Below are 48,487 nucleotides of genomic sequence, written 5' to 3' on the forward strand. Positions count from 1 at the left end.
GCAGTTCAGGCAGCGGCCCGCGGGCCGCTGCCTGACGCGCTACAGTTTGCCTTTTCTTCTTCATTGGCATATCCATGACTTTTACACCTCATGATATGCCCCGCCCACGAAATCACGGATAGGTCCCGCTACCCAGAAATCCGATAGCCGTTGAGCGCGGGTGATATAGGCAAACACCGACCGCAAGCGCTATCCGGCCGGCGCTCGATCAGCGCGCTTTATTCAATCTGCTCTCGCGTCGGATCGCCTGCGGAGGGTGGCCATGCAGTTTGATGAAGGCCCTCCGCATTCTTTCCGGATCAGTGAACCCTACCGCCAGAGCAATTTGTTCGATCGGTTCGCTGCCCTCCTGCAGGCGCAGCCTCGCAGCTTCGACCCGCAAACGTTCGACGGCCTTGGCAGGCGTTTCACCCGTTTCCCGGCGAAATGCTCGTCCGAACTGTCGCAGGCTTAATCTCGCTGCATCGGCGAGTCGTTCCACAGGTAACGCTTCAGCCAGATGTTCCCGGGCAAAGTTCAGGGCGATGCGGATACGATCCGATTCCGGCTCCATTTGCGACATGGCGGAAAACTGGGACTGCCCGCCTGGTCGACGATACGGGACGACCAAAAGCCTGGAGACAGCGCGCGCAACATTCGAACCCAGATCTCTATCGATCATGCCGAGCGCCAGATCTATTCCGGAGGCGATTCCCGCCGACGTCCAAATACGGCCGTCCACGACATAGATGCTATTGCCCTCGACCCTGGTGCGGGGGAAGCGCGACTGCAATAGAGCAGCGTATCGCCAGTGTGTCGTTGCTTTCAATCCGTCCAGCAAGCCGGTTTCCGCCAGCAGAAACGCTCCTGTGCACACGCTTGCCACTCGCGAGGCCCGGGCGGCCAATTTCGTGGCAGCTGCGATGTTCTCCGGTGTCTGCATCGGATCTAAATCGCCGCCCACGAAAACGACGGTATCGAATGTGCGCTTTCCGATCGGCTTTGTCTCGATCGCAATGCCCGTATTACCGGGAACCGGACCTCCAGACTGCGAGACGACATGGAGATCGTACGGAGTATGGCCAGCGGCTGTGGCTACTTGATTAAAGGCGGAAAGTGGGCCACCGAGATCGAGAGCATCATGGCCGCGGCAAACGAAAAATCCAATTCGATGCATGACGAAGTCGGTGGTCGAAGATTCAAGGGAGGGCTTAGTTTATAGAAAACCCTCGAATCGCGTCGTGCGGTTCGTCGTGGGGAAGAGGCGTCGTTTGTGCTCTCGTCGGACGGCCTGTGGCGGGTGGTAGTCAGGGCTTGGGGGGCGGCTTTGGTGTTGGGGACGTTGTCCGAGCAGCAACTGCGTCGCCGTAAGGTTCTTCGTTGGCCGGTAGGTCAGTGAAGCCGTTGTGCGGCGTATCGTGTGGTTCCGTATGCGGCGTCGTCAAGGCCGGTTGATGCAACCCAGCGATGTACCGGCCGGACGTATTGCCGCGTTGATAGATGAAGTGACATATGCAACGAGCTCCGGAACAGAAAATCCCGCGGCCATCAAACCTCGCGCTCCGATTCACGCTTCGAGGTTCTCGCGGGTCTGTTCTGTGGTCTCCAGTTGCACTGGCCGCTTGGCTTTCTGCTGCATGATGTCGCTCTGGATGCCACGTGGTTTCCCTCGCGGACATCCTGAACCAGCAACCACGTAAGATCACCCGCTCCGAGACTGCTACCAATCGCGAGATTGAACGGCGCGAGTCCGCGAGGGTTCGACGCCATCTGCAGTCCGGTCCGGCTCGCGCCCATTTTGCAGAGCTTTAGCGGCGGCTTCTGCCCCGGTGAGCTTGCCCTTGTTCCGTGGCACGCGGGCTCTAATGGCGACATTTACTGATTTTGTAACAATTCCCTCTCAACCGGACGTAAATTCAGTGTGCTCCTTTTTTGACGGACGCAATCCGATACGGAATGGACCATCTGTGATGCCCAAACCAACGGTCGGTTTAGAGGTGAAGCGGTACTTTGTGCTCACGGCTCTCGGCTCACGGCGGACGCCGTTGATGACGCTCTGTGCATCGGTTTGCTGGTCAGCCGCTATATCGAAAAAATTCACTTGGTTGCTTTCTCAGATACTCAAGTTTTTTCTTTATTGTCCGTAAACGCGAAATGTAATAAAAAGCAGTCGGCCGTTCTTCGGATTCGAGCACGGGCGACGACATCGCCGAAATAAGAGCCCACAGGCATCGAGCGGAAGAGCGCAATGCAGGCATTCCATTTCACTGTTGCCTATAACCATCGCCACGGATATGCACGAAAAGAACATTGAAACACTTCGGGAAGAGGCTACGCGTTTGCTCCAGTACGGCGGCGAGCTGCTGGAGGCAATGGAACGGAACCGAGGCATTGTCGTGGAGCCGAAGCGCGACGAGCCGCAAATCTTCGACCTCGAATCGACGCGCGTTCGCATCGATGAAATGCACAGCGAGCAAGGCAAGGTGGAACAGCTCGAAATGGTGCTTGCCGTAGTCGGCACTATGAAGGCCGGCAAGTCCACGACGATTAATGCAATAGTTGGCGCGGAAGTGCTGCCCAACCGCAATCGCCCGATGACCGCGCTGCCCACGCTGATCCGCCACACGCCCGGCCAAGCCGTGCCGGTCCTGCGGCTCAACCATACGGGGCCGATCAACACGTTGATGCACACGCTTGCCGAAGCGGCTGCGCATTCCGACTATCGCGAGGCCATCCGAGGGCTGCAGGATGACAAGGACATGACGGCCCTGCTGCAATTCGTGAAGACCGGCGACGAGTTCCAGCAGTGTTACGAAGGCGCTGACGAGATATTCCGCTTTCTTAAAAGCTTGAACGATCTCGTGCGTCTTGCCGGCGAATTCGGCATCGACTTTCCGTTCGGCAGCTACAGCCGCATCGAAGCGATTCCCGTGATTGAGGTGGAGTTCGGCCACTTGCGCGGCAAGGCAGACTTCCAGGGGCGTCTCGCGTTGCTCGATACGCCGGGACCGAACGAGGCGGGTCAAACTCATCTGCGCAAGATGCTGCGCGAGCAGTTGCGCAATGCATCGGCGATTCTTGCGGTGCTCGACTTCACGCAGCTCAAGTCCGACGCTGACGCCGAACTGCGCAAGGAACTGGTGGATATCGATGGCGCGCGCACATATGCGCTCGTGAACAAGTTCGACCAGCGCGACCGCAACGGCGATACCGAGGACGACGTCCGTGCGCTCGTGGCCGGCAAGCTACTGCCCGAGTTGGTGCGGTTGGATGACGTGTTCCCGGTTTCCTCGAAGCGGGGCTATCTGGCGAACCGCGCGCGAACCGAACTGGTCGCCAAGGGCCGCTTGCCGGACCATAAGAAGGAGGGCTGGGTCGAGGACTTCGCCACCGAGGCAATGGGCAGCAGTTGGGACGAAGACGACTTGGCGGATTCCGAAAAGGTTGAGAGCGCCGCTGAAAAGCTCTGGAAGAAGTCGAATTTCCAAACCTTGCTCACGGACGTGATTGAATACGCGCACGCGCGCGCGGCTGCGCTGGCGATCGACTCGGCCTCGCAGAAGCTGATCAAGCTAACTGGCGACGTCTCGAACTTCCTCGACATTCGGAAGACCGGCCTTGCGCAGGACGCGGAGAAGTTGCACGCGCAGATCAACGCCATCGTCGAGGACATCGAAAAGATCGGGAAGCTCGAACAGAACGCACAAAAGGCGACGGATGATGCACTGGCCAATATGGCTGGCACGGTCGACGAGCGATTCATCATGAGCGAGAAGGACGTCGGAGCAGTTATCGAAAAGTACTTCCAGGAAGGCAAGATGGCCGAGCGCGAGGAGGCCGAAGCACGCGGGCCGCGTGCGCGGCGGGCACGTAACAGGCTGATGCAGCCCGCCCGTGCGCCGGAGGAGGCGAAGCCGGCCACACGCAACTGGTTCAGGGCAATGTTGGGGTTTGAGTCCGATCGCGGTGGGAATACTGACTTCAATCCAGACAAGGAGACGATCCAGTTCGACGACGCGAGCAAGGCGCAGGAGTTGATGGAGACCATCCGCGCGCGCGTGGAAGAAGTCATGGCGCATGCTGAACAAGACATGCAGGACGATCTGATGCAACTAATCGAGGATTTCAAGAAGCGCTTTTCCGACCACGTCGAGGCACCGGCTCATATGATTATCGGTGACATCAACAAGCGCCTCGGCGACGACGGTTTCGTGGTGAAGCTGGAAATTCCGATGATCGCGCTCGACACCATCGAGTTTTCGAGCGGAGAGATGCTGGCCGACGCTATCCAGCACAAGACGCGCCGAGTTACGCGCCAGCGGCGTTCGTCCGGCGCGTGGGGCACCGTCTGCAGCTGGTTCAACACGAGCGATTGGGGTTGGGAAGACTATAGCGTTTCGGTCGAATACGCGGAGATCAGCCTCAAAACAGTGAAGGGTATGGTCGGCGAGCGTATCAAGGACAGCTTCAATGGTCTCGCGGCGCGTATCCACGAATCGGTCAAGGAGCCGGTTACCATGGCCACTGACAAATTCTTCGCTGCGTTCAAGGACGAAGTCCAGAAGATTCGTGGCACTCTGATGCAGAGCGAGCGCGATCAGCAGCGCAGCAAGGCGGAGAAGGACCGATTGATCGAAGATCTGGTCCTGTTGATGCGGAACGTGCCAGCCGCACGCGAGGACAGCGAGGAGCTGTATCGCGAAACGCAGCACTGGCTGTCGGATGCTCTGGAAGAGCAGGCATGAGCGAAGCGCCCATCAGTGCGGAGTCGGCGGTCTGCAAGACGCTGACCTGTCTGCCCGAGAAGTTGGTGGTCGACTTCGCCAATTGCGTGGCGGAGTCCAAGGGGCGACTGGCCGGTCAGTTCAGCCGCAACGGATTCTTTTCTCGCTGCTGGGAGGGATTCACGGGCCGCAGCGCCGAGCGCCAAGGTGCCCTGAACCAGAATTTCGCCGAAGGTCTCGAGGTGACACTGCAATGGTTGACGGAGCTTACCGAATCTGTCACCCAGAGCAATCTTGCGGTCGGCCTCGTGCATGACACGGTCAACCGCATGATGCTCGACGTCGCGGATGTGGCGGACTTCTCGATGAGTGTCAAGAACGAACTGCTGGCGAGTACGTTGCGCCTGGAAAAGCGGCTTGACGCGCTGGCTGACGATCTGGCGCGCGTGGACTTCATTCAGCGCGTGCAGTTGAATCTGGACCAGGTGTTCAACCGCTGGCGTGCCGGCCGTTTCGCTGGCCTTTCGCCGGCGGGCCGAGCCTATGCGGCGCTCGAATGCCTGTGGTGGGGCGCGTTCGGCGACTATTGCCGCTATCAGGAGGGACCGCAGCGCCATGCATTCGTCGAGGACGCGATGAACCGCGTGACGGCGCAACTCGCTGACGACGCGCGATGTGCGACGAGCGAGCGGATCGATACGTCGTGGTGGCTCGCGGCGGGCAGCACTGCAGAGCAGCGGGACGGCGCGGCGGCACTCTCGTATCTCGGCGCTACGCTGAACCCGGCGCGCGCTCCGGTCGCATTCTCCGTCTCGCAGACTCCCACCCGCCTGCCGCTCGAAATGCCATTGCGTGCCACGCCGCGGCGCATCGGCGAGGCCTTGGTGCGTGAACTTTTCGGAGGGGCTATACGTGGATGAACTGAAGGTAGGTCTGGTGCTCTCGGGCGGGGGCGCGAAGGGTGCCTATCAGGTCGGTGTCATGCGTGCGCTAGCGGAGGTCGGCGCGCAGATCGACATGGTTGCGGGCGCGAGCATCGGCGCGCTCAATGGTGCGATCGTGGCGTCGGCTGTCACTCCGCAGAAGGCGCATGCGCACCTCGCCCTGCTTTGGGACCGGCTCGCGCAGACATCGCCGGTGGAGTTTCAGGCTTTTGGCTACCTCACGCTCCTGTCCTCTGCTGGTGCCGTGCTGGCGCCCACCCGCGCGCTTGGTCGTGTACTCAAGGCGGCTCGCGTTGCCGCCGCAATGCTGGACGTCACTCTGCCGAAGTCGCTCGACATGCTGGCAAATGGCCTTGCGAGCGACAAGCCGCTCAAGGCGTTGATGGACGAGTATCTCGATCCGGCAGCGCTGAACGCCGGCTTGCCACTGTACGTTTCGCTGTTCCGCTCGCAGACCCCCTTCGACGACCTGCTTCGCATCGCCGCCGCAGAAGTAGGGATCGAGGACACGCCAGCATCAACCTACGTGCACGTGCAAGGCTTGCCGGAGGCGGAGCAGAAGGCCGCATTGCTCGCCTCCGCCGCGATTCCGGCGATCTACGCGGCGAAAACGGTCAACGGTGAGCGCTATTCCGATGGTGGCATCGGCGGTTGGCGCAAGATGCAGGGCAACACGCCTGCAGGGGCGCTGCTCGACGCGGGCTGCAACATGCTGATCGTCTCGCATCTGTCCGACGACTCGCCGTGGTCGCGCCGCGAGTTGCCGCAAGCGACCGTACTGGAAATTCGTCCGCAGCGCGCGATATCGCGTGACCCGAGCCTGCTCGATCATCGCGATCTGCTCGGCTTCGATCCGAAGCGGATTCCGTCTTGGGTCGAACAGGGTTACGAGGACACACTCGCGTGCGCCGAACGCGTTATGCGGGCCGGCGAAGCCCGGCGCATGCTGCGCGAGTCGGAGAGGATATTGGAGGCGAAACGGACCCAACACATTGGAAATGAGGCGCGCCTTGCCGATTCGATGGCGCGCTTGCGCCGCTACTGAAAGGTTAGCGGCGAAGTGCTCACCAGAAAACCTATAAGCGCGCTGTGCAACTTGCTAGAGAAGTGATTCTTGACCCTGATCCGAGAAATAGTCCGGTTCAAAAGTGGAGCATGGATTTTGTTGTAGATATAGCGTTCGATGGGCGACGCCTTCGCGCTCCGACCATCGTCGACAACTGCACACGGGAACGCCTGGCCATCGAGGTCCGACGAAGTCTGAAGTGCAGCATGTGGTCGAAGTGTTGGCGCGTATTACTGCCACGCGCGGGTACCCTGCCACCACCAAAGTTGACAATGGCAACGAGTTCATCTCAAAGGTGGTGGACTGGTGTGCGTATGAACCTGGCATTGAACTGGATTTCAGGCTGCCGGGCACGCCAACTGAAAACGTCAAGGTCGAAAGCTTCAACGGGCGCTTCCGTCAGGAAGGTCTGAATGCGCATCGGCTCTTGTCATTGGCGGGCGCGCAGCAAAATAAGTGATTGGCGCACGTACTATAACGAGGCTCATCCCCACTCGCATTGCCGTGGATGACATCCACCGAATTCGGCCGTCTGGAAAGGAAATCCGACTCGCCTGACAACTCAACCACGCTGAAAATATCCGCTTCCGGTCGTGACTAATTCTGATTCAGGGTCATTAAAAGTCAATATCGCTATACCAGCTGAAGACATGTACGTCACTCAATGCGAGCACGCCGGCTCGGCGTTGCAGCTTCGTTTTGTACATGACTTTCATCCGACGTCTCCGCGCAACGAGCAAGTCCTGCAGATATCCCTTGAAGGGCTGCGCAATGTCTCGACTTGCGTCGAGTTTTTTCGCGACCGCCAGTACACCAAGCCGATTTACCTTGAGCTTGATGAGAAGACACTTACCGCTACGGCTGACGCGGGCGCTTTGCTTTCGATGAATGCGACTGCGCTCACGGTGAGCTACGACAGACTGAACCAGGATGAGCTGCGTAAGGAGTTGGATTTGGTCTACGAATGGTATCTCGGTGCCGATCGCAGCTGCGCGAATGCATACAAACGCATCAACGCGATACGCAGCCTGACGGCGGAGTCGATACGGCGAATCGAATCGAAGTCATCTGGCCATGCTCGCGGTGGAACGGCTTCAGTGTTGTATGGGCAGCAACTTCATTTGCTCAACAGGATCTTGCAGTTGCTTGACGAATAGTACTGGGTCCCGCGAACGTGGTGGCCGACCGGTCGTGGCGGCTCCGATTCAATCGATCCAACGCTATCTATCCACCTCACCCCTCACCCCACCGCAAGCTCCACAGCCGCGAGCGTCCGCCGCCGAATCCAGCCGCTCGCGAGCCGGATCGCGAGCCAGTACGGCACGAACAGCGCGCGCGTGCGCTTGCTCGGGCAATGAACGAAGGTTTCCGTGCGCAAGAACCGCGCGCCGCTCGGCAGCCCGACGACCTCGAACCTGAGCACCAGCTTCGCGTCGTGGGGATCGGCGTGCCGCACGAACGCCGCGGCGTCGTCGATTGGCCGGACGTCGGGCGTCGGACGCCAGAAGCGGCCGACGAGGCCAAGCGACAGCGACGTATCGTCGCGATGCAGCAGCGTGAACGTATCGAAGCCGAAGCGTTCACGCGCAGCGCCGCCGCTGCGGCGGCCCACCAAACGAGCGACGGCCGCCGGCGCTTCGCGCACGGCGAGCAGCGCATCGATCACCGGATCGGCGCGCATGTCGAGCGCGGCGACGGCATCGATGATGCGAGCCGACGGCGCGTCGATCGGCTGCGATTCGTGCGTTTCGACGAAGCCGAACGACGGGATGAACGGCGGCTTGCGCGGCGCGGTCCGCGTATCTGATTCGGAGACGATACCGAACGGATTCATGACGGTTCCGGAACACAAAGCGCGATCGTAGCACCGCGTGCGCAATCGTGATTCGACGCGCCAGCACGCGCTCGCCGCATCTGCGAAGCACCACGCCCGTACGGGCAAAAAAGCCTGGAAACATCCGCTTCCGGGCCTGCAGAGCGCTCGCCGCTGAGCGTGAACGCAAACATTCCCGTCCCGCTGCGCACCGGCTTCAGATCGCCCAGCCGCCGAGATAGAACGTCACGAGCACGGCCGCGATCAGCACGGTGCCGACGTTCAGCTTGCGCCATTCGCCGCTCGCGACGCGGCCGATCACGAGCGTCGAAAAGCCGAGCATGATGCCCGTCACGATGTTCGCGGTCAGCACGATGAAGACGGCGCACACGAGGCCCGACATCGCGTCGACGACGTCGTCCATGTGCAGCTTGCTCACGCTGCCGAGCATCAGCAGGCCGACGTACATCAGCGCGGGCGCCGTCGCATACGACGGCACGAGCGCCGCGAGCGGCGAGAAGAACATCACGACGAGAAACAGCACGCCGACCACCGCTGCCGCGAGGCCCGTCTTCGCGCCGGCGGCCACGCCGACGCTCGACTCGATGTAGGCCGCCGCCGGTGCGCCGCCGAGGAAGCCGGAGAAGATCGAGCTGACCGAATCGGCGGTCAGCGCGCGGCCGCCGTTGACGATGCGGCCGTGCGCATCGAGCTGGCCGGCTTGTCCCGCCACCGCGCGAATCGTGCCCGTCGCGTCGAACACGGCGGTCATCACGAGCGCCAGCACGCTCGGCAGCACGGCCATCGACAGCGCGCCCTTGATGTCCATCGCGCCGATCAGCGACGCGTGGCCCGGCGCACTGAGCGACGGCAGCGCGAAGATGCCGCGGTACGTCACCGCGGGATCGAACGCGAGGCCAATCGCCGACACGGCCACCACCACCAGCAGGATGCCGCCCGGCACGCGCCGCTTCTCGAGCCCGAAGATCGCGGCGAGCCCGACGATCGACATGATCGCCGGGAACGCGGTGATCTGGCCGAGCGACACCGGCAGCCCCGCGCCCGGGTTCTTCACGACGAGCCCGACGTCGTTCGACGCGATCAGCAGCAGGAACAGGCCGATGCCGATCCCCGTGCCGTGCGCGACGCCCGCGGGCAGATTGCGCAGGATCCACGAGCGCACGCCGGTGACCGAGATGCCGGTGAACACGACGCCCATCACGAACACGGCGCCGAGCGCGACGCTCGGGTGCAGGCCCTTGCCGAGCACGAGGCCGAACGCTGTGAATGCGGTCAGCGAGATCGCGCAGCCGATGGCGATCGGCAGCTTCGCCCACAGGCCCATCAGCAGCGAGCCGAACGCCGTGGTCAGGCAGACCGCGACGAACACGGCGCTCGTGTCGAAACCGGCCTTGCCCAACATGCCGGGCACGACGAACACCGAATAGACCATCGCGAGGAACGTGGTCACGCCCGCGACGATTTCGCGGCGCTGCGTGCTGCCGCGCGACGAGATGTCGAAGTACCGGTCGATGACTCCCTTGGTGCCGAAGTCCGTTTCTTCCGCGCCGACGCCGACCGTCGGCTGCACCGGGGTATCACTCATGAGCTTGCTCCTTTATCAGCATGCTGAAACGGCCGCGGCGGACCGTCGTCAGGGTGTCTCGAATCTGGTTGGAATGATCGGCATCGTCGTGCGCACGCATGATGCGCGGCGGGTGTCGCCGGCCGCGCGCCAACCGGCGCGCGTGCGTCGCGTCGTACCACGCGCGGCGAGGCGGACTCGGCCGCGTGCTTTGCCGTAGCGAAGGTTAGGCGAACGGCCCGGCGCGTCCCATTGGAGGAACGGCATGCAGCGCATGTCGGCGCGCTTATATCCGCGTGCCGCGGGGCTTCGTCGACGAGGAACGCGCGTATACGCCTAGTTCGAATCCGTTAAGGCGACTATTCGTAGGCGGGATGGGCGGCAGTGGCACTGCAGCGGCAGCGCAGCGCGGCCGCGCTGCCTCAGTCGCGCGCGGGATGCGCGCCACGGACCAGATGCTCGAGATATGCGCAGAACATGTCGGCCATCGCGTTCGAGTACGCGTCGATCTCGGCCGCGCTGCGTTCGGTCTCGGAAAACGCCTTGCCGCCCGCCGTGAGCGTGGTCACGATCAGGTCGCCCGCGAGCGTGCGCGCGGCGTCCGGCACGTCGGGCAGCGCTTCGCGCATGAACGCGCCGAACACGCGCTCGCTTTCGGCTTTCAGTTCGCGCGCCTCGGGCGCATCGCGATAGAGCGGCGCGGCGTCGTCGAGTGCGGTGCGCATCGGCGCCTCGTCGCACTCCGAGCGCACGAACGCATGGACGGCAGTGCGCAGGCGCTCGAGCGGCGTCTTCGCGCCGTCCTGCAGCATCGCGCACAGCATGCCGGAGGTTTGCCGCCATTCGTCGTGCTGCAGGCGGAACAGCACGGCGGCCTTGTTCGGGAAGTACTGATACAGCGAGCCGACGCTCACGCCGGCCCGCTCGGCGACGCGCGCCATCGTGAAGCGCTGCGCGCCTTCGGCCGCCAGAACCTGAACAGCGGCCTGCAGCACGGCGTCGACGAGTTGGGTCGAGCGGGCCTGCCGAGGCAGTCTGCGTGAGGCGATCCGGGTGGTGCGGCGGTCGGTCATGGCGGCTCCGGGAATGCGAATAGTAAAACGTGAATAGTTCGTCATATTCTAGTCGGGCGCCCTGACGCGCTCAACCTGACCCGGAGATTTGCATGACCACCCTGATTCAAGATCCGCTCGCATCGCTGCTCGCGCGCCTGTTCGACGAAGCCGACGCGTCGTCGCCCGCGTCGGACCCGGCGTTCGCCGGCGTGTCGCGCGACGAGCTGGCGCGGCTGATGCGCAGCAAGACCGATTACGCCGATTTCTATGCAGGTCTGAAGGACTATCCGCTCGCGGTGTCGCGCGAGACGGGCGCGCTGCTGTACATGCTCGCGCGCGGTTGCGGCGCGCGCTCGATCGTCGAGTTCGGCACGTCGTTCGGCATCTCGACGCTGCATCTGGCGGCCGCGCTGCGCGACAACGGCGGCGGCCGCGTGATCACGAGCGAATTCGAGGCGTCGAAGGTGGCGCGCGCGAGCGCGAACCTCGCGGCGGCCGGGCTCGCGGATCTGGTCGAGATCCGCGCAGGCGATGCGCTGCAGACGCTCGCGACCGACCTGCCGGCCACCGTCGACCTGCTGCTGCTCGACGGCGCGAAGGCGCTGTATCCGGAGATACTCGCGCGCGTCGAGCCGCGGCTGCGGCGCGGCGCATTCATCGTCGCCGACAACGCCGAGCACAGCCCCGACTACCTCGACTACGTGCGCGCGCCGGCGAACGGCTACCTGTCGGTGCCGTTCGGCGCCGACGTCGAGCTGTCGATGCGGCTCGTCTGACATCGGCGCGCCATCGCGCGGGCGCTCACTTTCACGTTCACGCGCAAGCCTGCGCGAGCGCCGGGTAGTCGGTGAGGCCCTTGGCGCCGCCGCCGAACAGCGTGTTGCGATCGTGCGGCGCGAGCGCGGCGCCGCTGCGCAGGCGTTCGGGCAGGTCGGGGTTCGCGACGAACGGGCGGCCGAAGGCGATGAGGTCGGCCCAGCCGGCGGCGATCGCTTCGCGCGCGCGCTCGGCGGTGTACTTGCCCGCATAGATCAGCACGCCGCCGAACGCCGCGCGCAGCTTCTGCTTGAATGCCGCCGGCATCAGCGGCGCGTCGTCCCAGTCGGCTTCGGCGATGTGCAGATAGCCGACACCCAGTTCGCCGAGCAGCGTCGCGGCCGCGAGGTAGGTCGTTTCGGGATCGTCGTCGACGCAACCGTTCAGCGTGGTCAGCGGCGCGAGGCGGATGCCGACGCGCGACGCGTCGCCGGTGCCTTCGATCAGCGCCTGCGCGACCTCGCGCAGGAAGCGCAGACGGTTCTCCAGCGAGCCGCCGTATGCGTCGGTGCGCGTGTTCGCGTTCGAGTCGATGAACTGGTTCACGAGATAGCCGTTCGCGCCGTGCAGCTCGACGCCGTCGAAGCCGGCTTCCATCGCGTTGCGCGCGGCGGCGCGGTATTGCGCGACGATCTCGCCGATCTCGGCGACCGTCAGCGCGCGCGGCTCGGACGCCTGCACGAAGCCCGGCGTGCTGCCGTCGTCGCCGGCGATGAACACGTTCACGCCTTTCGCCTGGAGCGGCGACGACGACACCGGCTGCGCGCCGCCGAGCAGGCTCGTGTGGCTCAGGCGGCCGACGTGCCACAGCTGCGCGAAGATGCGGCCGTGCGCGGCATGCACGGCGTCGGTCACCTTGCGCCAGCCGGCGACCTGCGAGCGCGTATGAATGCCGGGCGTCCACGCGTAGCCCTTGCCGAGCGGCGCGATGTAGGTGCCTTCGCTGACGATCAGGCCGGCGCTCGCGCGTTGCGCGTAATACTCGGCCATCAGTTCGTTCGCTTCGTCGCCGGGCTGGGTCGCGCGTGAGCGCGTCATCGGCGGCATCACGATACGGTTCGGCAGCGTCAGCGCGCCGAATTGCAGCGGTTGGAACAGCGGGTCGTGGTTCATGCTGGTGTCCTTTGAGTGCCGCGGCCGGCTGGCCGCGGATGGGTTGATCGACGGATGGGCGCGCTCAGTCCCACTGCGGCGCGAGGCCGGCCGGATCCACTTCGCGGCCGTTGCGCTCGAGCGTGGCGATCTGCGCGAGGTCTTCGTCGGTCAGGCGCAGCGTCTGCGCGAGCAGGTTGCTCGCGAGGTGCTCGCGCTTGGTCGACGACGGAATGACGGAGTAGCCGAGCTGCAGCGCCCACGCGAGCGCGACCTGCGCCGGCGTCGCGCGGTGGCGTCGCGCGATCGCGTCGAGCACCGGGTCGCCGAGCACCTTGCCGTAGGCGAGCGTCATGTACGACGTCACGTGGATGCCTTCGCTCTGCAGAAACTCGACGAGCTTGCGGTTCTGCAGATACGGACTCAGCTCGATCTGGTTCGTCGCGATCGCGTCGCTGCCGACGGCCGCGATCGCTTCCTTCGTCAGCGCGATGTTGAAGTTCGACACGCCGATCTCGCGCGTGAGGCCCTTCGACTTCGCGTCGGCCAGCGCGGTCATGAACGCGTCGACCGACACGCCGTTGTCGGGCGCCGGCCAGTGGATCAGTGTCAGGTCGACGTAGTCGGTGCGCAGCTTGCGCAGGCTGTCCTCGAGGCTCGCCGCGAGCTTGTCGGGCGCGTAGTTGTCGACCCAGATCTTGGTCGTGACGAACAGGTCTTCGCGACGCACGCCCGATGCCGCGATCGCCGCGCCGACTTCCGCTTCGTTGCCGTAGATCTGCGCGGTGTCGATCGCGCGATAGCCGAGCTCGAGGCCGTTGCGGACCGAGTCGATGACGACCTGGCCCTGCAGGCGGAACGTGCCGAGGCCGAAGGCGGGAATCTTGCTCATCGTGTGCTCCTGGAAGAGGTGGAACGGTTGCGGTATGGGGTCATTCTGGCTGGTGCAACTGATGAGATAAACGCCGTCAGAGGTCAAAAATATTTGATTTCAGATCAAGGATCGTGCGGCGCTATGCGGCGCGGGTCGTTGCGGGCGCATGGAACGCGGGCAGCACGTGCGTCGCGATCTCGGACATCGTCTCGTCGAGCGGCCGGCGATTGCGCCGGAAGTGCAGCCCGATGTGCTGCACGCCCGCGTCGCGCATCGCCGCGAGTTCCTCGGCCAGCGCGATGCGCCCGGCGCGCGCGCCGAAGCGGTGGCGCTGCAGCGGTTCGTGCGGGTCCTCGGCGAGATCGAGGTGGATGAAGCTCACGTACGGCTTGTTGCCGGCCACCGCGCGCCAGTTCGCGGCGCGCTGCCGGTGATCGTCCGGCGTGCCGGGATACGCGAGGCAGCCGTCCAGGTGTTCGCCGATCCACGCGGGCGTCTGCTGCGCGAGGCCCGCGACGAGCAGCGGCAGCGGCGCGGCGACGTGCGGCAGGACCTCGAGCCCCGGCGGCAGGTGGCCGCGCGCGCCGTCGCGCAGCAACGCGATCTGTGCGCGGAAATTCGCGCCGCGCGACGCGAAATCGCGGCCGAACAGCGGATATTCGACCGGCCGGTCGCCGCTCGCGACGCCGAGCAGCAGGCGGCCGCCGCTCAGCGCGTCGATCGTCGCGGCCGATTTGAGCGTCAGCAGCGGCTCGCGCAGCGGCAGCACGACGGCCGCCGTGCCGAGCAGGATGTCGCGCGTGATGCCCGCGAGGTAGCCGAGATACGAGAACGCCTCGAACACCTGCGCGGCATCGCCGAACGACGGGTCGTACACCGGCACGTCGCGCACCCAGAGCGCGCGGAAGCCGAGCGTGTCGGCCAGGCGTGCGAGTTCCGCGTGCCTGGCCAGATCCGGCACGCCGGGACGGCGGCCGTCGTGCTGGCGCTTCGCGTCGCCGGCCGGCGACCAGTCGTTGTCGAGCGGCAGCTCGATGCCGATGCTGAAGCCGCCGGCGGCGAGCGCTTGAAGTGACGTGGACATGATGGACGTCTCCGTTCAGACCGCGCGCAGGCTGCCGTCGAGCCGGTGGAAATCGAGCGACGCCGCGGTGAAGAACGTGCGCGACGTGCCGGCCGCGAAATCGTCGATGTGCACGACGGTCGCGCGATCGGCTTCCTGCCACGCGATCGCGTAGGTGTCGGCGGCGACGGGCTGCCACGTGTATTCGACTTCGCCCGTCGCACCCGCGTACGGGCCGTCGGTGATCGCGTAGCGCATGTGGCGGCCGTCCGCGTCATAGGCGTTGAGGGCGGTCAGCCCGTCGTAACGGACTTCGAACGTCTTGCCGGCGAACGGCGGACGTCGGGTCGATGCATTCATGCTGGGTCGCTCCTGCAAAAAGGGTGACGTTCAATGGGCGAGTTCGACGGGTTCGGCCGTGCGTTCCGGCAGCCCGGCGCTGCGGTCGAGGCGGCCGCTGAGCGCGGTCAGCGCGAACGCGCCGAGCGTGACCAGCGCGGCGATCCACGGCGTATGGCCGAGGCCGGCGCTCGCGACGATCAGCCCGCCGAGCGACGAGCCGCCCGCGACGCCGAGGTTGAACGCGGCGATGTTGAAGCCCGAGGCGACGTCGGTGGCGTCCGGCGCGAAGTGGCGCGCCTGCTTGACGACGTACACCTGCAGGCCCGGCACGTTGCCGAACGCGACCGCGCCCCACGCGAGCATCGTCAGCACCGCGAGCCATTTCACGTGCACGGTGAAGGTCAGCGCGAGCAGCACGACGGCGAGCAACAGGAAGATCCGCTTGAGCGCGCCGACTGGGCCGACGCGGTCGGCGAGCTTGCCGCCCCACACGTTGCCGAACGCGACCGACACGCCGTAGCCGACCAGCACGAGGCTGATCTGCGACGGCGTGAAGCCGGCGATCCGTTCGAGCAGCGGCGCCATGTAGGTGAATGCGATCAGCGAACCGCCGTAGCCGACCGCTGTCATCGCATAGACGAGCAGCAGGCGCGGCTGCGCGAGCACGCGGAACTGGCGGGCGAGCGGCGCGGGCGCCGTCTGCGGCAGGCCGCGCGGTACGAACGTCACCGCGCCCGCGAACGCGACGACGCCGAACAGCGCGACGATCAGGAACGTCGCGCGCCAGCCGAAGTGCTGGCCGATGAAGGTGCCGAGCGGAATGCCCGCGACGAACGCGACGGTCATCCCGCTGAACATCGTCGCGATCGCGCTGGCGGCCTTCTCCTTCGGCACCAGCGTGGTCGCGATGATCGAGCCGACCGAGAAGAACACGCCGTGCGCGAGGCCGGTGAGGATGCGCGCGACGATCAGCGATTCGTAGCCGGGCGCCTGCCACGCGACGAGGTTGCCGATCGTGAACAGCGCCATCAGCGCGGCGAGCAGCGTCTTGCGCGGCACGCGGGCGGTGAGCGCGGTGAGCAGCGGCGCGCCGATCGCGACGCTCAAGGCATAGAGGCTGACGAGCAGGCCGGCCGACGGCAGGCTGACGCCGAGATCGGCGCCGATGGTCGGGATCAGCCCGACGATCACGAACTCGGTGGTGCCGATGGCAAACGCGCTGATGGTCAGCGCAAGTAGGGCGAGTGGCATGACGGGATCCTGGTTCCGGTGAGGACGGATCGCAGTGTGCCGGCTTTACTTTTGCGGAAAAACTCGTCTATAAACCAAATTGTTTTGATTTGAGATCAATAATGAAGATCACGCTCGACGAACTCCAGGCCTTTGCTGCCGTGGTCGACACCGGCTCGATCACCGCTGCCGCGCAGCGGCTCGACCTGACCGTGTCGGCCGCGAGCCGTACGCTCGCGCGGCTCGAGGAGAAGCTCAAGACCACGCTGCTGCGCCGGACCACGCGCCGGCTCGAACTCACCGAGGAAGGGCGGGCGTTCCTGCAGGACGCGCGCGCGATCATCGAGTCCGTCGAAAATGCCGAGGAGCAGATGCTCGCGCGGCGCGAGATGCCGTCGGGGCGCTTACGCGTCGACGCGGCGACGCCGTTCATGCTGCACGTGATCGTGCCGCTCGTGCGCGGCTACCGCGAACGCTTTCCGAAGGTCGAACTGGAGTTGAACAGCAACGAGGGGATCATCGACCTGCTCGAGCGGCGCACCGACGTCGCGATCCGGATCGGCCGGCTCAAGGATTCGACGCTGCACAGCCGGCGCATCGGCAACAGCCGGCTGCGGATGCTCGCGAGCCCCGCGTACCTCGACGCGCATGGGCAGCCGCGCAAGGCCGACGAGCTGCGCAAGCACACGCTGCTCGGCTTCACGCAGCCGGAATCGCTGAACGTGTGGCCGATCCTCGGCGAGGACGGCGAGCCGGCCCGCATCGAGCCGGCGATCTGGTCGTCGAGCGGCGAGACGCTGCGACAGCTCGCGCTCGACGGCGCGGGCATCGTCTGCCTGTCGGACTTCATGACCGCGCAGGATCGCGAGGCCGGGCGGCTCGTGCAGGTGCTGACGCGCCACACGCTCGACGTCGACCAGCCGATCAACGCGGTGTATTACCGCAACACCGCGATTTCGTCGCGGATCGCGTCGTTCGTCGATTACCTGATCGATGCGCTGCGCGGCGGCAGCGGCACCGGCAGCGAAGCGCCCGCGCGGCGCAAGGCCGCCTGGATGGGGCCGCTGTGACGGCGCGCCGCGCGCGTGCGCGGCGGGCCTGCCGGCGGGCCGCTTACGCCTCTTCGGACCACGACATGTTGTCGCGCGCGAGCAGCGCCGACGACGCGGCCGGCCCGAACGTGCCGGCCGTATAGAGGCGCGGGCGGTCGCCGAGCTGCTTCCAGCCGTCGAGGATGGGCTCGACCCACGACCACGCGGCTTCGAGCTCGTCGCGGCGCATGAAGTGCGTGAGGCGGCCGCGGATCACGTCGATCAGCAGCCGCTCGTATGCTTCCGCGCGCCGTTCCGGAATCGCCTGCTGCAGGTCGAGGTTCAGGCTCACGGGCACCATCTTCATCCCGCTGCCCGGTTCCTTCGCGAGCATCTGCAGCTGGATCGATTCCTCCGGCTGCAGCTGGATCACGAGGCGGTTGCTGTAGTGGCGCGGGCCGCTCGGGATGATCGAGAACGGCATGTCCGCGAATTCGATCACGATCTCCGACTGGCGGCGCTGCAGCCGCTTGCCGGTGCGCAGGAAGAACGGCACGTTCGCCCAGCGCCAGTTGTTGACGTACGCGCGCAGCGCCACGAACGTCTCGGCGTGGCTGTCGGCCGGCACGTTGTCTTCCTCGAGATAGCCCTTGACCGGCTGGCCGTCGACGGCGCCGGCCGTGTACTGGCCGCGCACCGTGTCGCGCGCGACGTCCGACAGCGCCATCGGCCGCAGCGAGCGCAGCACCTTGAGCTTCTCGTCGCGCACCGCGTCCGGGTCGAGCGACACGGGCGGCTCCATCGCGACGATGCACAGCAGCTGCAGCAGGTGGTTCTGCACCATGTCGCGCAGCGCGCCGGTGTGATCGTAGAAGCCCGCGCGGCTGCCCACGCCGACCGTTTCCGCGACCGTGATCTGCACGCTGCGGATGCTCGGCGCCTGCCACAGCGGCCCGAAGATCGGATTGCCGAAGCGCAGCACCATCAGGTTCTGCACCGTCTCCTTGCCGAGGTAATGGTCGATCCGGTAGATCTGCGATTCCGCGAAATGCTTGCCGACTGCATCGTTGATCGCCTGCGCCGATGCGAGGTCGTGGCCGAGCGGCTTTTCGAGGACGACGCGCGAGCGCGCATCGACCAGATGCGCGGCCGACAGGTTGTCGCAGATCGTCGTGAACAGCTCCGGCGACGTCGACAGGTAGAACACGCGGATCGCGTCGCTACGCGCCGCTTCGCCGAGCCGCGCGTAGTCCTGCGGCGCGTTCACGTCGATCAGCACGTACTTGAAGAGGTCGAGGAAACGCGCCCAGGCATCGGCGTCGAACGCCTTCGCGTCGATGAACGGGCGCGACTGCTCGTCCATGAACTGGCGGTAGCCGTCGATGCCCCAGTCGCGGCGGCCGACCGCGATGATGCGCGTGTCCGGCGGCAGGTTGCAGTGCAGATGCGCCATGTAGAGCGCGGGCAGCAGTTTGCGGGCGGCCAGGTCGCCGCCGCCGCCGAAGATGATCATGTCGACGGGCTGCTCGGCTTCGGTCTGGTTGGGCTTGTTCGTCATGGAGGATTCGCGGTCTGAAACGGGTGAGCATTGGAACGGACATCGAAGCACCGGCGCCGGTGGGTTGGCACGCCGATACGTGGAAACGCTAATAGTGCACGTTTTTGCTGCGGGATGTCTGCAGTGGGCGCGCTTGTAACAGCGCTTGCGTTTCATTCGTCGTCTTGATTATGATTGAGTGCTCACTCATTAAAGGATCCGAACGTGGCCCGTCCCCGCAGTCCCGACAAACAGGAGGCCATCCTTGCCGCCGCGGCGCGCGCGCTCGCGGAGGACGGCGCGAGTGCGACGACGGCGCGCATCGCCCGGCTCGCCGGCGTCGCGGAAGGCACGGTGTTCACCTATTTCGACAGCAAGGATGCATTGCTGAACGCGCTGTATCTCGACCTGAAGGCCGGCATGCGCGACGCGATGATGACCGGCTTTCCGGAGCAGGCATCGGCCGAGCAGGCGATGCGCCATGCCTGGAACGGCTATGTGTCGTGGGGCGTCGCGAACCCGGACGGGCGGCGCGCGCTGCAGCAGTTGATCGTGAGCGGGCGTATCGACGACGCTCATCGTGCGGCAGGCGCCGAAGGCTTCGGCGCGGTGCATGCGCTGTTGCACGAGCACGCCGCCGCGTCGGGTGGCTTGCAGGCCGAGCATGCGCATGCGTTTCGCGCGTCGTTGTTTACGGCCATCGCCGAAACGGCGATGGAGTCGATCGCGCGCGAGCCGGCCGCGGCCGATGCGTACCGGGAGGCCGGGTTTCGCGCGCTCTGGGCGGTATTGCACGCGGTGTGAGCGCTCGCGCGGCGCGCCGGATCGGCGTGCGCAACGTGCGGGTGAAGCAATACGGCGCGCCCGGTTCGGTTCGGACCGGACGCCGCCGCAGGGACGAACACGGGCTCAAGCAGCGTGACACAGGATGCAAGCGCCCGATGTAGCGTCGATATTAATGAGTGAGTAATCATTCATTGTGAGCGGTTCAACGTTGGACGGGAGTCGAATATGTCGAAGGTCTGGATTGTGACGGGGGCCGCGCGCGGCCTGGGGCGCTCGATCGCGGGCGCGGTGCTGGCGGCGGGCGATCGATTGGTGGCCGGGGCGCGCGATCCCGCGCGGCTTGCCGATTTGGCGGAACGTTACGGCGACCGCTTGCGAACGGTCGAGCTCGACGTGACGGACGAAGCCGCGGCCGCGCATGCGGCCGCTGTCGCGCGCGACGCGTTCGGTCGTATCGACGTGCTGGTGAACAACGCGGGCTACGGCCATACGGCGCCGTTCGAGCAGATGAGCGCCGAGCGGTTCCGCGACCAGATCGACACGAACCTGTTCGGCGTGATCAACCTCACGCGCGCGGTGCTGCCGACGATGCGCGCGCAGCGTTCGGGCCACATCTTCCAGGTGTCGTCGGTGGGCGGGCGGACGGCCACGCCGGGCCTCTCGGCGTATCAGGCCGCCAAGTGGGCGGTCGGCGGGTTCAGCGATGTGCTCGCGAAGGAAGTTGCGCCGTTCGGCGTGCGCGTGTGCACGCTGGAGCCGGGCGGGATGCGAACCGAGTGGGCCGCGCAGGCGAAGCGCGAAGTCGACGCGCTGCTGCCCGACTATCAGCCGTCGGTCGGGAAAATGCTGGACATGCTGGGCTCGTATGGCGGCCGCGAAGTCGGCGACCCGGCCCGGATCGCGGCGCTGATCGTCGAGTTGTCGCGCCGCGACGACGTGCCGTTGCGCCTGCTGCTCGGCGCCGACGCGCTGTTCGTCTGCGAGCAGGCCGAAACGCAGCGCGCACAGGAGGCGGCGCGGTGGCGCGATACGACGTTGTCGACGATGTTCCCCGACGCGAAGCTGCCAGAGGGGCTGCACACGTTGAAGCAGGTCGGGTAGGCGGGCAAGCGCGGGTTTCGGCCGCGCGTTCTGCGGCTGCGCCGCTGCCGGCCGGCGCATGCGGCGAACGGCGCGGCAGCACGAGGCAGGCTGCGCCCGCGACGGCCCGCGCCGTCAACGCCCGAGCGCGTAGAACTGCGCGTTCGGGCGCATGTTGGTCACGTTCGCGAGGCGGTTCGACATGCCGAAGAACGCGGCGATCGCCGCGATGTCCCACGCGTCGTCGTCGCTGAAGCCGTGCGACTTCAGCGTGTCGAAGTCCGCTTCGCCCACTTCATGCGCGGCCTGCGAGACCTTCATCGCGAAGTCGAGCATCGCCTTCTGCCGCGCGGTGATGTCGGCCTTGCGGTAGTTCGTCGCGATCTGGTCGGCGATCAGCGGATCCTTCGCGCGGATGCGCAGGATCGCGCCGTGCGCGATCACGCAATACTGGCACTGGTTCGCGCTGCTGGTCGCGACGACGATCATCTCCCGGTCGGCCTTGGTGAGATTGCCGGGCTTGTCCATCAGTGCGTTGTGGTACGCGAAGAACGCGCGAAATTCGTCCGGGCGATGCGCGAGCGTGACGAACACGTTCGGGATGAAGCCCGACTTCTCCTGAACGGCGGCGATGCGTGCGCGAATGTCGTCGGGCAGATCGTCGAGCGCGGGCACGGGGAAGCGGCTGATGGGCGCGTGGTCGGCAGCGGTCATGGGGTCTCCTTGATAGTGGCGCGGTCGGGCGCGCTGCGCGTGCCGCCGGCCGGAACGTGAACGATAAACCGTTGGGCCGCGGCGTCAACGGCGTGCACGTGTCGGCCGTCGGGAGCCGTGTTTACCCTGATTAATAAACTTTATCGGGGTGAAAAATTCCGCATCTTATTGAACCGATATCGGCTCGTTATAGTGGCTCGCTTTCCCGCATGCCGCTCGCCGCGTGCGGGCTGACACGCAGACGCTCAGCAGGAGCCCGCTTGATGACCACCGATGTCCGCTTCACCGAAATCGACGACCTGATGCCCGCAGCCGCCGCGCTGCGCGAGATCCGCCATCACATCCACCATCATCCCGAGCTTGCTTACGAGGAGCATGAGACGGCCGCGCTGGTCGCGCACAAGCTCGAGCAGTGGGGCTGGCAAGTGACGCGCGGCGTCGGCGGGACGGGTGTGGTCGGCACGCTGCGCGTCGGCGACGGCGCGCGCAGCATCGGCATCCGCGCGGACATGGACGCGCTGCCGATCGTCGAGGCCACCGGCCTGCCGTATGCGAGCGGCACGCACGGCAAGATGCACGCATGCGGCCATGACGGCCACACGACGATGCTGCTCGGCGCCGCGCAGCAGCTCGCGAAGACGCGCAACTTCCGCGGCACGGTCCATCTGTATTTCCAGCCGGCGGAGGAGCACGGCGTGGACAGCGGCGCGAAGAAGATGATCGACGATGGCCTGTTCGAGCGCTTTCCGTGCGATGCGGTGTTCGGCATGCACAACCATCCGGGCGCGGCGCCCGGCGTGTTCCTCACGCGGCGCGGCCCGTTCATGTCGGCCGGCGACAAGGCGATCATCAAGATCGAGGGCGTCGGCGGCCACGCGGCGCGCCCGCATCTGACGGTCGACCCGGTGGTGGTCGCGGCGAGCATCGTGATGGCGCTGCAGACGATCGTCGCGCGCAACGTCGATCCGTCGCAGCCGGCGGTCGTCACGGTCGGCTCGATGCACGCGGGCACCGCCAACAACGTGATTCCGAGCGGCGCGCGGCTCGAACTGAGCGTGCGTTCGTTCAGCCCCGACGTGCGCGCGCTGCTCAAGCGCCGCATCGTCGAGCTGGCCGAGACGCAGGCGGCGAGCTACGGCGCGACGGCCGACGTCGAGTACATCGAAGGCTATCCGGTCGTCGTCAATACGGACGCCGAAACGGACTTCGCGGCGCAGGTCGCGCGCGAGCTGGTCGGCGACGCGCACGTCGTCGAGCAGGCCGACCTGCTGATGGGCAGCGAGGACTTCGCGTTCATGCTGCAGCAGCGGCCGGGCTCGTTCGTGCGGCTCGGCAACGGCGAAGGCGAAGACGGCTGCATGGTGCACAACCCGAAGTACGACTTCAACGATCGCAACCTGCCGATCGGCGCGGCCTTCTGGACGCGCCTCGTCGAGCGTTACCTCGCGCAGTGATCCCGGCCGCGGTGGCCGCGCGGCGCTTTCGGCCGCATTGTCAGGAGATTGAACGATGCAGAAAGATCCTCTCGCGCTGCACGCCGGAGCGGCCGGCGCCGCCGAGGTCCACACGCACGATGCACCGGCCGTCACGCAGCGCGGCGCGATCGCGGCGGCGGTGATCGGCAACTGGCTCGAATTCTTCGACTTCACCGTGTACGGCTTCTTCGCGGTGCTGATCGGCAGGCTGTTCTTCCCGTCGAGCGATCCGACCACGTCGCTGCTGCTGTCGGTCGCGACGTTTGCCGCCGGCTTCTTCACGCGGCCGCTGGGCAGCGTCGTGCTCGGCGTCTATGCGGACCGCAAGGGCCGCAAGGCCGCACTGAACCTGACGATCATGCTGATGGCGCTCGGCACCGGCCTGATCGCGATCGCGCCGACCTACGCGCAGGCCGGCGTCGCCGCGCCGCTGCTGATCGTCGTCGCGCGGCTGATGCAGGGCTTCTCGCAGGGCGGCGAGTTCGGCGCGGCGACGTCGACGCTGATCGAGCACGGCGGCACGTCGCGCCGCGCGTTTCGCGCCAGCTGGCAGCTCGCGACGCAAGGCGGCGCGGCGCTGATGGGCTCGGGCTTCGCGGCGCTGCTGTCGAACACGCTGACGAAGGACGCGCTCGAAGGCTGGGGCTGGCGTCTGCCGTTCTTCGCCGGCTTGCTGATCGCGCCGGTGGGGATGTACCTGCGCCGCCGCCTCGCCGACGACGCGCCGGGCGACCACCACCACGCGATCGAGCGCGGCGTGCTGCGCGAGCTGTTCTCGAAGCACGCGCGCACGGTGCTGCTGCTGATGCTGACGGTGATGGGCGGCACGGTGTCGACCTACATCCTGACCTTCTACATGCCGACCTATGCGATCCATACGCTCGGCGTGCCGATGAAGCTGTCGATGTTCGTCGGCGTCGCGTCGGGCTGCGTGATGCTCGTCACGTGCCCGCTGTTCGGTTGGCTGTCGGACCGCCTCGGCAGCCGGCGCATGCCGATCTTCGTCGAGCGCGGCGTGCTGGTGCTGCAGCTGTTCCCCGCGTTCTGGCTGATGAACCACCATCCGACGCTGTCGGTGATCCTGCCGCTGACCGCGCTGATGCTGCTGTTCTATTCGCTGGGCTCGGCATCGGAAATGGCGCTGATGTGCGAATCGCTGCCGCGCCATGTGCGTGCGACCGGCATTTCGATCGCGTATGCGATGGCGGTGACGATTTTCGGCGGCACCGCGCAACTGGTCGCGACCTGGCTCGTGAAGACGACCGGCAGCAAGCTCGCGCCGGCCGGCTATGTGGCCGCTTGTGTGGTGCTGTCGCTGATCGCGGTCGCGATGCTGCGCGAAACCGCGCGCGAGTCGATGGACTGAGGCGGCGCGCGGCCGCTCGGGCCGCGCGATGTCGCGCCATGTCGTGCGATGGTCTTCGGTTCGGACGGCATCGCGCGTGAGGTGCGCGCATTGCGTCTAACCGCGCCTCGCGACGAGTTCCGACACCGTCTGCGCCGCCTGCTGCAGCGGCCCCAGAAACTCCTTCACCATCTGCTTCGCGGTATGCCGCTGCGCGTTGCCGCTGATGTTCATCGCGGCGATCACCTGCCCGCGGCGGTTGCGGATCGGCGCGGAAATCGACATCAGCCCGACCTCGAGCTCCTGGTCGACCACGGCCCAGCCCTGCTGGCGCACCTGCGCGATCGCGGCCTTCAGTTCGCCGAGGTCGGTGAGTGTGCGCGGCGTGTGCGCGCGAATGTTGCTCTGCGCGAGCGTGTCGTCGAGCGTCGCATCGTCGAGCGCGGACAACAGCACGCGGCCCATCGACGTGCAGTACGCGGGCAGGCGGCTGCCGATCGACAGGTTGATGGTCATGATCTTGTGGGTCGGCACGCGCAGCACGTAGACGATCTCGGTGCGATCGAGCACCGCTGCCGAGCAGCTCTCGTGGATCTGTGCGGACAACTGCTCCATCACCGGATCGGCGAGATTCCAGAACGGCATCGACGTCAGGTACGCGAAGCCTAGCTCGAGGATCTTCGGCGTGAGCCGGAACAGCCGGCCGTCGGCCTCGACGTAACCGAGCGTCTGCAGCGTCAGCAGGATGCGGCGCGCGCCCGCGCGCGTGAGCCCGGCGGCCGCCGCGACCTCGGTGAGCGTCTGCTCGGGGCGCTGCGCATCGAAGGCGCGGATCACCGCGAGGCCGCGCGCAAACGACTGCACATAGGAGTCGCCGGGTTTCGTCTGGATGTCTTCGGTGGTCATGAACGGTCGGATTGTCGTGCAGCCGAGAAGATAGCGCATGGGGCCCGGCACGCCAACCGCACCGCGGCGCGCGCGCTTGACAGCGCATCCCCGCACTCCCTATGATGCGGAAATCGTTCGATACACGATCTTATGTTCGTACAAAGAACATTTAAGCGCATCCCGGCGGGCAAGGCAAGGGGCGCGTTGCAGTTATTTCCCAGCGTTGCATGAGACCGGAGACACCGATGACCGAAGCTTTTTTGTGTGATGCGATCCGTACCCCGATCGGCCGTTACGGCGGCGCGCTGTCGGGCGTGCGTGCCGACGACCTCGGCGCGGTGCCGCTGAAGGCGCTCGTCGAGCGCAACCGCGACGTCGACTGGACGGCGCTCGACGACGTGATCTACGGCTGCGCGAACCAGGCCGGCGAGGACAACCGCAACGTCGCGCGCATGTCGGCGCTGCTGGCCGGCCTGCCCGACGGCGTGCCGGGTTCGACGATCAACCGGCTGTGCGGGTCGGGCATGGACGCGGTCGGCGTGGCCGCGCGCGCGATCAAGTCGGGCGAGGCCGCGCTGATGGTGGCGGGCGGCGTCGAAAGCATGACGCGTGCGCCGTTCGTGATGGGCAAGGCCGCCAGCGCGTTCGCGCGCCAGGCCGACATCTACGACACGACGATCGGGTGGCGCTTCGTCAATCCGCTGATGAAGCAGCTGCACGGTGTCGATTCGATGCCGGAGACGGCCGAGAACGTCGCGGTCGATTACAACGTCAGCCGCGCCGACCAGGATCTGTTCGCGCTGCGCAGCCAGCAGAAGGCCGCGCGTGCGCAGCAGGACGGCACGCTCGCCGCGGAAATCGTCCCGGTGACGATTCCGCAGAAGAAGGGCGATCCGGTCGTGTTTTCGCGCGACGAGCATCCGCGCGAAACGTCGCTCGACGTGCTCGCCAAGCTGAAGGGCGTCGTGCGTCCCGACGGCTCGGTGACGGCCGGCAACGCGTCGGGCGTCAACGACGGCGCGGCCGCGCTGCTGCTCGCCAACGAAGCGAGCGCGAAGCGCTTCGGGCTGACGCCGCGCGCCCGCGTGCTCGGCATCGCGACGGCCGGCGTGGCGCCGCGCGTGATGGGCATCGGCCCGGCACCCGCCACGCAGAAGCTGCTCGCGCGGCTCGGGATGACGATCGGCCAGTTCGATGTGATCGAGCTGAACGAGGCGTTCGCGTCGCAGGGGCTCGCGGTGCTGCGCATGCTCGGCGTCGCCGACGACGATCCGCGCGTGAATCCGAACGGCGGCGCGATCGCGCTCGGCCATCCGCTCGGCGCATCGGGCGCGCGCCTCGTGACGACCGCGATGTACCAGCTGCATCGCACCAACGGCCGCTTCGCGCTGTGCACGATGTGCATCGGCGTCGGCCAGGGCATCGCGATCGCGATCGAGCGCGTCTAAGCGCGCAATGCGGCGCGGCGCGGCCCGCCGCGCGCGTAGCCTTTCCTCGACGATGTGGCCGGCACGACGCGCGCGTGCCGGCCACATCGTCATTCGGCCGGCGAATGCTGCGCGATACGCGCGGCGAGCGCGTCGATCTCGGTGTCCGCGAATACCTCGATGCCATGCTCGCGCAGCAAGGCCGCCGTCACGCCGGCGCCCGGATGCCGACGCCCCGCAAAATTCCCGTCATGAATGAAGCGGCTGCCGCACGACGGACTGCCGTCCGCGAGCAGCGCGAAGCGGCAATCGTGCGCGCGGGCCAGCGCGAGCGCGGCTTGTGCGCCGCAGACGAACTGCGCGGTCAGATCGGTCCCATGCACGTCGACGATCCGTGCGGCGCCGGCGAGCACGCGCTGGCCCGATGCGCCGCTGGCGATCTCGGCGGGCGGCCGCGGCACGCCCAGCCCGCCGGCGAGCTCCGGGCAGACGAGCACCAGCCGCCCGTCGCGCTGCCAGCGCGCGAGCGCGTCATGCGCGCTGCGCCTGGCTGCGCCGTCGTAGCGGACGGGATGCCCGAGCAGGCACATGCTGACGAGGATCTTCGGCGTGGCCGCTTGTTGCTCCGTGTGCTGCACGGTCGTTCTCCAGGTTCGCGTCGAGCGCTGCGCGCACGTCCGCATCGTTTTGCGGTTTGCAACGGTCGATGGGATCGCTGCATTGACGGCGCTGCGTGCACACCGTTTAGGCATCGCCTCGGCGCCGGTTATTTCCAGATTGTTTGATTGAAATCATATTTAGCGTCGAATTCGATATTTTGTGTCGATCAGGCCTAAGGTTTTGCCGCTAGTTGCCGTCAGCAGGGGACGATACCGTCGTAAAGCGATCAACCGTTTTCCGGCTACTGAGCGCGATTCCGCGCCCGCGCGGGCCCCCAACCCGGACCCGCTCTTCGGAGCCTTCCATGCGCAACAACCAGCCCGTCACCCAACAAGAATTCGATTTCCCCGACGACGTCACGCTGATGTCGACGACCGATGCCGACAGCATCATCACATATGCGAACACAACGTTTGCGTATGTGAGCGGTTTCTCCACCGACGAACTCGTCGGCCAGCCGCACAACATCGTGCGCCACCCCGATATGCCGAAGGAAGCGTTCGCCGACATGTGGGCGACGCTGAAGAACGGCGAGCCGTGGACCGCGCTCGTCAAGAATCGCCGCAACAACGGCGACCACTATTGGGTGCGCGCGAACGCGGTGCCGGTGATGCGCAACGGCGCGCCGCACGGCTACATGTCGGTGCGCACGAAGGCGCCGCGCGACGAGATCGCGGGCACCGAGGCGCTGTATCGCGCATTCCGCGAAGGCAAGGCCGGCAGCCGCCGTTTCCATAAGGGGCTGATCGTGCGCACCGGGCTGATGCGCATCGTCTCGCTGCCGCAAACGATGTCGGTGCGCGCGCGCGTTCACTCGGCGTTGGCCGTGCTGGCGCCGGTCGTGATCGGCGCGGGCTGGGCGTGCGGGCTCGGTGGCGGCGCGCTGGCGGCGCTTGCGGCCGTGACGGCCGGCGCGTCGGTGGCCGCCGGGCTGTGGCTCGATGCGCAGATCGTGCAGCCGCTGAAGCGGCTGCACGATCAGGCGCTGAACGTCGCGACCGGCGCAAGCCGCCGCGGCGTGGCGATGAACCGCGTCGACGAGATCGGCATGACGCTGCGCACGATCAACCAGTTGGGGCTGATGTTCCGCTGGCTGGTCGATGACGTCAGCGAGCAGGTGCACAACGTGCAGCGCGCGAGCAACGAGATCGCGCAAGGCAATAACGACTTGAGCGCACGCACCGAGCAGGCCGCGTCGAGCGTGCAGGAGACCGCCGCGTCGATGGCCGAGATGACGGCCACCGTGTCGAGTAACGCGGAGACGGCGCTGCAGGCGAACCAGCTGTCGGTGTCGGCGAGCGAGGCGGCCGAGCGCGGCGGGCAAGCGGTCAGCGAAGTCGTCATGACGATGAACGACATTACCGCGAGTTCGCGCAAGATCGCCGACATCATCGGCGTGATCGACGGGATCGCGTTCCAGACCAACATCCTCGCGCTGAACGCGGCCGTCGAAGCGGCGCGCGCCGGCGAGCAGGGGCGCGGCTTCGCGGTGGTGGCGGGCGAGGTGCGGGCGCTCGCACAGCGCAGCGCGAACGCGGCGAAGGAAATCAAGACGCTGATCGGCGCGAGCGTCGAGCGCGTCGAGTCGGGCTCGCGCATCGTAGACGGCGCGGGCAAGACGATGGAAGACATCGTCGCGCAGGTCAAACGCGTGTCGGACCTGATCGCGGAGATCAGCTCGTCGACGGCCGAGCAAAGCACGGGCGTCGCGCAGGTCGATCAGGCGGTCGTGCATCTGGACAACATCACGCAGCAGAACGCGGCACTGGTGGAGCAGAGCGCGGCGGCGTCGGAGAGCCTGAAGCAGCAGGCGATGCGGCTGGTCGACGCGGTGAACGTGTTCCGCTGATCGCGCAGGCGCGCTTGCCGGTGCATGTGCATCGTATGGCCGTCGGCCCGCTCAGGCCGCGGTCATGCGATTCGATCCAGTGCAAAAAATGAGAGAGATTCGCATTCTGGATATCGAATCGATTCGTCGATTCGCGTGACCGGCGATTATCGAATAATCGGATGATTGGGCTCCGAACGATTTGCCTGACGAATTTTTCGATTTACGTATGAATCAAGGATTCGGCAAAGGCGCGTGAAGCGGAATTAATGCGAATTTACCCTTGGGCGGCATAAGGTTTTCGCCAGATTTGCCGAAAGCGCAGGAGTCTGATTGACCGAATGCGGCGCGAGCGCGCTGCATCCGGCCTCGATCCTATTCACGAGCGGACGCAAGATCCGCCACCAGGAACCTCATACCATGCGCAATAACCAGCCTGTCACGCAACGCGAATTCGAGTTTCCCGATGACGCGACGCTGATGTCGACCACCGACGCCAACAGCTACATCCAGTACGCGAACGCGGCGTTCATTCAGGTCAGCGGATTTTCTCCGGAAGAAATCGAAGGTCAGCCGCACAACGTCGTGCGCCATCCGGACATGCCGAAGGAGGCATTCGCCGACATGTGGGCGACGCTGAAGAACGGCGAGCCGTGGACGGCGCTCGTGAAGAACCGCCGCAAGAACGGCGATCACTACTGGGTGCGTTCGAATACGGTGCCGGTGATGCGCAACGGCCAGCCGACCGGCTACATGTCGGTGCGCACGAAGGCGTCGCGCGACGAGATCGCGGCTGCCGATGCGCTGTACCGCGCGTTCCGCGAAGGCAACGCCGGCAGTCGCCGCTTCCATAAGGGCCTGGTCGTGCGCACCGGGCTGATGCGCGTCGCGTCGCTGTTCCAGACGATGTCGGTGCGCGCGCGGCTGCATGCGACGCTCGGCGTGCTGGCGCCCGTCGTGGTCGGCGCCGGCTGGGCGTGCGGCCTCGGCGGCGGCGCGCTGGCCGGGTTTGCGGCGGTGACGGCCGGCGCGTCGCTGATCGCCGGGCTGTGGCTCGACGCGCAGATCGCGCGTCCGCTGATCCAGTTGCGCGACCAGGCGCTGCGGGTGGCGACCGGCGAGAGCCGTAGCGGCGTGGCGATGAACCGCGTCGACGAGATCGGCATGACGCTGCGCACGATCAACCAGCTGGGGCTGATGTTCCGCTGGCTGGTGGACGACGTCAGCGAGCAGGTGCACAACGTGCAGCGCGCGAGCAACGAGATCGCGCAGGGCAACAACGACTTGAGCGCGCGCACCGAACAGGCGTCGACCAGCGTCCAGCAGACGGCCGCGTCGATGGCCGAGATGACGGCCACCGTGTCGAGCAACGCGGAGACGGCGCTGCAGGCCAACCAGCTGTCGGTGTCGGCGAGCGAGGCGGCCATGCGCGGCGGGCAGGCGGTCAGCGAAGTGGTCGCGACGATGAACGACATCACGGCGAGTTCGCACAAGATCGCCGACATCATCGGCGTGATCGACGGGATCGCGTTCCAGACCAACATCCTTGCGCTGAACGCGGCCGTCGAAGCGGCGCGTGCCGGCGATCAGGGCCGCGGCTTCGCGGTGGTGGCGGGCGAGGTGCGCGCGCTTGCGCAGCGCAGCGCGAACGCGGCGAAGGAGATCAAGGCGCTGATCGGCGCGAGCGTCGAGCGGGTGGAGTCGGGCTCGCGCATCGTAGACGGCGCGGGCAAGACGATGGAGGACATCGTCGCGCAGGTCAAACGCGTGTCGGACCTGATCGCGGAGATCAGCTCGTCGACGGCCGAGCAAAGCACGGGCGTCGCGCAGGTCGATCAGGCGGTCGTGCATCTGGACAACATCACGCAGCAGAACGCGGCGCTGGTGGAGCAGAGCGCGGCGGCGTCGGAGAGCCTGAAGCAGCAGGCGACGCGGCTGGTGGATGCGGTGAACGTGTTTCGTTGAGCGCGCAGGCGCGCTTGAGGAGGTGACGCAGGCACGGCGGAGAGGGGGCGCCGGCCCGCGTCGTGACCGCCCGGTTCCGGCCGGGCGGTCAGGGCCTGCCGCTTGCGCGACAGGCCCGAACCGTCAGACGGCCAGGCAGAGGTACTTGATGACCACGTAGTCGTCGATGCCGTAGTGCGAGCCTTCGCGGCCGAGGCCCGACTGCTTGACGCCGCCGAACGGCGCGACCTCGTTCGAGATGAGGCCCGTGTTCACGCCGACCATCCCGTATTCGAGCGCTTCGGCGACCTTCCACACGCGGCCGATGTCACGGCTGTAGAAGTACGCGGCCAGGCCGAATTCGGTGTCGTTCGCGAGGCGGATCACCTCGTCGTCGCTGCCGAACTTGAACAGCGGCGCGAGCGGCCCGAAGGTTTCTTCCTTCGCGACCTTCATCGCCGGCGTTACGCCGGTCAGCACGGTCGGCTCGAAGAAACCGTGGCCGAGCGCATGGCGCTTGCCGCCCGTGACGACGGTGGCGCCCTTCGCGAGCGCGTCCTCGATGTGCGCCTCGACCTTCAGCACGGCCGCTTCGTTGATCAGCGGCCCCTGCGTGACGCCCGGCTCCGTGCCGCGCCCGACCTTCAGCTGGCCGACCGCCGCCGCGAGCTTCTGCGCGAACGCGTCGTACACGGCTTCGTGCACGTAGAAGCGGTTCGTGCAGACGCAGGTCTGGCCGCTGTTGCGGTACTTCGATGCGATCGCGCCCTGCACGGCCGCGTCGAGATCGGCATCGTCGAACACGATGAACGGCGCGTTGCCGCCGAGCTCGAGCGACACCTTCTTGACCGTCGCCGCGCATTGCGACATCAGCAGGCGGCCGACCGGCGTCGAGCCGGTGAACGACAGCTTGCGCACGATCGGGTTCGACGTCAGTTCGCCGCCGATCGCTTTCGGGTCGCCGGTGACCACGCTGAACACGCCGGCTGGCACGCCCGCGCGCTCGGCCAGCACGGCCATCGCGAGCGCCGAGAACGGCGTCGCCTCGGCCGGCTTCACGACGATCGGGCAGCCTGCGGCGAGCGCCGGGCCGACCTTGCGCGTGATCATCGCCGCCGGGAAGTTCCACGGCGTGATCGCCGCGCACACGCCGATCGCTTCCTTCGTCACGACGATGCGCTTGTCGCTCGCCGGCGTCGGGATCGTGTCGCCGTACACGCGCTTGCCTTCCTCGGCGAACCACTCGAGGAACGACGCCGCGTAGCCGATCTCACCCTTCGCTTCGGCCAGCGACTTGCCCTGTTCGGTCGTCAGGATCAGCGCGAGATCGTCGGCGTTCTCCATCATCAGGTCGTGCCACTTGCGCAGGATCGCCGCGCGTTCCTTCGCGGTCTTCTTGCGCCACGCCGGCCAGGCGGCGTTCGCGGCGTCGATCGCCTGACGCGTCTCGGCCGCGCCCATCGCCGGCACGGTGCCGAGCAGGCCGCCGGTGGCCGGATTGCGGACCTCGAACGACTCGCCGTTCGCCGCGGATTGCCATTCGCCGTTGATGTACGCCTGCTGGCGCAACAGCGACGGATCTTTCAGTGCCAGGTTTTCCGTGCTCATATTGAATAGCCTGCGTTGAAGATGAAACGGCCGCTGCCGTCGGTACGACGGCAGCGGCGCATTCGGTTGACGGGAACTCAGGCCGGTACGCCGACCGTTTCCTTCAGCACTTCCTCGAGGATCGTGAGCGCTTCGTCGAACACGGCCTGCGGAATCGTCAGCGGGAACAGGAAGCGCACGACGTTCGAGTACACGCCGCACACGAGCAGCAGCAGACCGCGCTCGAGCGCACGCGCCTGCACGCGCTTCGTGAAGTCGGCGTCGGGCTCGCCCGTGGCCGGGTTCACGAACTCGACCGCGACCATCGCGCCCGGACCGCGCACGTCGGCGATCGGTGCGATGTCGGCGCGCAGCGCGTTCAGCTTCGCCTTCAGCGCGTCGCCCAGTTGCGTCGCGCGTTCGCACAGCTTCTCTTCGTCGATGATGTCGAGCACCGCGTGCGCCGACGCGACGGCGAGCGGGTTGCCCGCGTACGTGCCGCCGAGGCCGCCGGGCGCTGCCGCGTCCATCACGTCCGCACGGCCGACGACGCCCGACAGCGGCATGCCGCCCGCGAGGCTCTTGGCCATCGTGATCAGGTCGGCCAGCACGTCGTACTGCTGCATCGCGAACAGCTTGCCGGTACGCGCGAAGCCCGTCTGCACTTCGTCGGCGATCAGCATGATGCCGTGCTCGTTACAGATCTTGCGCAGTGCGCGCACGAAGTCGGCCGGCGCCGGGTTGAAGCCGCCTTCGCCCTGGACCGGTTCGAAGATGATCGCGGCGACGCGCTTCGGATCGATGTCGGCCTTGAACAGCATCTCGATCGCCTTGATCGAGTCGGCCGTCGTCACGCCGTGCAGCGGGTTCGGGTACGGTGCGTGGAACACGTCGCCCGGGAACGGACCGAAGTTCAGCTTGTACGGTGCGACCTTGCCGGTCAGCGCCATGCCCATCATCGTGCGGCCGTGGAACCCGCCGGCGAACGCGATGACGCCCGGACGGCCGGTTGCCGCACGCGCGATCTTGATCGCGTTTTCGACGGCTTCGGCGCCGGTCGTGAAGAACGCCGTCTTTTTCGGGTAGTCGCCCGGTGCGCGCGCGTTGATCTTTTCAGCCAGCTCGACGTACGACGCGTACGGGACGATCTGGTAAGCGGTGTGCGTGAAGCAGTTCAGCTGGTCGGCGATCGCCTTGACGATCTTCGGGTGGCGGTGGCCCGTGTTCAGCACGGCGATGCCGGCGGCGAAATCGATGAAGCGGCGGCCCTCGACGTCCCACAGCTCCGCGTTTTCGGCGCGGGCGGCGTAGAAATCGCACATCACGCCGACGCCGCGCGGGGTGGCGGCGTTCTTGCGGGCATGCAGGTCGGCATTCTTCACGGTCAGCTCCTTGATGTTGTGTCCGGTGAGGTAAAAATCGGCCGCGTTGGCAGCCCATGGAGGCGACTATAATCACATTTGGCTCCGGCAATCAGAGCCATTTCAATAAATATTCAGGAGCCAATCATGCGCGCAAGCGTGTTGTCGGACTGGCTGGCGCAGCGCCTCGTGCGCGGCAGCGAGCAGCCCATCTACCGGCAGCTGCACCGGCTGCTGCAGCAGGCGATCCTGTCGCGCGAGCTGCCGGCCGGCACGCGCGTGCCGTCGTCGCGGCTGCTCGCGGCCGAGCTGGGCATCGCGCGCAACACGGTCACGCAGGTGTACGAACAGCTGGCGCTCGAAGGCTACGTGCATTCGGCGACGGGGCGCGGCACGTTCGTCGCCGACAGCGCGCCGGACGAAATCGTCGGCGCGCCGCTCGAGCCGGGCGCGAGCCCGGCGGTGGCGGCCTCGCCGGCGCGGCGGCTGTCGGCGCGCGGCACGCGGCTCGTCGAAGGCGCGGGCGTGTCGAAGCGCCAGGGCGGCGCGTTCATGCCGGGCGTGCCCGACGTGTCGCGCTTTCCGGCGCGTGTCTGGACCCGGCTGCACAACAAGTACTGGCGGCGCCTGCGCCCCGATCTGCTGACCTACGCGCCGGGCGGCGGCCTCGCGCTGCTGCGCGAGGCGCTGGCCGACTATCTGCGCACGTCGCGCTCGGTGCGCTGCACGCCCGAGCAGATCGTGATTACCACCGGGATCCACCAGTCGATCGACCTCGCGGTGCGCGTGCTGACCGATCCGGGCGACGTGATCTGGACCGAGGACCCGTGCTACTGGGGCGTGCGCAGCGTGCTGAACGTGTCGGGGCTGACCACCCGGCCGATCGCGGTGGACGACGAAGGAATCGCGCCGTCGGCCGACGATCTCGCCGAGCCGCCGAAGCTGATGCTGGTCACGCCGTCGCACCAGTATCCGCTCGGCATGGTGATGAGCCTCGCGCGCCGCCGCATGTTGCTCGAATACGCGCGCCAGCACGGCTGCTGGATCATCGAGGACGACTACGACAGCGAATTCCGCTACGGCAGCCGTCCGCTCGCGTCGTTGCAGGGGCTCGATACGGCCGGGCAGGTGATCTACGTCGGCAGCTTCGGCAAGACGCTGTTTCCGGGGCTGCGGGTCGGCTATCTGGTCGCGCCCGAGCCGCTCGCGGAGAGCTTCGCGACCGCGAGCGCCGAGCTGTACCGCGAAGGGCAGCTGCTGCAGCAGGCGGTGCTGGCCGAGTTCATCGCGGACGGGCATTTCGTTTCGCATATCCGCAAGATGCGCACGCTGTACGGACAGCGCCGCGAAGTGCTGCTCGACGCGGTCGCGCGACGCTATGGCGACACGCTGCACGCGCTCGGCAGCGATGCGGGGCTGCATCTCGTCACGCGGCTGCCCGACGGCGCCGACGATCGCGCGGTCGCGCAGGCCGCGCTGGAGCGCAACATCGTCGTGCGGCCGCTGTCCGGCTATTACGCGCAACCGGAGCGCGCGGCATCGGGTTTGCTGCTCGGCTATGCGTGCGTGCCGGAGGACGAGATCGCGACCGCGTTCGCGAAGCTCGCGGAAGCGATCGACGAGCGGGCGTTCGACGGGGTCGTTGCGGCGGCTTGATGGGGAGTGGGCGTGTGTGGGCGTGTGGTGGCGTGGTCGCGACCGGAGGCGGCCGCGTCGTAGGACACGTGCGACGCGACGGTGAACGCGTGACACGCCCGTGTCGTAGCCGAGGCGCCGCGTCGGACCATGCGGTTTGCCCGGTTCGCCCGGTTCGTGCCGACTTCGCGGTTTGCGCCGACGTGGACCGCGGCGCACGCATTCCATCCCGCATTCGGATATCGCGCGTGCTCGCGCGGAATTGTCGATAATGGAACGTTGTTATTCACCGGATACCGACGATGACCGAAGCCACCCTCACTCCGCCCGCCGTTCCGCGCCTGACGAGCCTGTCGCACGGCGGCGGCTGCGGCTGCAAGATCGCGCCGGGCGTGTTGTCCGAGCTGCTGAAGCGGGCCACGCCGCCCGCGTTGTTTCCCGATCTGCTGGTCGGCACCGAAACCTCCGACGACGCGGCCGTCTACCGATTGAACGACGAGCAGGCGATCGTCGCGACCACCGACTTTTTCATGCCGATCGTCGACGATCCGTTCGACTTCGGCCGCATCGCCGCGACCAACGCGCTGTCCGACGTCTACGCGATGGGCGGCAAGCCGATCCTCGCGCTCGCGCTGGTCGGCATGCCGATCAACGTGCTGCCGCACGAGACGATTGCGGCCGTGCTGCGCGGCGGCGAAGCCGTGTGCGCGGAAGCGGGCATTCCGGTGGCGGGCGGCCATTCGATCGATTCGGTCGAGCCGATCTACGGGCTCGCCGCGATCGGCGTCGTGCATCCGTCGCGCGTGAAGCGCAACGCGGCCGCGCGCGCGGGCGACGTGCTCGTGCTCGGCAAGCCGCTCGGCGTCGGCGTGCTGTCCGCCGCGCTGAAGAAGAATCAGCTCGACGCCGCCGGCTACGCGCAGATGCTCGCGACGACCACCAAGCTGAACCGGCCGGGCGCCGAACTCGCGGCATTGCCGGGCGTGCACGCGCTGACCGACGTCACCGGTTTCGGCTTGCTCGGCCACACGCTCGAGCTGGCGCGCGGCGCGGGGCTGACCGCGCGCGTGCATTACGCGTCGCTGCCGTGGCTGGCGGGCGTCGAGGCGTTCGTCGCCGACGGCGTGTTCACCGGCGCGTCGGGGCGCAACTGGGCGGCGTATGGCGCCGACGTGCGGCTCGCCGACAACCTGCCGCCCGTCGCGCAGGCGCTGCTCACCGATCCGCAGACGTCGGGCGGGCTGCTGGTCGCGTGCGCGCCGGAAGCCGTCGACGACGTGCTCGCGTGCTTCCGCGCCGACGGCTTCGACCGTGCGGCCGTGATCGGCGAGATGGTGGACGGGGCGTCGCGCGTCGAGGTCGCGTGACGCGGGTTTCGATCGCGCGGGATCTTCGCCGCTCGTGGTTTCGATCGCGCGGTGGTGATCGGCGAGAGGGTGGACGGGCCGTGGTGAGTCGACATCGTGTGACGCAGATTTCGATCGCACACGATCGTCGCCGCGCGTCGCAATCGACGGCGCGTATCGACAGCCGTCGCGGGCGATGAACGATTTCCTGTTCGGGCTGACGGTCGCGCTGTCGGTCGGCCCCGTCGCGCTGATGATCGCGAACCATGCGCTGCGCGCCGGCATTGCGAGCGGTGTGCGCGCGGCAGCGGGCGTCGCGACGGCCGACGGCTGCTATGCGGTTGCCGCGTTCACGATCGGCGCGATGCTCGCGCACACGCTCGCGTCGCATCTTGCGCAGTTTCGTCTGGTCGGCGCGCTCGTGTTGCTCGCAATGGGCGCACGCATGCTGTGGCACGCGCTGAAAGACCGGCGCCATACGCTCGACGGCGCCGCGCCGCCGCCCGGCACACGGCCGTTCACGTCGATGTTCTTCGTCACGCTCGCGAATCCGCTGACCATCCTGCTGTTCTACGGCTATGCGGCCGCGGCGGCCGGCGCGCACCGGCACTGGCTGCTCGGGGCGGCGTGCGTGTTTGCCGGCAGTCTCGTCGGCCAGCTCGTGTTCGCGTTCGGCGGCAGCGCGATCGCGCGCGTCGTGAAGTCGCCGCGATGGCTCGCGGCGAGCCACGTGCTTGCTGCGCTGGTCGTGCTTGCTTATGGCGTCGCGGGGATCGTCCGCGCGTAGCGGGGCCGGGACGGTCGTCGAAGCCTCGGCCGCTCAGGAATGCCTGCATGCCGTGGCACGCGGCCTCGTAGCGATTCTCAGTGTCGGTCGCAGCGGCGTGCGGCGATTACGGCGCGAACGCGCTGATCCGCGCAACCGGCAACCGGCGTAATCAGCGTAATCAGCGTTATCGGCACCTTCAATCACCCCGCGCCACTCCCCCCCAACCCCCCGTTTCGTAGTCGGGTTCCGCATCGCAGACCCGCGTTCTATACTCGGTCGCGCAGTCTCCGACAGCCGTTCTCACCCAACATCATCGAAACAAGGAACGCCGATGCTGACTCGCTCCATTCTTTCCGCAGCCGCCTTCTCGCTCGCCGCCTGTGCGACCGCGCCGTCGATCGCGCAGGACCATCAGCGCGACGACGCAGGCAACGCGGCCACGACGGCCAACGCCGCATTCGCCGAGACCGCGGCACAGGGCCGCCCGGTCAAGGTCATGATCATCACGATGTTCGGTCCGGAGGGCCAGGCGTGGCTCGACCGGCTCGGCCCGTGGCGCGACGTCGCGGTGCCGGGCCTGTCGCCCGACTATCCGGTCGTCCACTGCAACCGGCAGGACGTCTGCGTGGTGACGACCGGCATGGGCTACGCGAACGCATCGGCGACGATCATGGCGCTCACGTTCTCGCCGCGCTTCGACCTGCGCCGCACCTACTTCCTCGTGTCCGGCATCGCGGGCGTCGACCCCGCGCAGGGCACGGTCGGTTCCGCGGCGTGGTCGAAATACCTCGTCGATTTCAGCCTGCAGTGGGAGCTCGACGCGCGCGAGATTCCCGCCGGCTGGAACACCGGCTTCCTCGGCATCAACACGAAGAGCCCGAGCGACAAGCCGCCGCTCGACTACCGCACCGAAGTGTTCCAGCTCAACGCGCAGCTGACCGATGCCGCCTATGCGCTGTCGCGCAACGTCGTGCTTGCCGACAGCGCGCAGGCGCAGGCCGCGCGCGCGAAGTTCACGTATGCGCCGGCGAACCGGCCGCCGACGGTGATCCAGTGCGACACGTCGTCGGGCAATACGTGGTTCTCGGGCACGCTGATCGGCGAGCGCGCGCGTCAATGGACCAAGATCCTCACCGACGGCAAGGGCACCTACTGCATGACCGCGCAGGAAGACAACGCGACGTACGAGGCGCTCAAGCGCGCGGCGAGCGTGAAGCGCGTCGACCTGTCGCGCGTCGCCGTGCTGCGCACCGGCTCCGACTTCGACCGCCCGTATGCGGGCCAGACGAGCGCCGACAACCTGCTGAACTACGCGGATCAGGGCGGCTTCGCGCCCGCGACGGAAAACCTCTATCGCGCGGGCAATCCGCTCGTGCAGGACATCGTCACGCACTGGGGCGAATGGCGCGACGGCGTGCCGCGTCGATGACGCACCGGCGCTCGCATCGGCGCGTGACGGACGCGTTCAGTGCGGTTGCGACGACGAACGAAACGGCGTCCAGACGGGCGTCGTGTCGTCCCAATGATCGAGCGGCGAAGGAAGTTGATCGTTCATCACGGACTCCTGCAACTGACTGACGTGTGTCGGGTTCGCGACGCCGCGCGACGGACGATCCGTCGCGCGGCGTCATGCGTTTACCGGCCTGCGCCGGCGAGCTGGTTGCCTTCGGGCGTCGGGCGATACGGGCCTTGCGCGAGCTCGACACCTTGCGGATACGAATTCACCTTGCGCAGGTATGCGAGCGTGCCGTCGCGGCGTGCCTGTTCGACTTCCGCATTGACTTCGGCGCGCGTGCGCGGGCCGTTGCTCGGCTGCGTGTACGACGCGCCGGCGTAGTTGGCGGCTTGCGGCGCATTGGTATCGGCGAATGCCGGCGCGGACACGGCGAGTGCGAGTGCGATGGCGGAGAGAAGATGGCGGCGGTTCATGACGTAACTCCTGTGTTGGTCGGAGTTGGCGCAAGAGCGCTCGCTCCGGTCCCGTCGAACGGGATGTTGGATGCGCAACGATGTGCGCGACAGGGTTAACTCTAGGTGTGTGTCCCGGCGCGATAAATGCAGCTGATGCGAATTGAATTGTCGCGATGCTGGAACAATCGCGATCCGTCACGGCCGCACGGTGCTGCCGGAATCGCGCACAGCCGCCTGTGGCGCGGCTCGCGGCGACGCGGCCCGACTTCGCGACGGCGTGTCGGCGCGACGCGGCGATTGCCGCGCGCGATGCAAAGGTGTGATGCGGATTCCGGAAAGACGCGATGTGCGCGCCGCTGCGACGTCTGCAGGAGCACGACGCATCCGCGGAAGGAGAACGTGCTGGAAGGCCGACCGATCGAGGTATGAAGAAAGCGCGGAGACGCGCGAGCGCGCGGCCCGCGCGCCGCTCGTCAGACTAAGCGACTAAGCGGCTACGCGACCCACTCGTTGATGACCGGCGTGTCGAGCGCCGGCGCGCGCTCGGCTTCCTCGAACGTGCGCTTGCTGCACGTCGCGTCGAGGCTGCCCTTGCCGCTCAACAGCGGGCAGCGGTCGAACACTTCGGCGATCCAGTCGACGAACACGCGCACCTTCGGCGACAGGTGGCGGCTGTGCGGATACACGACCGAGATCGGCATCGGCAGCGGCTTCAGGCCCGGCAGAACTTCCTTGAGCCGGCCGTCGCGCAGGTGCGGCAGCACCATGAACAGCGGCGGCTGGATCAGCCCGAAGCCTTCGAGCCCGCAGGTCACGTACGCGTCGGCATCGTTCACCGACACGATCGCGTTCATCTTCACTTCGACTTCCTTGCCGTCGGTCAGGAACGTCCAGTCGATCGTGCGGCCGGTGCGGCTCGAAAAGTAATTGACCGCCTTGTGCTCGGCGAGATCTTCGATGCTGCGCGGCTCGCCGTACTTGTCGAGATACGCGGGCGCGGCGACCGACACGCATTCGAACAGGCCGACCCGCCGTGCGACGAGCGACGAATCCTGCAGCGCGCCGACGCGGATCACGCAGTCGACGCCTTCCTGCAGCAGGTCGACCGGACGATCCGACAAGCCGAGCTGCAGATCGATGTCCGGATAGCGCGTGTGGAATTCGCACAGCGACGGAATCACCAGCAGCCGCCCGATCGAGCCCGGCATGTCGATGCGCAACTTGCCGTGCGGCTTGCGGTTGTTGTTCTGGAAGCTTGCTTCGGTTTCCTCGACATCGGCGAGGATCCGCACGCAACGTTCGTAGTACGCGGCGCCGTCGGGCGTGAGCGACAGACGGCGCGTGGTCCGGTGCATCAGTCGCACGCCGAGGAACGCTTCGAGATTCTGGATGATCGTCGTGACGGACGCCCGCGGCAGGCTCAGCGTTTCTGCTGCCTTGGTGAAGCTGCTTGTATCGACGACGCGAGTAAACACCTGCATGGCCTGAAGCCGGTCCATCACAACCTCCACGATCTAATGAGCCTCAGGAACAAAGAGGCTGCGTCACTTTATAGGCGACGCAGCCTGGGATTGTTCGGGGGCGTTGAATTGTGTTGCCGGATTATAGGCATTTATCCCAATGTCTGCCGGACCCAGAATTCGTTCCATCTCGAAATGGATGCCGCATCGTCATGGACGCTTCTGAATTCAGCAAATTCCTGAAAGCCGCATTGCCCGCCGAAGCCAGAGCCGGCGCGGCATTGACGGTCGCGGACGTGGAAATTCCCGGCTACGCGCAGGACATCGCGTTGCGTCTGTATCGGCGTGCCGACAAAACCGGATTGCCGGTAGTGCTTTACTTTCACGGCGGCGGTTTCGTGCGCGGCACGCTCGACGACGCCGATTTCGCCGCGCGCTTTTTAGCAGAACGCTTACCGGCTCTCGTAGTGTCGGTCGATTATTCGCTCGCGCCGGCCTTTCCGTTTCCGGCCGCGCCGGAGGATGCGTATCGCGCGGCCGTCTGGGCCGCGACGCGCGCCCGCGCGTTCGGCGGCAATCCGAAGAAGATCGGCGTCGCGGGGCACGATGCGGGCGGCCAGCTCGCGAACTGTCTCGCGTTCATCGCGCGCGATCGCGGCGAGGTGCCGATCGCCGCGCAGGCGCTGTTCGGGCCGATGCTCGATCCGAGCATGACCCGCATCGGCGACGCCGACCGCTTGTCGTCCGACATCACCGCCCGCGAATGCGCGGCCTGCTATCGCGCGTACCTGCCGCAGGCCGCGCAGCGCATGCACCCGTATGCGGCGCCGCTCGAATCGGTGCGCCTCGCGGGGCTGCCGCCGACGCTGATCGTCACCGCGCAGAACGACGTGCTGCACGTCGAGGCGGAGAAATATGCGGGCTGCCTGATTTCGTCGGGCGTGCTCACGCAGGTGATCCGCTACCCGGACGTCACGCACGCCGCGCTCGCGACCCATGCGGCCGCGCTGGAGGAGGCCGTGCGCTTCTTCCAGTGCCGCTTCCAGGCCCGTCAGCCGAATCGTTCCGAATAACCACACCAATCCTCGCTTACCGGAGATCCACATGGCCATCCTACGCACCACCCGCTCCCGAATCGCCACCGCGGCGATCGCGACGCTCGCCGTCGTCGGTCTCGGCACGTTCGGCGCGATGCGCGTGAACGCGAACGCGCCCGACAAGGCCGCAGCGCCGCTGCCCGAAGTGGACGTCGCGACCGTCGTGCCGCAAACCGTCACCGATTGGCAAAGCTACTCGGGCCGCCTCGAGGCGGTCGAGAAGGTCGACGTGCGTCCGCAGGTGTCGGGCACCATCGTCGCGGTGAACTTCAAGGACGGCGCGCTCGTGAAGAAGGGCGACGTGCTGTTCGTGATCGACCCGCGCCCGTACCAGGCCGAGACCGATCGCGCCGCCGCGCAACTCGCGGCCGCGCAGGCGCGCAACGGCTACGCGCAGAGCGACTGGCAGCGCGCGCAGCGGCTGATCGGCGACAACGCGATCGCGAAGCGCGACTACGACGAGAAGCAGAACGCGGCGCGCGAGGCGAGCGCGAACCTGAAGGCGGCCGAAGCCGCGCTCGAAACGGCGCGCATCAATCTCGGCTATACGCGCATCACCGCGCCCGTGTCGGGCCGCGTGTCGCGCGCCGAGATCACCGTGGGCAACGTGGTGTCGGCGGGCGCCGCGGCGACGCCGCTGACGACGCTCGTATCGGTGTCGCCGATCTACGCGTCGTTCGACGCGGACGAACAGACCTACCTGCAATACATCAACGGCGCGCGCGACGGCCGCAAGGTGCCGGTCGAGCTCGGCCTCGCGAACGAAACCGGCTATTCGCGCAGCGGCGTGATCGACTCGGTCGACAACCGGCTCGACACGTCGTCCGGCACGATCCGCGTGCGCGCGCGCTTCGACAACGCTGACGGCACGCTGGTGCCGGGCCTCTACGCGCGCGTGAAGGTCGGCGGCAGCGCGCCGCACCCGGCATTGCTCGTCGACGATGCGGCGATCAACACCGACCAGGACAAGAAGTTCGTGTTCGTCGTCGACCAGCAGGGCCGCGTGTCGTACCGCGAAGTGCAGCAGGGCATGCAGCACGGCAACCGGCGCGTGATCGTGAGCGGGCTTGCCGCCGGCGATCGCGTGATCGTGAACGGCACGCAGCGCGTGCGGCCGGGCGAGCAGGTCAAGCCGCACATGGTGCCGATGACGGGCGGCGACGATCCGTCCGCGCCGCTCGCGGACGCCGCGAAGCCGGCCGCACCGGCGAAGGCGGAATCGTAAGCGGCACGCCGCTTCGATTTCCGCGTTCAACCAGACAGAGCCACCCATGAACATTTCCAAATTCTTTATCGACCGGCCGATCTTCGCAGGCGTGCTATCGGTGATCATCCTGCTCGGCGGGGTGATCGCGATGTTCCTGCTGCCGATCTCCGAGTATCCGGAAGTCGTGCCGCCGTCGGTGATCGTGAAGGCGCAGTATCCGGGCGCCAACCCGAAGGTGATCGCCGAGACGGTCGCATCGCCGCTCGAGGAGCAGATCAACGGCGTCGAGGACATGCTGTACATGCAGTCGCAGGCGAACAGCGACGGCAACATGACGATCACCGTCACGTTCAAGCTCGGCACCGATCCCGACAAGGCCACGCAGCTCGTGCAGAACCGCGTGAACCAGGCGCTGCCGCGCCTGCCGGAGGACGTGCAGCGGCTCGGCATCACCACGGTGAAGAGCTCGCCGACGCTGACGATGGTGGTCCACCTGATCTCGCCGGACAACCGCTACGACATGACCTACCTGCGCAACTACGCGCTGATCAACGTGAAGGATCGCCTGTCGCGGATCCAGGGCGTCGGTCAGGTGCAGCTGTGGGGTTCGGGCGACTATGCGATGCGCGTGTGGCTCGATCCGCAGAAGGTCGCGCAGCGCGGGCTGTCGGCCGAGGACGTCGTGCAGGCGATCCGCGAGCAGAACGTGCAGGTCGCGGCCGGCGTGATCGGCGCGTCGCCGTCGCTGCCGGGCACGCCGCTGCAGCTGTCGGTGAACGCGCGCGGCCGTCTGCAGACCGAAGACGAGTTCGGCGACATCGTCGTGAAGACGACGCCCGACGGCGGCGTCACGCATCTGCGCGACATCGCGCGGATCGGGCTGGATGCGTCCGAGTACGGGCTGCGCTCGCTGCTCGACAACAAGCCGGCCGTCGCGATGGCGATCAACCAGTCGCCGGGTGCGAACTCGCTGCAGATCTCCGACGAAGTGCGCAAGACGATGGCCGAGCTGAAGCAGGACATGCCGGCCGGCGTCGACTACAAGATCGTCTACGACCCGACGCAGTTCGTGCGTTCGTCGATCAAGGCCGTCGTGCACACGCTGCTCGAGGCGATCGCGCTGGTCGTGATCGTCGTGATCGTGTTCCTGCAGACCTGGCGCGCGTCGATCATTCCGCTGATCGCGGTGCCGGTGTCGATCGTCGGCACGTTCTCGCTGCTGCTCGCATTCGGGTATTCGATCAACGCGCTGTCGCTGTTCGGGATGGTGCTCGCGATCGGGATCGTGGTCGACGATGCGATCGTCGTGGTCGAGAACGTCGAGCGCAACATCGAAAGCGGGATGAACGCGCGGCAGGCGACCTACAAGGCGATGCAGGAGGTCAGCGGGCCGATCATCGCGATCGCGCTGACGCTCGTCGCCGTGTTCGTGCCGCTCGCGTTCATGTCGGGCCTGACCGGCCAGTTCTACAAGCAGTTCGCGATGACCATCGCGATCTCGACGGTGATCTCGGCGTTCAACTCGCTGACGCTGTCGCCGGCGCTGTCCGCGATTCTGCTCAAGGGCCACGGCGACAAGGAAGACTGGCTCACGCGCGTGATGAACCGCGCGCTCGGCGGCTTCTTCCGCGGCTTCAACAAGGTGTTCCATCGCGGCGCCGAGAACTACGGCCGCGGCGTGCGCGGCGTGCTGTCGCGCAAGACGCTGATGCTCGGCGTGTATCTCGTGCTGGTGGGCGCGACCGTGCTCGTGTCGCGGATCGTGCCGGGCGGCTTCGTGCCCGCGCAGGACAAGGAATACCTGATCGCGTTCGCGCAGTTGCCGAACGGCGCGTCGCTCGACCGCACCGAGAAAGTGATCCGCGACATGGGCTCGATCGCGCTGAAGCAGCCGGGCGTCGAGAGCGCGGTCGCGTTCCCGGGGCTGTCGGTGAACGGCTTCACCAATAGCTCGAGCGCGGGCATCGTGTTCGTCACGCTGAAGCCGTTCTCCGAACGGCACGGCAAGGCGCTGTCGGCCGGCGCGATCGCTGGTGCGCTGAACCAGAAGTACGGCGCGATCAAGGACTCGTTCGTCGCGGTGTTCCCGCCGCCGCCGGTGCTCGGCCTCGGCACGCTCGGCGGGTTCAAGATGCAGATCGAGGATCGCGGCGCGGTGGGCTACGCGAAGCTGTCGGATGCGACCAACGACTTCATCAAGCGCGCGCAGCAGGCGCCTGAACTCGGTCCGTTGTTCACCAGCTATCAGATCAACGTGCCGCAGCTCAACGTCGATCTCGATCGTGTGAAGGCGAAGCAGCTCGGCGTGCCGGTGACCGACGTGTTCAACACGATGCAGGTGTATCTCGGCTCGCTGTACGTGAACGACTTCAACCGCTTCGGGCGCGTGTACCAGGTGCGCGTGCAGGCCGATGCGCCGTTCCGGCAGCGTGCGGACGACATCCTGCAGCTGAAGACGCGCAACGATCGCGGCGAGATGGTGCCGTTGTCGTCGCTCGTCACGGTGACGCCGACGTTCGGCCCGGAAATGGTCGTGCGCTACAACGGCTACACGGCGGCCGACATCAACGGCGGCCCGGCGCCGGGCTTCTCGTCGGGGCAGGCGCAGGCCGCGATCGAGCGCATCGCGCATGAAACGCTGCCGCGCGGCGTGCGGTTCGAGTGGACCGACCTCACGTACCAGCAGATTCTGGCGGGCGATTCGGCGATGTACGTGTTCCCGATCAGCGTGCTGCTCGTGTTCCTCGTGCTGGCCGCGCTGTACGAGAGCCTGACGCTGCCGCTCGCGGTGATCCTGATCGTGCCGATGAGCATTCTGTCGGCGCTCACGGGCGTGTGGCTCACGCAGGGCGACAACAACATCTTCACGCAGATCGGGTTGATGGTGCTGGTCGGGTTGTCGGCGAAGAACGCGATCCTGATCGTCGAATTCGCGCGCGAGCTCGAGCATGACGGACGCACGCCGCTCGAGGCCGCGATCGAGGCGAGCCGGCTGCGGTTGCGCCCGATCCTGATGACGTCGATCGCATTCATCATGGGGGTGGTGCCGCTCGTCACGTCGACCGGCGCCGGTTCGGAAATGCGTCATGCGATGGGTGTCGCGGTGTTCTTCGGGATGCTCGGCGTGACGCTGTTCGGGCTGATGCTGACGCCGGTGTTCTACGTCGTGCTGCGCACGCTGGCGGGCGGCAAGATTCACGTGGCCGGCAAGGACTCGGCCGGCTACGGCGGGCCGGCCCACGGCGTACCGGCTTCGGATGCTTGAGGACAACAAGATGGACAACATGCACAACACGAACGGCCTGCTGCGCGTCGCGAAGCTGGCGGCCGCGAGCACTCTGCTCGCGACGCTGCTCGCCGCGTGCGCGGTAGGACCCGACTACAAGCGCCCGGACGTGGCGACGCCCGCGGCGTTCAAGGAAGCGCCGACGCTCGCCGCCGGCGAGCAGGCCGGCACGTGGAAGACCGCCGAGCCGGCCGACGCCGAGCATCGCGGCGAATGGTGGAAAGTGTTCGGCGATCCGGTGCTCGACGCGCTGGAGTCGCAGGCGCTCGCCGCGAACCAGAACCTGAAGGCCGCGGCCGCGCGCGTCGAGGAAGCGCGTGCGGCGACCCGCACCGCGCGCTCGCAGTGGTTCCCGCAGGTCGGCGTCGGGTTCGGGCCGACGCGCGAGGGGGCGTCGTCGGCGTCGCAGTTCCAGCCGCAGGGCACGGGGCCGACCAACGCGACGCTGTGGCGTGCGCAGGGCACGGTGTCGTACGAGGCCGACCTGTTCGGCCGCGTGAGCCGCAACGTCGAGGCGTCGCGTGCCGACCAGGCGCAGAGCGAGGCGCTGTTCCGTTCGGTGCAGCTCGCGCTGCAGGCGGACGTCGCGCAGAACTACTTCGAGCTGCGCCAGCTCGATTCGGACCAGGATCTGTACCGTCGCACGGTCGAGCTGCGCGAAGAGGCGCTGAAGCTCGTGCAGCGCCGCTTCAACGAAGGCGACATCAGCGAGTTGGACGTGTCGCGTGCGAAGAACGAGCTGGCGAGCGCGCAGGCCGATGCGGTCGGCGTCGCGCGGCGGCGCGCGGCGTCCGAGCATGCGCTCGCGATCCTGCTCGGCAAGGCGCCCGCGGACTTCGCGTTCAAGGAAACGCCGATCGTGCCGGTCGCGGTGAAGATCCCGGCCGGGCTGCCGTCGGCGCTGCTCGAACGCCGCCCGGATGTGGCGGCGGCCGAGCGCGCGATGGCTGCCGCGAACGCGCGGATCGGCCTTGCGAAGTCGGCGTATTTCCCGAAGCTCGATATCACGGGCGCGTTCGGGTATGAGGCGTCGACGCTCGGCGATCTGTTCCTGTGGTCGAGCCGCACGTTCCTGCTCGGGCCGTTCGCCGGCACCGCGCTGACGCTGCCGCTGTTCGACGGCGGACGTCGTGCGGCCGGCGTGCAGCAGGCGCGCGCGCAGTACGACGAGCAGGTCGCGAACTACCGCCAGCAGGTGCTCGTCGCGTTCCGCGAGGTCGAGGACAATCTCGCCGATCTGCGGTTGCTCGACGATCAGATTCGGGCTCAGGATGCCGCGGTCAATGCGTCGCGCCGTTCGGCGACGCTGTCGCGTACGCAGTATCAGGAAGGGGAAGTGGCGTACCTCGACGTGATCGATAGCGAGCGGTCGGTGCTGCAGTCGCAATTGCAGGCGAATCAGTTGACTGGGGCGCAGGCGGTTTCGACCGTCAATCTCATTCGTGCGCTTGGCGGCGGGTGGGGACCGGCGCCGACGGCGGTCGGCGATGCGGCGACCGGCAAGGCGGAGGTGGCGGCGCGGTGAAGGGG

General features: G+C 66.8%; 38 protein-coding genes and 2 pseudogenes. 22 read left to right on the forward strand and 18 right to left on the reverse strand.

Annotated elements, in window-relative coordinates:
• Window positions 1-208 precede the first annotated feature (208 nt).
• Window positions 209-1,156: a helix-turn-helix domain-containing protein gene (locus C3Y15_RS21830; protein ID WP_072465459.1), complete on the reverse strand. Its 948-nt coding sequence runs from the start codon at window positions 1,154-1,156 to the stop codon at window positions 209-211.
• Window positions 1,157-1,195: 39 nt separating this feature from the next.
• Window positions 1,196-1,873 (reverse strand): annotated as a pseudogene (locus tag C3Y15_RS32385) (integrase).
• 400 nt (window positions 1,874-2,273) lie between these two features.
• On the opposite strand from C3Y15_RS32385, the gene C3Y15_RS21840 reads away from it, so the two are divergent.
• The 5 genes and pseudogenes from C3Y15_RS21840 to C3Y15_RS21865 all read left to right on the forward strand — a co-directional run bounded on the left by C3Y15_RS21840 (window position 2,274) and on the right by C3Y15_RS21865 (window position 7,870).
• Window positions 2,274-4,724, forward strand: a complete 2,451-nt coding sequence (locus tag C3Y15_RS21840) for a dynamin family protein (RefSeq protein WP_011880963.1) — start codon at window positions 2,274-2,276, stop codon at window positions 4,722-4,724.
• Complete coding sequence (locus C3Y15_RS21845) at window positions 4,721-5,623, forward strand: diguanylate cyclase regulator RdcB family protein (RefSeq protein ID WP_011880962.1); 903 nt, start codon at window positions 4,721-4,723, stop codon at window positions 5,621-5,623. The genes C3Y15_RS21840 and C3Y15_RS21845 overlap by 4 nt, the downstream gene beginning before the upstream one ends.
• Entirely contained in the window at window positions 5,616-6,692 is a 1,077-nt protein-coding gene (locus C3Y15_RS21850) for a patatin-like phospholipase family protein (RefSeq protein ID WP_011880961.1), read from the forward strand. The genes C3Y15_RS21845 and C3Y15_RS21850 overlap by 8 nt, the downstream gene beginning before the upstream one ends.
• A 104-nt stretch (window positions 6,693-6,796) precedes the next feature.
• Window positions 6,797-7,314: pseudogene (locus C3Y15_RS32390) on the forward strand (integrase core domain-containing protein); the annotation flags it as partial.
• Between the two features lie 49 nt (window positions 7,315-7,363).
• On the forward strand, window positions 7,364-7,870 hold the full coding sequence (locus tag C3Y15_RS21865; protein ID WP_011880960.1) for a hypothetical protein: 507 nt from the start codon (window positions 7,364-7,366) through the stop codon (window positions 7,868-7,870).
• An 83-nt stretch (window positions 7,871-7,953) separates the two neighbouring features.
• Here the strand turns inward: C3Y15_RS21865 and C3Y15_RS21870 are convergent, their stop codons facing one another.
• The 3 genes from C3Y15_RS21870 to C3Y15_RS21880 form a co-directional block, all read right to left on the reverse strand.
• Window positions 7,954-8,547, reverse strand: a complete 594-nt coding sequence (locus tag C3Y15_RS21870) for a hypothetical protein (protein WP_011880959.1) — start codon at window positions 8,545-8,547, stop codon at window positions 7,954-7,956.
• A gap of 196 nt (window positions 8,548-8,743) precedes the next feature.
• Window positions 8,744-10,132, reverse strand: a complete 1,389-nt coding sequence (locus C3Y15_RS21875) for an NCS2 family permease (RefSeq protein WP_069246408.1) — start codon at window positions 10,130-10,132, stop codon at window positions 8,744-8,746.
• 401 nt (window positions 10,133-10,533) lie between these two features.
• Entirely contained in the window at window positions 10,534-11,184 is a 651-nt protein-coding gene (locus C3Y15_RS21880; RefSeq protein ID WP_014724114.1) for a TetR family transcriptional regulator, read from the reverse strand.
• Window positions 11,185-11,276: 92 nt separating this feature from the next.
• Here C3Y15_RS21880 and C3Y15_RS21885 point away from each other — a divergent pair, with 92 nt between their 5' ends.
• Window positions 11,277-11,942: a class I SAM-dependent methyltransferase gene (locus C3Y15_RS21885; protein ID WP_014724113.1), complete on the forward strand. Its 666-nt coding sequence runs from the start codon at window positions 11,277-11,279 to the stop codon at window positions 11,940-11,942.
• 37 nt (window positions 11,943-11,979) lie between these two features.
• Here C3Y15_RS21885 and C3Y15_RS21890 read toward each other — a convergent pair whose 3' ends face one another.
• The 5 genes from C3Y15_RS21890 to C3Y15_RS21910 form a co-directional block, all read right to left on the reverse strand.
• The gene (locus C3Y15_RS21890; RefSeq protein WP_046425059.1) at window positions 11,980-13,095 is read right to left on the reverse strand and encodes an alkene reductase; all 1,116 of its coding nucleotides are present in this window, start codon (window positions 13,093-13,095) and stop codon (window positions 11,980-11,982) included.
• A gap of 64 nt (window positions 13,096-13,159) precedes the next feature.
• Window positions 13,160-13,966, reverse strand: coding sequence for a 2,5-didehydrogluconate reductase DkgB (dkgB, locus tag C3Y15_RS21895; RefSeq protein WP_059896402.1), 807 nt, complete (start codon window positions 13,964-13,966; stop codon window positions 13,160-13,162).
• 121 nt (window positions 13,967-14,087) lie between these two features.
• The gene (locus C3Y15_RS21900) at window positions 14,088-15,032 is read right to left on the reverse strand and encodes a TIGR03571 family LLM class oxidoreductase (RefSeq protein WP_014724110.1); all 945 of its coding nucleotides are present in this window, start codon (window positions 15,030-15,032) and stop codon (window positions 14,088-14,090) included.
• Between the two features lie 15 nt (window positions 15,033-15,047).
• Window positions 15,048-15,371, reverse strand: coding sequence for a hypothetical protein (locus C3Y15_RS21905; protein WP_014724109.1), 324 nt, complete (start codon window positions 15,369-15,371; stop codon window positions 15,048-15,050).
• A gap of 30 nt (window positions 15,372-15,401) precedes the next feature.
• Window positions 15,402-16,604 (reverse strand): MFS transporter, encoded by a 1,203-nt coding sequence (locus tag C3Y15_RS21910; protein ID WP_069246409.1) that lies wholly within the window; start codon window positions 16,602-16,604, stop codon window positions 15,402-15,404.
• Window positions 16,605-16,705: 101 nt separating this feature from the next.
• On the opposite strand from C3Y15_RS21910, the gene C3Y15_RS21915 reads away from it, so the two are divergent.
• Window positions 16,706-17,653 carry a LysR family transcriptional regulator gene (locus tag C3Y15_RS21915; RefSeq protein WP_045577655.1) on the forward strand — a complete coding sequence of 316 codons (948 nt, stop codon included), beginning with the start codon at window positions 16,706-16,708 and terminating at the stop codon, window positions 17,651-17,653.
• Between the two features lie 43 nt (window positions 17,654-17,696).
• Here the strand turns inward: C3Y15_RS21915 and zwf are convergent, their stop codons facing one another.
• Window positions 17,697-19,172 (reverse strand): glucose-6-phosphate dehydrogenase, encoded by a 1,476-nt coding sequence (gene zwf / locus C3Y15_RS21920; RefSeq protein WP_011880949.1) that lies wholly within the window; start codon window positions 19,170-19,172, stop codon window positions 17,697-17,699.
• 204 nt (window positions 19,173-19,376) lie between these two features.
• On the opposite strand from zwf, the gene C3Y15_RS21925 reads away from it, so the two are divergent.
• Window positions 19,377-19,955 carry a TetR/AcrR family transcriptional regulator gene (locus C3Y15_RS21925; protein WP_034193364.1) on the forward strand — a complete coding sequence of 193 codons (579 nt, stop codon included), beginning with the start codon at window positions 19,377-19,379 and terminating at the stop codon, window positions 19,953-19,955.
• 207 nt (window positions 19,956-20,162) lie between these two features.
• Window positions 20,163-21,038 (forward strand): SDR family NAD(P)-dependent oxidoreductase, encoded by an 876-nt coding sequence (locus C3Y15_RS21930; RefSeq protein ID WP_034193363.1) that lies wholly within the window; start codon window positions 20,163-20,165, stop codon window positions 21,036-21,038.
• Window positions 21,039-21,152: 114 nt separating this feature from the next.
• Here the strand turns inward: C3Y15_RS21930 and C3Y15_RS21935 are convergent, their stop codons facing one another.
• On the reverse strand, window positions 21,153-21,731 hold the full coding sequence (locus C3Y15_RS21935; protein ID WP_060122071.1) for a peroxidase-related enzyme: 579 nt from the start codon (window positions 21,729-21,731) through the stop codon (window positions 21,153-21,155).
• Window positions 21,732-21,994: 263 nt separating this feature from the next.
• On the opposite strand from C3Y15_RS21935, the gene C3Y15_RS21940 reads away from it, so the two are divergent.
• Together C3Y15_RS21940 and C3Y15_RS21945 are read left to right on the forward strand one after the other, a co-directional pair.
• The gene (locus C3Y15_RS21940) at window positions 21,995-23,185 is read left to right on the forward strand and encodes a M20 aminoacylase family protein (RefSeq protein ID WP_014724102.1); all 1,191 of its coding nucleotides are present in this window, start codon (window positions 21,995-21,997) and stop codon (window positions 23,183-23,185) included.
• A 55-nt stretch (window positions 23,186-23,240) separates the two neighbouring features.
• Entirely contained in the window at window positions 23,241-24,572 is a 1,332-nt protein-coding gene (locus C3Y15_RS21945) for an MFS transporter (RefSeq protein WP_124260207.1), read from the forward strand.
• Between the two features lie 96 nt (window positions 24,573-24,668).
• Here the strand turns inward: C3Y15_RS21945 and C3Y15_RS21950 are convergent, their stop codons facing one another.
• On the reverse strand, window positions 24,669-25,457 hold the full coding sequence (locus tag C3Y15_RS21950) for an IclR family transcriptional regulator (RefSeq protein WP_014724100.1): 789 nt from the start codon (window positions 25,455-25,457) through the stop codon (window positions 24,669-24,671).
• A 227-nt stretch (window positions 25,458-25,684) separates the two neighbouring features.
• Between C3Y15_RS21950 and pcaF the strand changes: the two genes are divergently transcribed.
• A complete protein-coding gene (gene pcaF / locus C3Y15_RS21955) occupies window positions 25,685-26,887 on the forward strand; it encodes a 3-oxoadipyl-CoA thiolase (protein WP_014724098.1) in 1,203 nt (400 codons plus the stop codon).
• Between the two features lie 89 nt (window positions 26,888-26,976).
• Here pcaF and C3Y15_RS21960 read toward each other — a convergent pair whose 3' ends face one another.
• The gene (locus C3Y15_RS21960) at window positions 26,977-27,456 is read right to left on the reverse strand and encodes a DUF523 domain-containing protein (protein WP_046424053.1); all 480 of its coding nucleotides are present in this window, start codon (window positions 27,454-27,456) and stop codon (window positions 26,977-26,979) included.
• Between the two features lie 374 nt (window positions 27,457-27,830).
• On the opposite strand from C3Y15_RS21960, the gene C3Y15_RS21965 reads away from it, so the two are divergent.
• Both C3Y15_RS21965 and C3Y15_RS21970 read left to right on the forward strand, forming a co-directional pair.
• A complete protein-coding gene (locus tag C3Y15_RS21965) occupies window positions 27,831-29,375 on the forward strand; it encodes a PAS domain-containing methyl-accepting chemotaxis protein (protein WP_124260208.1) in 1,545 nt (514 codons plus the stop codon).
• 399 nt (window positions 29,376-29,774) lie between these two features.
• Entirely contained in the window at window positions 29,775-31,319 is a 1,545-nt protein-coding gene (locus C3Y15_RS21970; RefSeq protein WP_011880939.1) for a PAS domain-containing methyl-accepting chemotaxis protein, read from the forward strand.
• A 123-nt stretch (window positions 31,320-31,442) separates the two neighbouring features.
• On the opposite strand, the gene gabD is transcribed toward C3Y15_RS21970, so the two are convergent.
• Entirely contained in the window at window positions 31,443-32,906 is a 1,464-nt protein-coding gene (gene gabD / locus C3Y15_RS21975) for an NADP-dependent succinate-semialdehyde dehydrogenase (RefSeq protein WP_011880938.1), read from the reverse strand.
• Between the two features lie 77 nt (window positions 32,907-32,983).
• Window positions 32,984-34,267 (reverse strand): 4-aminobutyrate--2-oxoglutarate transaminase, encoded by a 1,284-nt coding sequence (locus C3Y15_RS21980; RefSeq protein WP_011880937.1) that lies wholly within the window; start codon window positions 34,265-34,267, stop codon window positions 32,984-32,986.
• 126 nt (window positions 34,268-34,393) lie between these two features.
• On the opposite strand from C3Y15_RS21980, the gene C3Y15_RS21985 reads away from it, so the two are divergent.
• From C3Y15_RS21985 to C3Y15_RS22000, 4 genes are all read left to right on the forward strand, one after another.
• Complete coding sequence (locus C3Y15_RS21985) at window positions 34,394-35,902, forward strand: PLP-dependent aminotransferase family protein (protein WP_011880936.1); 1,509 nt, start codon at window positions 34,394-34,396, stop codon at window positions 35,900-35,902.
• 281 nt (window positions 35,903-36,183) lie between these two features.
• Window positions 36,184-37,248, forward strand: a complete 1,065-nt coding sequence (gene selD / locus C3Y15_RS21990; RefSeq protein WP_034193359.1) for a selenide, water dikinase SelD — start codon at window positions 36,184-36,186, stop codon at window positions 37,246-37,248.
• A gap of 175 nt (window positions 37,249-37,423) precedes the next feature.
• Window positions 37,424-38,014, forward strand: coding sequence for a LysE family transporter (locus C3Y15_RS21995; RefSeq protein ID WP_045577661.1), 591 nt, complete (start codon window positions 37,424-37,426; stop codon window positions 38,012-38,014).
• Window positions 38,015-38,327: 313 nt separating this feature from the next.
• Window positions 38,328-39,425, forward strand: coding sequence for a purine nucleoside permease (locus tag C3Y15_RS22000; protein ID WP_034193357.1), 1,098 nt, complete (start codon window positions 38,328-38,330; stop codon window positions 39,423-39,425).
• A gap of 206 nt (window positions 39,426-39,631) precedes the next feature.
• Here the strand turns inward: C3Y15_RS22000 and C3Y15_RS22005 are convergent, their stop codons facing one another.
• Both C3Y15_RS22005 and ceoR read right to left on the reverse strand, forming a co-directional pair.
• Complete coding sequence (locus C3Y15_RS22005; protein WP_011880932.1) at window positions 39,632-39,925, reverse strand: DUF4148 domain-containing protein; 294 nt, start codon at window positions 39,923-39,925, stop codon at window positions 39,632-39,634.
• Between the two features lie 476 nt (window positions 39,926-40,401).
• Complete coding sequence (gene ceoR / locus C3Y15_RS22010; protein WP_011880930.1) at window positions 40,402-41,406, reverse strand: putative multidrug efflux transcriptional regulator CeoR; 1,005 nt, start codon at window positions 41,404-41,406, stop codon at window positions 40,402-40,404.
• 173 nt (window positions 41,407-41,579) lie between these two features.
• On the opposite strand from ceoR, the gene C3Y15_RS22015 reads away from it, so the two are divergent.
• Genes C3Y15_RS22015 through opcM form a run of 4 tightly spaced genes read left to right on the forward strand, consistent with a single transcriptional unit; the run spans window position 41,580 to window position 48,482 of the window.
• Window positions 41,580-42,440: an alpha/beta hydrolase gene (locus tag C3Y15_RS22015; protein WP_011880929.1), complete on the forward strand. Its 861-nt coding sequence runs from the start codon at window positions 41,580-41,582 to the stop codon at window positions 42,438-42,440.
• Window positions 42,441-42,471: 31 nt separating this feature from the next.
• Window positions 42,472-43,689, forward strand: a complete 1,218-nt coding sequence (gene ceoA / locus C3Y15_RS22020) for a multidrug efflux RND transporter periplasmic adaptor subunit CeoA (RefSeq protein WP_011880928.1) — start codon at window positions 42,472-42,474, stop codon at window positions 43,687-43,689.
• A gap of 46 nt (window positions 43,690-43,735) precedes the next feature.
• Window positions 43,736-46,936 carry a multidrug efflux RND transporter permease subunit CeoB gene (gene ceoB, locus C3Y15_RS22025; protein WP_011880927.1) on the forward strand — a complete coding sequence of 1,067 codons (3,201 nt, stop codon included), beginning with the start codon at window positions 43,736-43,738 and terminating at the stop codon, window positions 46,934-46,936.
• Between the two features lie 10 nt (window positions 46,937-46,946).
• A complete protein-coding gene (gene opcM, locus C3Y15_RS22030; protein WP_014724088.1) occupies window positions 46,947-48,482 on the forward strand; it encodes a multidrug efflux transporter outer membrane subunit OpcM in 1,536 nt (511 codons plus the stop codon).
• Window positions 48,483-48,487 lie beyond the last annotated feature (5 nt).

It is taken from the genome of Burkholderia sp. B10 (assembly GCF_004368385.1).
Classification (GTDB): domain Bacteria; phylum Pseudomonadota; class Gammaproteobacteria; order Burkholderiales; family Burkholderiaceae; genus Burkholderia; species Burkholderia vietnamiensis.

Excerpts from the sequence above, each read along its gene's own strand:
- C3Y15_RS21830 (WP_072465459.1), bottom strand. The coding sequence starts at position 1,156 with ATGCATCGAATTGGATTTTTCGTTTGCCGCGGCCATGATGCTCTCGAT.
- C3Y15_RS21840 (WP_011880963.1), top strand. The coding sequence starts at position 2,274 with ATGCACGAAAAGAACATTGAAACACTTCGGGAAGAGGCTACGCGTTTG.
- C3Y15_RS21845 (WP_011880962.1), top strand. The coding sequence starts at position 4,721 with ATGAGCGAAGCGCCCATCAGTGCGGAGTCGGCGGTCTGCAAGACGCTG.
- C3Y15_RS21865 (WP_011880960.1), top strand. The coding sequence starts at position 7,364 with ATGTACGTCACTCAATGCGAGCACGCCGGCTCGGCGTTGCAGCTTCGT.
- C3Y15_RS21870 (WP_011880959.1), bottom strand. The coding sequence starts at position 8,547 with ATGAATCCGTTCGGTATCGTCTCCGAATCAGATACGCGGACCGCGCCG.
- C3Y15_RS21875 (WP_069246408.1), bottom strand. The coding sequence starts at position 10,132 with ATGAGTGATACCCCGGTGCAGCCGACGGTCGGCGTCGGCGCGGAAGAA.
- C3Y15_RS21880 (WP_014724114.1), bottom strand. The coding sequence starts at position 11,184 with ATGACCGACCGCCGCACCACCCGGATCGCCTCACGCAGACTGCCTCGG.
- C3Y15_RS21885 (WP_014724113.1), top strand. The coding sequence starts at position 11,277 with ATGACCACCCTGATTCAAGATCCGCTCGCATCGCTGCTCGCGCGCCTG.
- C3Y15_RS21890 (WP_046425059.1), bottom strand. The coding sequence starts at position 13,095 with ATGAACCACGACCCGCTGTTCCAACCGCTGCAATTCGGCGCGCTGACG.
- dkgB (WP_059896402.1), bottom strand. The coding sequence starts at position 13,966 with ATGAGCAAGATTCCCGCCTTCGGCCTCGGCACGTTCCGCCTGCAGGGC.
- C3Y15_RS21900 (WP_014724110.1), bottom strand. The coding sequence starts at position 15,032 with ATGTCCACGTCACTTCAAGCGCTCGCCGCCGGCGGCTTCAGCATCGGC.
- C3Y15_RS21905 (WP_014724109.1), bottom strand. The coding sequence starts at position 15,371 with ATGAATGCATCGACCCGACGTCCGCCGTTCGCCGGCAAGACGTTCGAA.
- C3Y15_RS21910 (WP_069246409.1), bottom strand. The coding sequence starts at position 16,604 with ATGCCACTCGCCCTACTTGCGCTGACCATCAGCGCGTTTGCCATCGGC.
- C3Y15_RS21915 (WP_045577655.1), top strand. The coding sequence starts at position 16,706 with ATGAAGATCACGCTCGACGAACTCCAGGCCTTTGCTGCCGTGGTCGAC.
- zwf (WP_011880949.1), bottom strand. The coding sequence starts at position 19,172 with ATGACGAACAAGCCCAACCAGACCGAAGCCGAGCAGCCCGTCGACATG.
- C3Y15_RS21930 (WP_034193363.1), top strand. The coding sequence starts at position 20,163 with ATGTCGAAGGTCTGGATTGTGACGGGGGCCGCGCGCGGCCTGGGGCGC.
- C3Y15_RS21935 (WP_060122071.1), bottom strand. The coding sequence starts at position 21,731 with ATGACCGCTGCCGACCACGCGCCCATCAGCCGCTTCCCCGTGCCCGCG.
- C3Y15_RS21940 (WP_014724102.1), top strand. The coding sequence starts at position 21,995 with ATGACCACCGATGTCCGCTTCACCGAAATCGACGACCTGATGCCCGCA.
- C3Y15_RS21945 (WP_124260207.1), top strand. The coding sequence starts at position 23,241 with ATGCAGAAAGATCCTCTCGCGCTGCACGCCGGAGCGGCCGGCGCCGCC.
- C3Y15_RS21950 (WP_014724100.1), bottom strand. The coding sequence starts at position 25,457 with ATGACCACCGAAGACATCCAGACGAAACCCGGCGACTCCTATGTGCAG.
- pcaF (WP_014724098.1), top strand. The coding sequence starts at position 25,685 with ATGACCGAAGCTTTTTTGTGTGATGCGATCCGTACCCCGATCGGCCGT.
- C3Y15_RS21960 (WP_046424053.1), bottom strand. The coding sequence starts at position 27,456 with ATGTGCCTGCTCGGGCATCCCGTCCGCTACGACGGCGCAGCCAGGCGC.
- C3Y15_RS21965 (WP_124260208.1), top strand. The coding sequence starts at position 27,831 with ATGCGCAACAACCAGCCCGTCACCCAACAAGAATTCGATTTCCCCGAC.
- C3Y15_RS21970 (WP_011880939.1), top strand. The coding sequence starts at position 29,775 with ATGCGCAATAACCAGCCTGTCACGCAACGCGAATTCGAGTTTCCCGAT.
- gabD (WP_011880938.1), bottom strand. The coding sequence starts at position 32,906 with ATGAGCACGGAAAACCTGGCACTGAAAGATCCGTCGCTGTTGCGCCAG.
- C3Y15_RS21985 (WP_011880936.1), top strand. The coding sequence starts at position 34,394 with ATGCGCGCAAGCGTGTTGTCGGACTGGCTGGCGCAGCGCCTCGTGCGC.
- selD (WP_034193359.1), top strand. The coding sequence starts at position 36,184 with ATGACCGAAGCCACCCTCACTCCGCCCGCCGTTCCGCGCCTGACGAGC.
- C3Y15_RS21995 (WP_045577661.1), top strand. The coding sequence starts at position 37,424 with ATGAACGATTTCCTGTTCGGGCTGACGGTCGCGCTGTCGGTCGGCCCC.
- C3Y15_RS22000 (WP_034193357.1), top strand. The coding sequence starts at position 38,328 with ATGCTGACTCGCTCCATTCTTTCCGCAGCCGCCTTCTCGCTCGCCGCC.
- C3Y15_RS22005 (WP_011880932.1), bottom strand. The coding sequence starts at position 39,925 with ATGAACCGCCGCCATCTTCTCTCCGCCATCGCACTCGCACTCGCCGTG.
- ceoR (WP_011880930.1), bottom strand. The coding sequence starts at position 41,406 with ATGGACCGGCTTCAGGCCATGCAGGTGTTTACTCGCGTCGTCGATACA.
- C3Y15_RS22015 (WP_011880929.1), top strand. The coding sequence starts at position 41,580 with ATGGACGCTTCTGAATTCAGCAAATTCCTGAAAGCCGCATTGCCCGCC.
- ceoA (WP_011880928.1), top strand. The coding sequence starts at position 42,472 with ATGGCCATCCTACGCACCACCCGCTCCCGAATCGCCACCGCGGCGATC.
- ceoB (WP_011880927.1), top strand. The coding sequence starts at position 43,736 with ATGAACATTTCCAAATTCTTTATCGACCGGCCGATCTTCGCAGGCGTG.
- opcM (WP_014724088.1), top strand. The coding sequence starts at position 46,947 with ATGGACAACATGCACAACACGAACGGCCTGCTGCGCGTCGCGAAGCTG.